Annotated in this window: 44 protein-coding genes (1 of these 44 running past the window's edge); 25 read left to right on the forward strand and 19 right to left on the reverse strand. The window is 61.2% G+C overall.

All coding sequences use genetic code 11. From position 1 onward, the window contains the following. The coding region (locus tag PLJ71_06675; GenBank protein HQM48354.1) for an HAD-IA family hydrolase at positions 1–711 on the reverse strand (711 nt) is incomplete at its 3' end. A gap of 222 nt (positions 712–933) precedes the next feature. Here PLJ71_06675 and PLJ71_06680 point away from each other — a divergent pair. Beyond that, on the forward strand, positions 934–1,119 hold the full coding sequence (locus PLJ71_06680) for a hypothetical protein (protein HQM48355.1): 186 nt from the start codon (positions 934–936) through the stop codon (positions 1,117–1,119). Between the two features lie 410 nt (positions 1,120–1,529). Here the strand turns inward: PLJ71_06680 and PLJ71_06685 are convergent, their stop codons facing one another. Genes PLJ71_06685 through PLJ71_06700 form a run of 4 tightly spaced genes read right to left on the reverse strand, consistent with a single transcriptional unit; the run spans position 1,530 to position 6,819 of the window. Then, positions 1,530–1,910: a YraN family protein gene (locus tag PLJ71_06685; GenBank protein ID HQM48356.1), complete on the reverse strand. Its 381-nt coding sequence runs from the start codon at positions 1,908–1,910 to the stop codon at positions 1,530–1,532. Further along, positions 1,907–2,746 carry a segregation/condensation protein A gene (locus tag PLJ71_06690; GenBank protein HQM48357.1) on the reverse strand — a complete coding sequence of 280 codons (840 nt, stop codon included), beginning with the start codon at positions 2,744–2,746 and terminating at the stop codon, positions 1,907–1,909. Before PLJ71_06690 ends, PLJ71_06685 begins: the two co-directional genes overlap by 4 nt. Before the next feature lie 57 nt (positions 2,747–2,803). Then, the gene (locus PLJ71_06695; protein HQM48358.1) at positions 2,804–4,405 is read right to left on the reverse strand and encodes a hypothetical protein; all 1,602 of its coding nucleotides are present in this window, start codon (positions 4,403–4,405) and stop codon (positions 2,804–2,806) included. Then, positions 4,402–6,819 (reverse strand): neutral/alkaline non-lysosomal ceramidase N-terminal domain-containing protein, encoded by a 2,418-nt coding sequence (locus PLJ71_06700; GenBank protein HQM48359.1) that lies wholly within the window; start codon positions 6,817–6,819, stop codon positions 4,402–4,404. Before PLJ71_06700 ends, PLJ71_06695 begins: the two co-directional genes overlap by 4 nt. A 1,095-nt stretch (positions 6,820–7,914) precedes the next feature. Here PLJ71_06700 and PLJ71_06705 point away from each other — a divergent pair. From PLJ71_06705 to PLJ71_06715, 3 genes are all read left to right on the forward strand, one after another. Then, positions 7,915–8,652 carry a hypothetical protein gene (locus PLJ71_06705; protein HQM48360.1) on the forward strand — a complete coding sequence of 246 codons (738 nt, stop codon included), beginning with the start codon at positions 7,915–7,917 and terminating at the stop codon, positions 8,650–8,652. A 354-nt stretch (positions 8,653–9,006) separates the two neighbouring features. Continuing rightward, positions 9,007–10,245, forward strand: coding sequence for a hypothetical protein (locus tag PLJ71_06710; GenBank protein ID HQM48361.1), 1,239 nt, complete (start codon positions 9,007–9,009; stop codon positions 10,243–10,245). A 130-nt stretch (positions 10,246–10,375) separates the two neighbouring features. Continuing rightward, positions 10,376–11,362 (forward strand): uroporphyrinogen decarboxylase family protein, encoded by a 987-nt coding sequence (locus PLJ71_06715; protein HQM48362.1) that lies wholly within the window; start codon positions 10,376–10,378, stop codon positions 11,360–11,362. An 87-nt stretch (positions 11,363–11,449) separates the two neighbouring features. Here the strand turns inward: PLJ71_06715 and PLJ71_06720 are convergent, their stop codons facing one another. Continuing rightward, entirely contained in the window at positions 11,450–14,839 is a 3,390-nt protein-coding gene (locus PLJ71_06720) for a PQQ-binding-like beta-propeller repeat protein (GenBank protein ID HQM48363.1), read from the reverse strand. Positions 14,840–15,110: 271 nt separating this feature from the next. Here PLJ71_06720 and PLJ71_06725 point away from each other — a divergent pair, with 271 nt between their 5' ends. From PLJ71_06725 to hypB, 4 genes are read left to right on the forward strand one after another with little or no spacing between them, the layout of a single operon-like run. Beyond that, positions 15,111–18,326, forward strand: coding sequence for a glycoside hydrolase family 2 TIM barrel-domain containing protein (locus PLJ71_06725; GenBank protein ID HQM48364.1), 3,216 nt, complete (start codon positions 15,111–15,113; stop codon positions 18,324–18,326). Between the two features lie 33 nt (positions 18,327–18,359). Then, positions 18,360–19,709, forward strand: a complete 1,350-nt coding sequence (locus PLJ71_06730) for an alpha-L-fucosidase (GenBank protein HQM48365.1) — start codon at positions 18,360–18,362, stop codon at positions 19,707–19,709. Positions 19,710–19,747: 38 nt separating this feature from the next. Beyond that, positions 19,748–20,068, forward strand: a complete 321-nt coding sequence (locus PLJ71_06735; protein HQM48366.1) for a hydrogenase maturation nickel metallochaperone HypA — start codon at positions 19,748–19,750, stop codon at positions 20,066–20,068. Continuing rightward, entirely contained in the window at positions 20,052–20,705 is a 654-nt protein-coding gene (hypB, locus tag PLJ71_06740; GenBank protein ID HQM48367.1) for a hydrogenase nickel incorporation protein HypB, read from the forward strand. Before PLJ71_06735 ends, hypB begins: the two co-directional genes overlap by 17 nt. A gap of 191 nt (positions 20,706–20,896) precedes the next feature. Here hypB and hypE read toward each other — a convergent pair whose 3' ends face one another. The 4 genes from hypE to hypF form a co-directional block, all read right to left on the reverse strand. Then, complete coding sequence (gene hypE, locus PLJ71_06745; GenBank protein ID HQM48368.1) at positions 20,897–21,898, reverse strand: hydrogenase expression/formation protein HypE; 1,002 nt, start codon at positions 21,896–21,898, stop codon at positions 20,897–20,899. A gap of 66 nt (positions 21,899–21,964) precedes the next feature. Then, positions 21,965–23,023: a hydrogenase formation protein HypD gene (gene hypD, locus PLJ71_06750; protein ID HQM48369.1), complete on the reverse strand. Its 1,059-nt coding sequence runs from the start codon at positions 23,021–23,023 to the stop codon at positions 21,965–21,967. Further along, complete coding sequence (locus PLJ71_06755; protein HQM48370.1) at positions 23,010–23,246, reverse strand: HypC/HybG/HupF family hydrogenase formation chaperone; 237 nt, start codon at positions 23,244–23,246, stop codon at positions 23,010–23,012. The genes hypD and PLJ71_06755 overlap by 14 nt, the downstream gene beginning before the upstream one ends. Further along, positions 23,215–25,533: a carbamoyltransferase HypF gene (hypF, locus tag PLJ71_06760; GenBank protein ID HQM48371.1), complete on the reverse strand. Its 2,319-nt coding sequence runs from the start codon at positions 25,531–25,533 to the stop codon at positions 23,215–23,217. The genes PLJ71_06755 and hypF overlap by 32 nt, the downstream gene beginning before the upstream one ends. A gap of 322 nt (positions 25,534–25,855) precedes the next feature. Between hypF and PLJ71_06765 the strand changes: the two genes are divergently transcribed. Together PLJ71_06765 and PLJ71_06770 are read left to right on the forward strand one after the other, a co-directional pair. Next, on the forward strand, positions 25,856–26,224 hold the full coding sequence (locus PLJ71_06765; protein ID HQM48372.1) for a DUF2089 family protein: 369 nt from the start codon (positions 25,856–25,858) through the stop codon (positions 26,222–26,224). Between the two features lie 2 nt (positions 26,225–26,226). After that, positions 26,227–27,003: a PspC domain-containing protein gene (locus PLJ71_06770; protein ID HQM48373.1), complete on the forward strand. Its 777-nt coding sequence runs from the start codon at positions 26,227–26,229 to the stop codon at positions 27,001–27,003. Positions 27,004–27,022: 19 nt separating this feature from the next. Here PLJ71_06770 and PLJ71_06775 read toward each other — a convergent pair whose 3' ends face one another. Beyond that, positions 27,023–28,504: an alkaline phosphatase D family protein gene (locus PLJ71_06775; protein ID HQM48374.1), complete on the reverse strand. Its 1,482-nt coding sequence runs from the start codon at positions 28,502–28,504 to the stop codon at positions 27,023–27,025. Positions 28,505–28,705: 201 nt separating this feature from the next. Between PLJ71_06775 and PLJ71_06780 the strand changes: the two genes are divergently transcribed. The 15 genes from PLJ71_06780 to cydB all read left to right on the forward strand — a co-directional run bounded on the left by PLJ71_06780 (position 28,706) and on the right by cydB (position 45,327). Further along, the gene (locus tag PLJ71_06780; protein HQM48375.1) at positions 28,706–29,458 is read left to right on the forward strand and encodes a helix-turn-helix domain-containing protein; all 753 of its coding nucleotides are present in this window, start codon (positions 28,706–28,708) and stop codon (positions 29,456–29,458) included. A gap of 145 nt (positions 29,459–29,603) precedes the next feature. Further along, the gene (gene ahcY, locus PLJ71_06785; GenBank protein ID HQM48376.1) at positions 29,604–31,046 is read left to right on the forward strand and encodes an adenosylhomocysteinase; all 1,443 of its coding nucleotides are present in this window, start codon (positions 29,604–29,606) and stop codon (positions 31,044–31,046) included. Positions 31,047–31,177: 131 nt separating this feature from the next. Continuing rightward, entirely contained in the window at positions 31,178–33,010 is a 1,833-nt protein-coding gene (locus tag PLJ71_06790; GenBank protein HQM48377.1) for a hypothetical protein, read from the forward strand. 3 nt (positions 33,011–33,013) lie between these two features. Then, positions 33,014–34,294, forward strand: a complete 1,281-nt coding sequence (gene larA, locus PLJ71_06795; protein HQM48378.1) for a nickel-dependent lactate racemase — start codon at positions 33,014–33,016, stop codon at positions 34,292–34,294. 258 nt (positions 34,295–34,552) lie between these two features. After that, on the forward strand, positions 34,553–36,058 hold the full coding sequence (sufB, locus tag PLJ71_06800) for a Fe-S cluster assembly protein SufB (GenBank protein HQM48379.1): 1,506 nt from the start codon (positions 34,553–34,555) through the stop codon (positions 36,056–36,058). Beyond that, positions 36,059–36,826 (forward strand): Fe-S cluster assembly ATPase SufC, encoded by a 768-nt coding sequence (gene sufC / locus PLJ71_06805; protein HQM48380.1) that lies wholly within the window; start codon positions 36,059–36,061, stop codon positions 36,824–36,826. Positions 36,827–36,855: 29 nt separating this feature from the next. Then, complete coding sequence (gene sufD / locus PLJ71_06810) at positions 36,856–38,202, forward strand: Fe-S cluster assembly protein SufD (protein HQM48381.1); 1,347 nt, start codon at positions 36,856–36,858, stop codon at positions 38,200–38,202. Between the two features lie 4 nt (positions 38,203–38,206). Further along, positions 38,207–39,475, forward strand: a complete 1,269-nt coding sequence (locus PLJ71_06815) for a cysteine desulfurase (protein HQM48382.1) — start codon at positions 38,207–38,209, stop codon at positions 39,473–39,475. Then, positions 39,475–39,930: an SUF system NifU family Fe-S cluster assembly protein gene (locus PLJ71_06820; GenBank protein ID HQM48383.1), complete on the forward strand. Its 456-nt coding sequence runs from the start codon at positions 39,475–39,477 to the stop codon at positions 39,928–39,930. Before PLJ71_06815 ends, PLJ71_06820 begins: the two co-directional genes overlap by 1 nt. A 205-nt stretch (positions 39,931–40,135) precedes the next feature. Then, a complete protein-coding gene (nadA, locus tag PLJ71_06825) occupies positions 40,136–41,209 on the forward strand; it encodes a quinolinate synthase NadA (GenBank protein HQM48384.1) in 1,074 nt (357 codons plus the stop codon). A gap of 71 nt (positions 41,210–41,280) precedes the next feature. Further along, positions 41,281–41,505 (forward strand): hypothetical protein, encoded by a 225-nt coding sequence (locus tag PLJ71_06830; protein ID HQM48385.1) that lies wholly within the window; start codon positions 41,281–41,283, stop codon positions 41,503–41,505. A gap of 23 nt (positions 41,506–41,528) precedes the next feature. After that, positions 41,529–41,804: a DUF1858 domain-containing protein gene (locus PLJ71_06835; GenBank protein ID HQM48386.1), complete on the forward strand. Its 276-nt coding sequence runs from the start codon at positions 41,529–41,531 to the stop codon at positions 41,802–41,804. A 99-nt stretch (positions 41,805–41,903) separates the two neighbouring features. Beyond that, entirely contained in the window at positions 41,904–42,779 is an 876-nt protein-coding gene (locus tag PLJ71_06840) for a CehA/McbA family metallohydrolase (protein HQM48387.1), read from the forward strand. Between the two features lie 78 nt (positions 42,780–42,857). Then, positions 42,858–44,297 carry a cytochrome ubiquinol oxidase subunit I gene (locus tag PLJ71_06845; protein HQM48388.1) on the forward strand — a complete coding sequence of 480 codons (1,440 nt, stop codon included), beginning with the start codon at positions 42,858–42,860 and terminating at the stop codon, positions 44,295–44,297. 4 nt (positions 44,298–44,301) lie between these two features. Further along, positions 44,302–45,327, forward strand: a complete 1,026-nt coding sequence (cydB, locus tag PLJ71_06850) for a cytochrome d ubiquinol oxidase subunit II (protein ID HQM48389.1) — start codon at positions 44,302–44,304, stop codon at positions 45,325–45,327. Between the two features lie 113 nt (positions 45,328–45,440). Here cydB and PLJ71_06855 read toward each other — a convergent pair whose 3' ends face one another. The 8 genes from PLJ71_06855 to dhaL form a co-directional block, all read right to left on the reverse strand. Then, entirely contained in the window at positions 45,441–46,157 is a 717-nt protein-coding gene (locus PLJ71_06855) for a PEP-CTERM sorting domain-containing protein (protein HQM48390.1), read from the reverse strand. A gap of 686 nt (positions 46,158–46,843) precedes the next feature. Then, positions 46,844–47,731: a hypothetical protein gene (locus tag PLJ71_06860; protein ID HQM48391.1), complete on the reverse strand. Its 888-nt coding sequence runs from the start codon at positions 47,729–47,731 to the stop codon at positions 46,844–46,846. Between the two features lie 57 nt (positions 47,732–47,788). Further along, positions 47,789–48,895 carry an endoribonuclease L-PSP gene (locus PLJ71_06865; GenBank protein HQM48392.1) on the reverse strand — a complete coding sequence of 369 codons (1,107 nt, stop codon included), beginning with the start codon at positions 48,893–48,895 and terminating at the stop codon, positions 47,789–47,791. A gap of 125 nt (positions 48,896–49,020) precedes the next feature. Further along, complete coding sequence (locus PLJ71_06870) at positions 49,021–50,862, reverse strand: c-type cytochrome (GenBank protein HQM48393.1); 1,842 nt, start codon at positions 50,860–50,862, stop codon at positions 49,021–49,023. A gap of 575 nt (positions 50,863–51,437) precedes the next feature. Then, positions 51,438–55,502, reverse strand: coding sequence for an SUMF1/EgtB/PvdO family nonheme iron enzyme (locus PLJ71_06875; protein ID HQM48394.1), 4,065 nt, complete (start codon positions 55,500–55,502; stop codon positions 51,438–51,440). 157 nt (positions 55,503–55,659) lie between these two features. Then, positions 55,660–56,322 carry a hypothetical protein gene (locus PLJ71_06880; GenBank protein ID HQM48395.1) on the reverse strand — a complete coding sequence of 221 codons (663 nt, stop codon included), beginning with the start codon at positions 56,320–56,322 and terminating at the stop codon, positions 55,660–55,662. A gap of 66 nt (positions 56,323–56,388) precedes the next feature. After that, on the reverse strand, positions 56,389–57,282 hold the full coding sequence (lsrF, locus tag PLJ71_06885) for a 3-hydroxy-5-phosphonooxypentane-2,4-dione thiolase (GenBank protein ID HQM48396.1): 894 nt from the start codon (positions 57,280–57,282) through the stop codon (positions 56,389–56,391). Beyond that, positions 57,275–57,671 carry the 3' portion of a dihydroxyacetone kinase subunit DhaL gene (gene dhaL, locus PLJ71_06890; GenBank protein HQM48397.1) on the reverse strand. It continues 212 nt past the right edge of the window, so only the last 397 of its 609 coding nucleotides appear in the window; its start codon lies off the right edge, out of view; its stop codon occupies positions 57,275–57,277. The genes lsrF and dhaL overlap by 8 nt, the downstream gene beginning before the upstream one ends.

The following is a 57,671-nucleotide window of genomic DNA, read 5'->3' on the forward strand; positions in this document are numbered from 1 at the left end:
GTGGGCCGGACTGTCGTGCACCCGCCCGGCGTGTTCGCTGTCGACGAGGACGGCGATCATCCCGGCCCGGTGGGCACCCAAGACATCGCGCTGCGGCTTGTCGCCAACGAACCACGCGGCATCGGGCCGCACACCCATTGTATCCAGCGCAGCATCAAAGATGCGCGGGTCGGGCTTGTTTACGCCAACCTCGGCAGAGAACACTATCGCGTCAAAGTATTCGAGAATCCCCGCCTGCGCGAAATTGGCGCGCAGGCCATCGCCCGGCATGAGCGTATTGGACACCACGCCCATGCGGAATCCCATCTGGCGCAAGCGCTGGAGGGCTGGACGCACGAAACCGTATATGGGTTGGGCTTCCCACCAGAGCATAAGGCGAAACCAGTGCGCGATCTCATCCGGGGACGGTTCCCCGCCGTTCTTGCGCAACCACTCCTCGATAACGGGCCGCACGTCCATCGCGGGCCGGGGCGGTTTCAGAGCCAGAAACCGTTCGAGGCAATCCTTCGACATCGCTAGAAACCAATCGAACGGCTCGGGGCGTTCGAGGTCCGGCTGCGCGCCGCGCTGCCATGATTCGATGCTCCACCTCACGCTGGCATCCTGCAGGACGCCCCCCATGTCGAACAGGATAGCCTCCGGCCGCTTCAGTTGTGATGCAATGATCTCCATTTTGGTATCCGATGCGCGAAGAACGCCTATTGTAGTCATTTCCGCAGGGCAACTTCCATCAATACGGATAACCCCTAATCGTCTCTATGAGAAAGCCTTCGGGGGAGGGAACTTGTTGTCTCCATAGAGACCAGAACGAACTCACACTGAGACACAGGGAACACAAAGGTTGAATCCTCCGAAACAAAATGAGACAGGAGGCATCAGTGCGGATTGCGCGGTGGCGGTTCATCGAGAGACGGGTCCCGGCTATTGGACACAGTGTACGAGGCGGTTCTTGCGCGGGATTCGGAGGCCCGGGGTCTGCGCGAGGCACGGCAGGTTCCCGTCCCCATCGAGCTTCGCAGGGTCCGGTTCGACGAAAGGTTTCGTGCAGACCCCATCGTGAAGGATAGCCGTTCTTGTGGAACTCAAATCCGGGGAGAAGGTCACAAAGGCGCACCATAAGCAGGTGTCGACCTGTCTGCGGTTGAGGTGTATCAGACTCGGCTTGACTTCGGCGAGGCTTTGATGAGGGACGGCATTCCCCGCATCATAAACCGAGACATTGAGCAGATTTCGCTTCGGCGCAGGCACCATTTCCTCCGCGTCCTTTGTGCCTCTGTGTGAGTTTCCCCAATCGTTTTGTTATCCGATTGGGGGATAATGGGATATGCCATCGCCCGCAATGGTGAGTCGAGGCCCCGGCATGCCGTATCGCCGTTTTTCATGGCTGCATCCTGTGCTGGTTCTTGTCGGGTTGAGCTGGGGCGTGATGTATGCCGAGGAGCTCAAGGACTGGCCGCTGCGCCCGAGGCCCGCGCCTGCAGATGGCGGGCGGGGCCGCAGGCATGTCCCCCATCCAATAATGCTTGGCGCTACTCGTCGCCGAATGCGTCGGGAATGTGGCGAATATCGGGTGTGCCCCCTACGGGGATCAAGACCGCGACGATGTCGAACCTGTAGTAGAGGCCTGGATCGTCCCGCTCGTCAATGTACTGGTGCGCGGCGCGGCGAATATGCAGCTGTTTTTCGTAACCGACATTCTCTTCCGGATCAACTGTTTCGCCGCTCCTGCGGGTCTTTACTTCGACGAACGCGACGGTATCGCCCGACTGCGCGATGATGTCGATCTCGTAACGGCCGAACGAGACGTTCCTGCCGAGGATTCTGTAGCCCTGGCGTCGCAGAAAGCGCGCGGCGAGGTCTTCTCCCCGTTGTCCGAAAGTGCGTGGCCTGCGCCAAGGCCACCACTTCATACGGCGGGCTCCCTCTTGGCGGCAAACAGCCGGATCTCCCCGAAGGTGCCGTGTTGATGCGCGCGAAGCCGGCCCATACGGCAGAGTTCCAGGATGGCCAGGAAACAGCATACGAGCTCCATGCGGCTGCGGCAATGACCGAGAAGGTCCGTCCACGCCACGCTTCCCTCGCTTTCGAGCAGGTTCTCGATGTACTCGATCTTCTCGTCGACGGATGCTTCTTCGGCCTGTACGGTGTGGAAAAGGTCGTCGGAAAAGAAGCGGATCACCCCTCGAAACGCCTCGATGAGATCGAAAAGGGTAACCTCGAGCATCTCCTCTTCTTCGTCTTGCTCGGGCTCGATGTCGGGTGCGGCGTTGCGCACAAACCAGCGGGCGCGCTCTTTCTCGAGGTACTCGAGCCGCTGTGCGACATCGCGAAATCGCCGGTACTCGATGAGTTTCTCGACGAGTTCGACGCGGGGATCTTCGTCTTCGAACTCGTCTTCATCTTCTTCGGCGCTCTGGTCGGGCGACAACAACATGCGCGATTTGATCTGAATGAGCGTGGCGGCCATCACCAGGAACTCGCCCGTGATGTCCAGATCCTCTTCACGCATCATCTCCAAGAAGCGCAGATACTGTTCCGTGATGGTGACGATGGGAATGTCGAAGATGTCGATTTCCTGCACCTTGATCAGGTAGAGCAAGACTTCAAAGGGTCCCTCGAACATGTCGAGATGCAGGCGCAACACCTCATCGGTCGCCTCATCGACGATAATAGCCTCTCCGGCGCCGCCCGCCGCTTCCGGATGCTCGGCGGTCTGTTCATGAACTTTGTCAGTATTATCGGGCATACGGTGTATCCATCACGGCCTCAAAACCTTGCTGTCACGCGAAATCGGGGTCCACATCTACGGGTGAAGGGAGCAAATCATCACGATATCGCCCCGTACTTCGCCATTCTCGTAGGCAAACAGTCCGGCGACCTCTGAGATTCGTTCCGCACTGTACAACCACCCTCCCAGGACGTTCTGATAATCTTGTAAGGCCCGTTCCTGCAAGACATGCTCTGAAACCAGGAACGACAAGGTTTCCTCTATCGTGCGCGCACATTCCGAGGGTTGTATCCGTACGTAGAGGTTGCCGGGTTGTTCCAAGGGCCTGGGAACGGGCTTGCTGGCGAGCAGGTCCTCGGCGATCCGGCTGCTCGTGCACACGAGGAGGGCATCGCCATAAGCGGCGGCCACAGGTTCCAGGGAAGGCCCGCCGATCATGGGGATGCGCAGCATTGCTCGCTCGGCGTCGTACCGCGGATACGACTCCCAAGGCAACGCCGGTGCAGGCGCGGCAGGCAAGCCGCTCAGAAACTCGGCCGGGGCGCCTGCCGGAACCTCGAACGTGCCGGCAAACAGGGGCGCCGGGAACCACTCGTTGAGGTCCACGCCCTGCAACGCAACGCGCCAACCCGGCCCGAGAGGGCCGAGAATCGTCGCAAGAAGCCGAGGCACTGATGGCGGTCCCTCCTCCGGCAGTGTCTCCCACTCGATGAGCTTTGCCTCCGAGAACAACGCATTCTCGCCTTGACCGGCGAAAAGGGGGCCCAATGCGAGCCAGAGGTCGCGCAGCGGTTTGTCGAGGTTCCCCGATGCAGCAACAAGCCCTGGCGGCGGCGCTAACAATTGCCGTGGAGACACCCCGGCTAACAATGGCGCGAGGCGGTCATGCTGTTCATCGCGCAGCTTGGCGTTCCACGCTAGATGCGCTTGCGTCTTGTCAAGCCATAGCCGGAATCTGAAATCCTGAAAAACTTCTCCCAGAGGGTCGTCCTTGGCAAACGTGGCGGTGCCGCCGATGTCTTCTCCGCCAGCCTTGGCGAACGCCTCTTCGAACGCCTCCTGAGACAAAGCCTCGCCTTGTTGAAGAGTCAGGGCGTTCACGAGGGCGTCACGAGAAGGAGAGACCAGCAAGATCCGTCCGCGGACGGCGTAGAAGAGCGAGCCATCGTCAAACTTCCGAAGCACGAGCCCGCCGGCCGTATCCCGCTCAATCCCTGGCGTGACCCAGTGCAGTTGCTCGAGGAGTTTGCCGATGCGCGTCATCTTGGTCACACACAGGACGTCAGTGAAGTTGCGCAGGTCGTTCCCGCTCAAGTAGCAGTCGTCAACAATGATGTTGCGGACCATCCACTCGGGGAGGCTGAGTTCGCCGCGAAGGGCTTTTGTGATGCGCCCAGACCCGATATCGGGGGGCAGCGTGTCCCAGACGGCCGAATCGGCCAGTTTGGCCCGGCTGTTGAGAATGTCGCGCAAGACGATGCTGTATTTCTGCTGGGACGGGATGAGCTGGTACAGGGGGTGGGTATCGCGCGTAATCCAATAGCTCAGGCCTGCCAAGATGATCAGGAGCACCAGGAAGACGCGCTTGAACGGGAAACCGCGGCGCCGGGGCCGGCGGCGCGAGCCGGAAAAACGCCCGTGAATGCGGCCGCGGTATAGGCGTTGACTCTCGCTCATGACTTGGCGGCGCCTCCCTTTTCGGAGCCTTTCTCAGCCGCGGTGCTCTTGTCTTCGGCCTCAAACGTGAATGTGACAAAGGCGCCGGGGCGGTGTTCGGGAGTTGGCACGCCAACTCGCATCCGGCGCGCCTTGGGCTCGAATACCACGCTGTACCGGGTATTGGCATTGAAAACGCTCGCCGTCTCGGAGACGCCTTCCTGTGTGTCCGAGAGAATCTCCTCGACCTCTGACGCGTTAAGGTTGCGTTCTTCGGCGACGAGGGCGGCGAGGCGCAAGTACCGGTCGCGGGCGGCGTCGTCCAATTGCTCCGCCTCCGGGTTCGCTCCGAACAGCACCCCCTGCGACGGGCCGCGCAAACGGGGCGTACCTCCCAGTTGAACCACGCGTACAGAGGGCAGACCGTCGGCTTCGGGATTCGGGTCGCCCACGAGTATGTGGTAGCCCTGAAGATGAGGAAACATGTCTATCATTTCAAGAGCGGCCCACGCAGTCTGTGCCTTCTCGAGGATGTAAGCCATGATCAGTTCAACGGGGGGGCCCGTCAACGCTGGCATTCCAAGAGTTTCGTTCCGCTCGACGCACACCACCACCCCCGCGTCGTTCATGCCGCTGAATCCGCCTCCGCTCCAGGGGAATCCCACCAGGAGAAAGCGGGCTCCCTCCGCCGGGCGCACATCGTATACCACGGGTTCGGCAGGTTCCGGCCAATCCAGGTTGCGCCCGATGAGAATGTCGTCGGCGCCGGCCTTGAGGCCCACGGCCGCGAACATCGTGCAGAAGGGCGCCCGGTACAATTCGCCCAGACCCTCGCGAGCATCTATCATGGGCCCGCATTGCACGAGCCATGCCGCATCGAAAGGCATACCGGCGCCCGCCGCCATGCCGGCCATCTCGTCGAAGAGACCGTCCGGCAACCCAGCCAGCATCGGACGCGCCCCCATAGCAAGCCACGGAACGGCCAGGTTCTCCGTCGCAAGGTATTGTTCGGCGAAATCGGGAAGAAATGTCCAAAACGGCTGCTTGGGACCGATCACGCCGGAGGCGGCCGGGGCCGCATAACGCTGCTCGAACTCGGACTGCAGTACCTCGCGGAACGCTGCTCCGTGCGCGTACCCCCTCTGATACGCCTTCCCGGTCAGGACAACACGCTTGACGCCTCCCTCGACGTCGACTTGGGGCGGCTCTTCGTTCGCCACGGGAACATCGGCATCGCCCCTTGACACCATGCGCGAGAACTGCGTCCAAAACCAATCGCCCGTTGCGGGACCGTAAAACGAAAGCATGCTTTCATATCCAGGAACAGCGTACTGCGAGGGCGGCACGAAGAAGAATCGGTAATCATTCGCGATACCAACGGTGAACTGAGCGGCATAACCGAGGTCCAGGCAACGTGACCTCAGGTCCAGCGAGAGTTTCGCGCATGGCTCTCCTGGGATGAAGGTCAATGCCAGATCGCCGATCTCGAGCGTTGCCAAGGTTGCTGTCGAAGGCAGGTACGCATCCGCCAACGTCGGCGGCAATTCGGGAGTCGCCTGGGCCGCTTCGATCGGAACATCGCCGCTCTTTATCTTCTGGGCAATCTCGAAAGCGCGTTCCGCGAGCGATTTCCCGGCGGATTCCGCCTGCGCCCATCCCGGGACGCCCCGGGCGTTGCTCCACGCGGTATCCCCACAGGCGCCCTGAAGAAACAGGGCCACACAGCCGGGATCGGCAAGCTCCTCGACGCGAGCGCAGAAATAGCCGGGAAAACCGGCGCTCAGGGTCAGCATGTCCGGACCCGGGACCACGGCCGCGCCGCACCGAACGCCAAAACTCCCCACAACGGCCAGGGCTTTGCCGTCGGAATCGTTGACACGAAGAACTCCCAACTGTGAATCGACCGGGCCACTGGCGATCATGGTGTTTTGAGACAGCTTCTCCTGGTTGGATATTCCGTACCCAACTGTAGCCCGCTTGCGGCTATCGCAAGCCGCGCGCATGGCCTCAGCAAACTTCTCCGCCATCGAGTCGACCAGCTCGGGCATGTAGCGCCCCGTGAATATGCGGAAAACCAGCGGACGCACCATCCCGCCGGGTCCGCTCATGGTGTGAGTAGCCGTCAGAAGAATGTTCTCACGAGGCACTTCTTTTGGCGCGCGTTCGAGCACGGCTTCCCGCAAGGAAGGGCTGATCACGCAGAGGTCCGCCGATACGAGCAGCACCCGCGTGTCGCCATCATCCAGATAGAGAGCGCGCACCCACAGCGGGTCATGAACGGCGACCGCGCCGCGGCCCATACGGTGGTAACTTCCCGCGAGAGGGGTGCCCAGTTCCGGAGTGATCTCGACCTTCGCCGCGCCAGCCTCCATTGCTCCGGCTGACCCGGCAAACAAGACTCCCACCACTACTGCAATCACAAGACGTCTGACCATGCTTTACTCGCCTGAAAACTCCAGAGCACGATTCTCCGGAAGTGCGTACATGCCTTCGGGGGCGCATTCAACGTGTCTTACTCTGGCGAAGGCCTCCGATTATTGGTTTCCCGGCCATGCCGGGCCGAAAGCCGCGCACGTGGATCGTCCTTGCCGCCCCCCTTGAGCGCGATGCATCATCCCGCCGCGTCCCGAAACGAGCGCGGAAGGTCCATTGCCAACGCATTGACCGATGGACGGTTAAGCATCGGCCGGGTCTAAAGATCGAACCTTTGCCCGATCACGATTTCGGCCGACATCTTCGCCGTCTCCCCGGCTTTCCGTAGAGTGTAGCACAGCCCCCGCCGCCAATGGCAATGCGCAGCCCCTGCGTTCGCAATTGCGAGCAAGCTCGAAACAAGAGCTTCTTCCTGCGGACCGCGCCACTCGTTCGGCCGCGAGGTCTCCGAAACGGCCTGAATGCCGGATACGCGTCCAGAGATGACACAGACGAACAGAGTGGCTCTGCGTAGAAGGCTTCCCTGCAATAGAACCACCACGGCACGAAGACACAAAGAAGACCGCAAAGACGCCGCCAACGCCTTTCCGGTGTAGCGTTCGGCCTGGCGCCGGGCGTCCGGCCGTCTGACGCAAGGGCAGGCACTACAGCGCGTTTGGAAGGCCATGCTGTCTATCCTGTCCATCTTCATCCTGTCAAAGCTTCTCTCCTCAGTTTTTACGTGGCAACTGGAAGTGCAATTCGAAGAGTTGACCTCTGGGGGCCAAGGTGCTATACTTTCTTCAAGTAATATGAAGAGGATAAGCATAGTGGTTAATTCGAAGCATATGAGCCGTCTACTCTCACTCCTCCTCGTGGAGGAAGGCCGGCCCAATATGCCTCGAATTCCTTAATCAATTCCCCGTAAGGGTTTAGGAACTGAAGGCCGCGGGCCGAAGAGCCCGCGGCTCTTTTTTTGGCCCCGAACAGGGGGCCGCCGAAGGGAGGTGGTGTCGTATGGATTTGGGGCTACCTGGTCTCAGGTCCGGGCGCTTGGTGCGGCATGACTCGAAGTCATCTGGGTTTACCGCAACAATGCAGCCAAAAGGAGACGTATCATGTCCGGATCGATGCAAACGTACGACACTACCCTGCGCGACAAGGTTGCAGGGATAGGCTCTTCTGTGACAATGGACCATGCCGTCAGCATAGCGCGCTCGGTGGAGAAGGCTGGCGCGGCAACCATCGAGGCGGGGTATCCCGCGGAATCGCGCGTGCAGCGCGATATTGTGAGAGCTGTCGCGGCCGCCGTCACTGGTTCAGAAGTGGCCGCGGCGGCATCGTGCGATGCCGGGGAAGTGGCGGCCGCGATCGAAGCAGTCCAGCATGCCGCGAAACCTGTGGTCCACGTCTATCTGTCCGCGCACGAAGCCCGCGAACCGGAAGCCCGCAGGCACGTATGCCGTGCGGTGCGGGAAGCTGTGGCCGCCGTTCGAAGTGCGGGGTTCCAAGTCCAATTCGCGATCAACGGTATTGAAGAGATGGAGCGCCCGTTCCGGCGGCATTGTATCGATGTTGCCGTGAATGCCGGGGCATCCCGAATTGGCGTCCCTGACAGCGCGGGCAGGATTTCCGCTACCGAGCATGCGGCGCTGGTCCGCGATACCGTTCAGTTTGTGGGCCCGAACGTCGCGGTTTCGGTTCCGCGTCACCTGGTTTGCCACGGCGCAACTGAAAGCGCGGCGGCCCTTGATGTGGGGGGTGCCACTGGCGCCAACAAACACGCCGCGAGAGCGGTTGCGTCTCGGCCTGTGCACCAGGATTGGCGGTGCACAGTCGAAGTGGCTTCCCTCTAGCGCCCCGTGCGAGCTTAGCTCTACATAGCCGCAAGCGAATGCGTGTCTTCAAACGAGGGGGCTCCCGCGCGCCGGACACAAGAGGCGGCCATTCAGCGCGCCCCGAATCGCATTGTACATGTGGCGTGGCCCCCCGGGCCACGCCACTACCATCGCTCTCCGCCGCACCTGGCCCAAGAGGCAGTCATGAACAAGATGCTCATGCCGATTTGCGGGCGAGACGTTCGCGTTCCAACAACTGGGGCGGACTCCCCGGAGTCCGTGTCCGTCCAAAGTCCGTAAGATGCCCGCAATTGCTATTCGAGGTCCAATCCGTCAAGATCGAGCACCAACAAGGTCACGCAGGAAACGGCAATGAACCGCTCTGACCGCGAAACCCTGCGGGAGCTGGCAAAACGCTATCTCGCCATCTCCCGGCGAGAGGTCCAGGAGGAACGGCGCGCCCTCTGGCGCGGGCACAACAGTTTTGGGTACGGCCGCCCGCTCATCTACACGCGCGCGTTCGCATGGCACGAAATGCCCGAGTCCCGGTGCCGGTGCGGGGACGCCCTCGCACGCCAGTACGAAGACCACTTCCGCCATGCGCTGTACTGGGACTCTCTGAACGACGACTCGGTTTTCGAACCATGGGTGAGCGTCGAAGCGGTCCATGTAGCGCCGCCGGACAGGGTGTGGGGATTGCGGACCGGGTGGATCGGCAAAGAAGACTACCGTATCGCGAAATTGATCGACCCGCCCATGAAGAACCACGAAGACATGGACAGACTGGTACAGCCGCATCACGAAATCGACGAAAAAGCCACTCAGGAGCGTGTCGAGCAGATGCAGGACGCCGTCGGCGACATCGTTCCGGTCCATGTCGAGCGCGCGCCGTTGTATCGCGACTGGAACGGCGATATCTCGACCCAGCTGGCGCGTCTCCGCGGGCTCGACAACATGATGCTGGACATGATGCTCGCGCCCGAATGGGCCCACAAGGTTCTCGCGTTCATGCGCGACGGCATTCTCAGGGCGCAGGAAGAAGCGGAGCAGGCCGGCGACTGGACGCTGTCCGCGCACTCGAACCAAGCCATGGCGTACGCGCGGGAACTCGAAGACCCCTCGATAGACGGAAAACCCGTGACGCGCGGCACGCTCTGGTATTTCTGCGCTTCGCAGGAGACTACACTGTACGGCCCGGATCAGTTCGAGCAGTTCATGCTGCAGTATCAGATACCGATCATGGCGCACTTCGGCCTCGTCGCATACGGCTGCTGCGAAGACCTCACCCGCAAGATCGACAAGCTGCGCCAGCTCCCCAATCTCCGGCGCATTGCCGTATCGCCAATGGCCGATGTGCAGCGCTGCGCCGAGCAGCTCGGCGGCGACTACATCCTGAGCTACCGGCCCAGTCCGTCGGATATGGTCGGTTACGACTTTGACCCCGGCAGAATACGCAGGATTCTCCGGCGCGATCTCGAGGCCTGCCGCGCAAACAGCTGCCATGTCGATATCACCCTGAAAGACGTCGAAACCGTCCAGAGCGACCCATCCCGGGTGCGGAGCTGGGTCGAGATCACGCGCAAGGTTATTGGCGAATTCGCGTGGGACTGATGCGGGGCGGGCCGGGTGGCCTCGCCTCGGATTCCCGTGATATTCTCGCCCCTGACCACGAAGACGGGGCTTACACGGGCGACACGGAGACGTGTCCGCCTTTCCGGGTTCGGTAACGAGGATACGCTTGATGACGCCACGCGAAATCGTTCGGGAGAACATCGAGTGCCGCTGCGAAGAACGTATCGCCTTCAATTTCACCGGCGAGGACCGCAGGAACGACTTCACCGGCGCAGGGTGCGAGCATGACATTGAAACGAAGACCTGGACCGAAGGCAACATCGAGTACTACACGGACATCTGGGGCAACGTCTGGCACCGTATCGTGGGTTTGTCGCAGGGCGGCGAGGTGTTCGAACCGGTGATTAAGGATTGGGCGGACCTCGACAACCTGACCCTGCCTGCCATCGACAATCCCGCTTACTTCGAGAGCGCCCGGAAGCTGGGGGCGTCGGATACGGACCTTTTCCGCGTGGGCTCGATGCCCGGTTGGCCGTTCGCCACCTGCCGGTACATGCGCAAGATGGAGGTCTATTTCACGGACCTCCTCGCACACCGTGACCGGATTGATCTCCTCCATGATCGCGTGACCTCGCTGTTCGAGGGCGTGATCGACCGGTTTGGCGAGGCTGGAATGGACGGCATCATGTATTGCGAGGATCTCGGCACACAGGACCGCCTGCTCCTGGGCGTGCCGATATGGCGCGACGTGTTTCGTCCCCTCTATGAACGCCTGACCGCGCGCGCCCACGCACACGGAATGAAAGTTGTGATGCATTCCTGCGGGTTCAACTATGAACTCGTGGATGACCTGTGCGAGGCCGGCGTCGACTGCCTTCAATTCGACCAACCCGCGCTGTACGACATGCCGGCCTTGGCCGAAAAACTCCGCAGGCACCGGGCCGGCCTGTTCTCTCCCTGCGATATCCAGAAAGTGCTTCCCACGGGCGACCGCGAAATCATCCGACGCGAAACCGAGCGTCTTGTGAACACGTTCCGGGGCGGGTTCATCGCGAAGAACTACCCGGACCTCCACGGCATCGGCGTTGAGCCTGAGTGGGACCGATGGGCCTACGAAACCTTCGTGCGTGTGGGCGCACAGGAAAAACCGCGTTGAACCCGCCCCGGGCGCGGCACAATCAGACCAAGCGAGTCGAGTATCACATTTGACCCGGAATACGGACGGCTCTGTTCGGGCGTTGCCTCACGGCGCCAGTTGCACGAGCAGCTGGGCGATCTCGCGCCTCACGGTTTGGATGAGGCCGTGCCTCCGATCTTCCACGGTCCGAACGCCGGAGAGCCCGTCCTTGCCCGGTGTGGTGCCGTCCTCGTCCAGTCCACAGAAACGCGCGACCTGAAACGCGGTGTCTTTGAGGAGTGTTTCGGCTTTTGCCACGGCTTCGGGGCTGCGGTTTTCGTCCTTGGCCTTGCGCGTGGCGTTGCGGAGAGCCGCCAGCATGTCGTAATCCTCGATGCCGTCTCGCACGGCCTCCCACCGCTTGCTGGGAACTACCCCATCGCCCTGGTACACCAGCAGGTAATCCATGGTGCCTTCGGGTTTGTACCAGGGATCCGCCTGCGAGGTGCAGTACGACCAGAATCCGATGCCGGTGAGCCCGTGATGCCATGCGAGCCACGACTGCCCCCGGTAATACCCCAATGGCGACTGATGCTTCGCATTGTCCGAGCATTCGTAGGTCCATAGAATGCCGCCGGAATTCTTGATGATTTCCAACTTATCCTGGTTGATGTCGAGCAGGAATCCCCCGCGGTTGGGGCACCAGATATCGACATACGGCAGCATCTCGACGAGTTCCTCTTTGCGAATGCGCGCCACGGGGTCCGTGTAGATCTGGATGTTCGGGTCCGCTTCGCGAGCCAGTTTGGCGTAGAAGAGATACTGTTCGACGAGACCTTCCTGCAGGCCCGGTTCGTCGACCGGGTACATGGCGTATCTGTCGTAACCGATGCCCATTTCTTTGAGATGGGCGACCCACGCGCGCAACCAGGCCACGTGGGCCTTCCGGAAGGCGCCGGTCTCGGGCGCGCCCGGCCCCGTGACTCCGCCCGTATTCTGAAACAGAATGATGCCGTGAGGCGCGTAACGGCGCACGTAGGCGTCGTGCTCGGTATAGTCGATTTCTCCGACAATCGCGCCAGCCTCGTCGTAAGTTGCCTTCGGGACAAGCGTCGTCACAAAGACGTTGTTCCCGTGCGCGACCCGGTCCTGGAGGGTTTCCTCCTCGAATTCCCGCATCCGCGGGGTACTGTAGACATACCCCCAGTTGCAGTGTCTCAGGGCCTGCGTTTCGGGCAAGGCCGGTTCCCAGACCTCGACGGTCAGAGGCGCAGCGAATTCCCGCGGCTCAACCTCGAGTGTGCGTATCCGGACGGTGCTGGTCCAGCGTCCGGTGGCCAGGCCTTTGGTCTCGACCGCAAACCACAGTTGCCGCGCGTCCCAGGCGGGGAGCGTGAGGGCATATCCCGGGTTGATTCGGGGCAGCGCATCGGCCGAGAGGTCGAGTGATTGGGTCGGCACGTTAACGACTTCATGGATGGCGATGACTTCGCGGGAGGCCACCGGCGCCGCGTCCTGCGCGCCCTCCAGAACAAGGGGATCGAGTTCGACACGCACTTGCAGCGGCGCCGTACCGAAATTGAACACGTTCAGGGCGGCGTCTTCTACCTCTCCGCTGAATGCCTCGATCGTCACTTCAGGGTCTTTCAAGCGTTCCTCGAGGATTTCATCAAAGGCCCCAAAGGGCGCCCAGGGATTTGCCGCGCTCAGACGCAGGGGCCATGGGCCCCTTTCCCGCTGGTCCGCGGCGGTCGCGGCAAACTTCAGAAGCCGGGAAAAGTCGCGGATGTCGTCATGTATCGCGTCCCGAAATGCCCGCTGTTCGACGTCCGGCAGTGTTCCCACAGACGCAATGCGGGTTGCGTAGTATTCGCGCCGTTCCATCGCCTCGCGTGCGCTCCCCGTGATCGCATATGCATCCGGAAGGCGTTGCGCGGTTGTCACGACGTCATCCAGCAACGCGGCAAGGTCGGCGATTTCTTTCTGCAGCGGCATGATGTGGGCATTGTGCGACCGTTGTGCCACAACCGCCTCGCCGTCGTAGACGCGGCAGGTGATATTCAAATCCACCGGCTTTTCGGTAGGCAGCGAATAGCGGTCCAGGACGGTGGCCGAAGCCTCGGAAACCTCGAACGTCATTGTGCGGGGCGCTTCTCCGCTTTTGGATGTCGTGATTTCGACACGAAGGGAACGGCGGGCCGGATTCTCGATATCCAGCCGAATGGCATTCTCGCCGGCATACATCTTGCCGAAATCCACGGCCGCGATTCGCACGCTGGACTGTTCGGTGCCGGCGTTGAATGTTCCCACGCGTGCGGAATTGAATCGGTATTCGGGCCAGATAACCTGGGCGCCCGCTTTGGCGGAAGGCCATTTCGAAACCATGATTCCGCCGGAGGTGCACGCATAGACGACACACGGCGTCCCATCACCCAGCAGGTCCGCGATGGTGGGCGAGGCATTGGTCGGATTTGGCATCGCGATCGCCTCTTTCTGCTCGCCCTCCGCGCTGAAAACATGGAGTTCGCCGCTGTAGCCGGCCGCCACGATCTCAATGCGGCCGTCTCCGTCGATGTCCGCCAGGGCGGGAGAGCGCCGCGCCCGCTCGTGGACATTGCCGGTCCACAATCTTGTTCCGTCGGGAGCGATGGCTGCCAAGAGGCCCGACAGGTCGATGGCATAAATCTCGAGGATACCGTCCTGGTTCGCATCGCCAACGCATATGCTGCTGTCGATTTCCTTGGGCATCTCGAATCTCCACAGCAACTCGCCATTCGAACCGGCGGCCGCGACGGAATTGCCGATAGCAGTGAGGATCTCGCGCGCGCCATCGTCATTGATATCCGCGATAACAGGCGCGGCGCCCTGCGCTGCGATATCCAGACGCCACTGCTCTTTCCCGGACGTGTCCAGACATACCAGCGGCAACTGGGAGCCCGAGAGCAGGATTGATGGCGGCGTGGATTCCGTCAGGCTTCCGACCGCCGGCGGGTAGGTTTGCCCGTGGCCGCCGTCGTATTGCCAGACGCGCTCGCCTTTCGGCGACAGGCAGACAACGTGCCCCGCCGAGTCGCCAGTCACGACCTCGTTTGTCCCGTCACCGTCAAGGTCGCAGGCTACAATCGCGGTGGTGCCCCACTCGATTTCCGAGGGCAGGTCATATTTCCAGATGGTATCCCCGTTTTGGCCGGCCAGGCAGAAGACCGTCCCGGCCTGATTGAGCACGAGAATCTCCGGCTGTTCGTCTTCGACGAGATTGGCCACGGTGGGAGGAATGCTTATGGGAATCTGAAGGCTGCGGCCCCAGATTTCGCGTCCCGCGCTGTCCACCACTACGACGCTTCCAGATGCGGTGGTGATGATGATGTCCTGTCGTCCGTCGCCGTTCATGTCGGCAAGGGCGGGAGAACTGTCCACGTTGCCCAGGGGCGTTTCGAACCGCCACAGCACCTCGGCGGCCTCGATGCGCCATGCGGCGGCTAGAAAGACGGTTAACAGAACAGATCTCCAGCTCATGCTTCGTACTCCTGGTTGGTTGAATAGCACCTTCATTGACCGGCTTACCATAAGCGTCCCGACACTGGCGATCAAGCTGCGCAGCGGGCGGGAACAATCCGCGGGACCGAGCTGACACACCCGTCGCGCCAGGCCGATTACGGCCATGCGGGCCGGCGCATTGCCTCCGTGCGCTCAGTTGAATTTTGTCGGTTTCCCCGCGACAATACGGTTTCTTGCCACAGCCTGGGGTGAAGAACGCGTAAACACCACTGCTTGATGGGAGGCAACCGTGATTACTATCGCCTTATCTTGTGCTCTCTTGCTCGTGTGTCTCGGCATGGCGCGGCAAGCGCGCGCCGAAACACCGGATTGGGAGAACCCCGCCGTTCTCGGCCGCAACAAGGAGCCGTATCACTGCACGTTGCTGCCCTATCCCGATGAGGAATCGGCGCGTGCAGGTACGCGAGACGCCTCGCCGTATCACCAGTCCCTCAACGGCGTATGGAAGTTCAATTGGGTTGGCAAACCCGACGACCGCCCCCGCGATTTTTATAAACCCGAGGTGGATGTATCGGACTGGGACGAGATTCCGGTGCCGTCTGTGTGGCAGCTCCAGGGCTACGGCATACCCATCTATACCAATGTGCGTTATCCGTTCCCGGCGGACCCGCCGCGTATTCCGCACGACTACAACCCGGTGGGGTCGTACCGCCGCGTCTTCGAGGTTCCCGGGGAATGGCGCGGCCGGAGAGTGTTCATTCACTTTGACGGCGTCGAGAGCGCGTTCTATATCTGGCTGAATGGGAAACAGGTTGGCTTCAGCAAGAACAGCATGGGGCCCGCGGAATTTGATCTGACGCCGTATCTTCAGGACGGCGAAAACACCCTGGCGGTCGAGGTGTACCGCTGGTCGGACGGCAGCTACCTCGAAGACCAGGATATGTGGCGTTACTCGGGCATCTTCCGCGACGTCTACCTTTTCGCGACACCTGAGACCCATGTGCGCGACTTCTTTGTCCGCTGCGATTTTGACGGCGAGTATCGGGATGCCGTGCTCAAGCTGACCGCAAAGGTCTGCAACTTCGGCGAGAAGGCCTGCCAGGAACATGCCCTGGAAGGCGTCCTGCTGGATGCGGACGGCGCGCCCGTTGGAAAACAGCCGCTGTTCACCGCCGCGTTGAAGGCCCTGGCGGGCGGCGAGGAGCAGGTTCTCGAACTGGAAGCCCCGGTGAACAGCCCGCGCAAGTGGTCGTCCGAAGACCCCTATCTGTACACGTTCATGGTCCTGCTTAAGATGCACTCGGGCGAAACCCTGGAAGTCGTACAATGCCGTTTCGGTTTCCGCAAGGTCGAGATTCGCGATGCCCAGCTGCTTGTTAATGGAGTATCGGTGCTGCTGAAAGGCGCCAACCGTCACGAAAACGACCCCTGGCGGGGACGCGCCGTCACGATTGAGCGCATGATCCAGGACATCGAGATTCTCAAGCGGTTCAATTTCAACACGGTCCGTACGAGCCATTACCCCGACGATCCCAAATGGTACGAGCTGTGCGACCGGTACGGCATTTTCCTCATCGACGAGGCTAATCTCGAAGCCCACGGGATGGGATACGACCTTGACAAGACGCTGGGTAACCGCCCGGAGTGGCAGGCTGCTCACATTGACCGGCATACGGCACTCGTCGAACGGGACAAGAACCATCCGTCGGTGATCATCTGGTCAATGGGTAACGAATCCGGCAGCGGCTGCAATTTCGAAGCGGGCGCGCGCAAGATACGCGCCCTCGACCCCACCCGCCCCATTCATTACGAACGCATGAATGAAGTGGCGGACATCGACAGCGTGATGTACCCCCATGTGGACGAGCTCATCGCGGAGGGCAAGAAGGACTCGCCCAAGCCGTTCATCATGTGCGAATACGCCCATGCGATGGGGAACGCCGTCGGCAATTTCAAGGAATACTGGGACGCCATAGAGAGTCATAAGCGGCTGATTGGCGGATGCATCTGGGAATGGGCCGATCACGGCATTTTCAAATACACCAATGAAGAACCCGCCGAAGACGGGTCGCGGACATGGTTCTGGGCCTATGGAGGAGACTTCGACGACCAGCCCAACGACAAGAACTTCTGTATGGACGGCCTGGTGTTCCCCGACCGCGCCATCCCGCCCAAAATGTGGGAAGTAAAGAAGGTCTACCAATACGTGTCGATCGCCCCATCGGACCTCGCCTCGGGCAAGGTGCGCGTTCGCAACAAGCATTTCTTCGCTAACCTGAACCGTTACGGTATCCGTTGGAGCGTCAGCGAGGACGGCAGAATCCTCGAAGAAGGCGTTCTGGCGCCTCTGGACCTTCCCGCGGGCCAGGAAACCGAGCTCACGGTTCCGTATGCCAGTCCTTCGCTGAGACCCGGCGCAGAGTACTGGCTGCGCATCAGCTTTCACCTTGCCGAGGATACGCTTTGGGCCCAGAAGGGCCACGAAGCGGCTTGGGAACAGATGCGATTGCCCCTCGATGCGGGCAAGAGGCGCGCTATCATCTTCGGCAAAAACCTGAAGCTGAAGGTCGAAGAAGACAGTACGCGCGTTGTGGTTTCCGGCAAGTCGTTCGCCGCCCGGTTCAGCAAGACGCACGGAGGCATCAGCGCGGTCACTTACGGCAAGCAGATGGTGATCCCGGACGGGGGCGAGGTATTCAACGGTCCCGCGTTGAACCTGCTTCGCGCGTTCACCGACAACGACAACCGCCAGCATCAGGGCGAAAGTCTCAAGCGTGGCTTCTATGAGGCGGGCTTGAGCCAGATGCGCTCGTACCTCAAGCGGTTCGAGGTGGTCAGCCGAGACGCAAACACGGTGTGCGTCAGGTCGCATATCCACTGCCTGGGCAGCAAAGGGCGGGGGTTCGCTCACGAATGCATGTATACCCTCTACCCGGACGGGTCGATCCATTTGCGGAACCATCTCGAGCCTATCGGGGAGCTGCCGATGCTCCCGCGGATAGGCTTGAAAACAACGTTTGCGGGCGAACTCGAACAACTCGCGTGGTACGGGCGCGGCCCCTACGAAAGCTACCCCGATCGCAAGACCGGCGCGCCCGTCGGAAGGTACGAAAGCACTGTGTCGGACCAATACGTGCCCTACCCATTTCCGCAAGAGTGCGGCAACAAGGAAGACGTGCGTTGGGCGGCTCTCACGAATGCGAGGGGTCAGGGCGTGTTGGTCTTGATGGATGCGCCCATGGCCTTCAGCGCGCTGCGGTTTACGCCGGGCGACCTCAACCGCGCCGAGCACCCGTACGACCTGAACCCGCGCAGGAACATCACCGCCTGCGTGGACTACAAGCAATGCGGATTGGGCAACGGCAGTTGCGGCCCTCTCGTGCTGGACTCCTACGCCCTGTATGGCGGAACCATCGATTTCGGGTTTGCCCTGCGGCCTTGCCGGCCACAAGACGGCGATATTGCCGAACTGGCGCGTCTCAGGCTGCCCGATATCCACGTGTGACACTGAAACCCGAACGAACGCGGAGGAACTGTTATGAAACCGACACGTCGCGACGTGCTCAAGACGCTTGCTGGAGGCACGGCTCTGGCCTGGGGCGGAAAGGCCATGCGCACCGCGCAAGCCTCGCACGAAAGCACACAACCGGCCGCGGGGCCGATTCCAAAGCCGGAGCCGCGCATCGAGCGTTTCGAACGGCTGGCCTACGGCATGTTCATCCACTGGGGCCTCTACTCGCAGCTGGGCCGGGGCGAATGGGTCATGAACCAGGAAAAGATCCCGGTAGAGGAATACAGACGGCTGCGAGACACCTTCACGGCCGCGGACTTCGACGGCCGCGCCATCGCCGGCATTGTCCGGCGCGCCGGACAGAGGTACGCGACCCTGACGGCACGCCACCACGAAGGGTTCAGCCTCTACGATACGAGGGGACTGTCGGACTACGACGCCGTGCACAGTCCCGCCGCGCGCGATCTCGTGGCGGATTTCGTCGAGGGTTGCCGCGCCGAGGGCATCCTCCCCTTCTTCTACCACACCACGCTTGATTGGTGTCACCCGGATTTCGGGGCCGACTTTGACGCGTACCTGGATTACCTGCATGCCTCGGTCGAGATTCTGTGCACGCAGTATGGCGACATCGGCGGGTTGTGGTTCGACGGCAACTGGAGCAAGCCGGACGCGGACTGGAAAGAGGACCGCCTATACGGGATCATCCGGAAACACCAGCCGGAGGCGATGATCATCAACAATACGGGCATTCACAAGATGGGCGAGATTGGACATCCCGAAATCGACAGCACCACCTTCGAGCAGGGCCGGCCGTCCCCCATGGACCGCCGCGGCATGCCCAAGTACATCAGCGCCGAGATGTGCCAGACCATGAACATGCACTGGGGAATAGCCATCAACGATTACAATTACATGTCGCCCCCGGAGATCATTGAGAACCTGTGCGCGTGCCGTAAGGTGGGGGCCAACTATCTCCTCAACGTCGGTCCCACGGCCGGGGGCGCCATCCCGGAATACGAGCGGGCCGCCCTCGAACGCGTGGGGCAATGGCTCGAACGTTACGGCGAAGCCATCTACAACGGCAAACCCTGCAGCGTGGCAGGTCCCGGGCCGGATTTCGGGCTCGATGTGGACGGAACGCTCTACCTGTTCGTGCACGCCCTCAAGCCCGGGCATGGCCAGCAGGCAGGCGAAGTCAGCGGCCCGGGTCCACGCACGTTCGAAGGGGTCGAACAAAAGGTGGCGTCCGTGACATGGCTGGACAACGGTGAGGAGTTGAAATTCGAGCAGGACGGCCAGAAGCTCAATGTCACGGCAACGGGTTTCCCATACGGAACCAACACCGTCGTACGCATGGCGCGGATCTCGCAAGGGTAACACGTGCGTTTCCCGAAACATGACCAGGCAAAGCCGGTTTGCCGCTGCGCGGGACATTACGCTATCCTGTGTTGATGCACGAATTGTCGTTTGCACAGCAGATTCTGGAGACAGTCCAACGCGAAGCGGCCGGTTTCGGCGGCGTCCGCGTGACCCGCGTAAAACTGCGCGCCGATGAATACCTCGCCCTGGAACCCGCCAGTCTGCGGTTCTGCCTCGAGAGTATTTCACAAGACACGATCATGGCCGGCGCGGAAATCGAGATCGAGGAAGTGGCCGCTCCGGCGGGCGCGGAACGGCCCCTGTTTGGCGCCGGTCTCGTTATCGAGGAGATCGAACTGGATGAGCAAGACGGTTAAGCTCGAGCAAAAGGTGCAGGCAAAAGGCTACGAAATCGCCTTGGAATTGCGGGAAATGTTCCGCAAGAGAGGCATCTTCGTCGTGAACCTTATCGGGTCTCCCGGAGCGGGCAAGACCAGCCTGCTCGAGGCCCTGGCCAGCCGCATCAGGGGGCGCGCGGCCGTCATCGAAGGGGATCTCGCCACGGACAATGACAAACGCCGCATTGAACGGGCCGGATTGCGCGCGCACCAGATCAACACGGTCAGCGCATGCCACCTCGACGCCGCCATGGTGCGCGACGCCTTGAAGGAATTTCCTTTGGACGGCGTCACCCTGCTGTTCATTGAGAATGTCGGCAACTTGGTGTGCCCCGCCAGTTTCGAGATCGGCGAGGACATCAAAGTGGCGATCGTATCGACCACCGAAGGCGACGACAAGCCCGCGAAATATCCCAAAGCCATGAAGGTGTCGTCAGCCATGGTCATCACCAAGACCGACCTCTTGCCCTACATCACGTGCGACGTCGACCGCATGGAACGCGATGTACGGGAGATTGTGCCGGACATGCCGGTGTTCCGCACCGCCGCGACGACGGGCGAAGGCATAGACCGGTTTTTGCAGTGGCTCGAGGAGCGGGCTGCGGCGCGAAAATAGGCCGCGCGCGAAAAGGACCACAGGCTCCCGAAGGACCCAAAGGACGCTTCCTGGGCGGCTGGTGTTCAGCAGGGCGAGGGAGAGCCGATTCCGCCTGGCGCAAGGCCAGGCGCTACATAAGGCGGACGGGAAGCCTGCACCTGCTCGGGAATCCGTGTTCGCACGGGTTATGGATGGGCCTATCCCCTACGCTAACAGATTCGGGGCAATTCCTCGCCATAGGGCATTTCGAGGATGCGTTCGCCCCCGAAACGCGTGCGCATCACGCACGGCACGCGTTTGCGGGGCACAACACGGCCAATAGCGGACGAACGTTCGCCTCCGGCGGTCTTCCGGAGGCTGTCAAGCGCCAAATCTGCTTGTCCTTCTGAGACGAAAAGAACGAGTTTGCCCTCGTTGGCGACGGTGAGCGGATCGAGGCCCAGCATTTCGCACGCGGCGCGTGTTTCCGGGCGCACGGGGATGGCGTTCTCGTCCAACTCGATGGTAACGTCCGAATCGCCGGCCAGTTCGGCGCAGCACGCGGCCAGGCCTCCCCGGGTAGGATCGCGCATGACACGGGGTTCGACGCCGGCGTCGATCAAAGCTTTGACGAACGGCCAGACCGGTGAGGCATCGGATCTGACCCGGGTATCGAACGCGATCCCTTCGCGCTCGCTCATGACCGCAATGCCGTGCTCGGCGATGGGGCCGTTGATGAGAACAACGTCCCCCGGCTTAAGGCTTTTCGGGTCTGAAGTGGTTTGCCGGATGCCCACGCCAGCGGTGTTGATGAAGAGCTGGTCGGCTTCGCCCCGTGCAACGACTTTGGTGTCGCCCGTAACAATCTGGACTTCCGACAACTCGGCCGCAGTCGCAGCCGAACGCACGATCCGGGCGAGGGTGTCAATCGCGAACCCTTCCTCGATGATGAGCCCCATCGACAAGGCAACCGGCTTGGCCCCCGAAACCGCAAGATCATTAACTGTGCCGTGGACGCTAAGGCTCCCGATATCGCCACCGCGGAAGAACAACGGTTTGACGACGAACGAGTCCGTGGTGAATACGAGACCTTCGACGCCCGGCACGGCGGCGGCGTCCGGCAACCCGTCCGCGTTTCGGCCCAAAGACGCGAGAAGCACCTCGGCAATGAGCTCGCGGGTCAGCGCCCCGCCGCCTCCATGGGCTAATAATATCCGATCAATATCCTTCATCACCCTTCTCGACTCGATGACCGAATCGCTTTCCTTGGGAAGGGGCCCTGGGGAATCTCCCTCCCATTATCCATACTTATACCGGGCGGCGCAGGAACCCTCCGAGGAAACCATACACGGCCCAAGAGGGCTGCGTGGGGTGCACTCGTTGCCGAAGAAAGGGCACTCGGGCGGGTGGATGATCCCCTTGAGGACGTCCCCGCACCGGCATTTTGGCAACTGCACGGGTCCCATGTCAGGCAATTCGTGCTTATGTGCGGCATCGAAGGAGGCGAATTCTTCCTTCAGAACCAACCCGCTTCCGGGAATCTCGCCGAGACCGCGCCACTCCGCACCCGACACGTTGAACACGCGCATGAGCATGTCCCACGCGCGCTTGTTTCCGCCGGGCTTGACGACGCGCGTGTACTGCACAAACGAGCTAATGCGCTTCTCGGCGATACATTCCAGGAGCATGGCAATGCCTTCGAGCACGTCCGAGGGTTCGAAGCCCGTGGCGACGCACGGCGCCCGGTATTGCCGCGCGACCTCCTCGTAGGCTTCCGGGCCGATGATGACTGAGACGTGGCCGGGGGTAATGAATCCTTCGATGCGTGATGCGCCCTCGAGCACGGCTTTCATGGCCGGGACGATAAGTTTGTGCGACGCGTAGACGGAGAAGTTCGAGATGCCCCGTTCGCGGGCCTGGAGAACGACCGACGCAACGCCGGGCGCGGTGGTCTCGAAACCCACAGCCGCGAACACGACCTCGCGTCCGGGTTCGCGGACCGCGAGGTCCAGGGCGTCCAGCGGCGAATAGACGATACGCACGTCGGCGCCTTGGGACCGTTCCTCGACGAGCGACGTTTCGAGACCAGGCACGCGGATCATGTCGCCAAACGAGCAGAGAACAACGCCCGGCTGGCGGGCAAGCAACAGGATGCGTTCGATGTCGCGCTGGGACGTCACGCATACGGGGCAGCCCGGTCCCGACACCAGTTCGACGGACTGCGGCAGGAGCGAGCGCAGACCGCCTTTGCCGATGGCGTGGGTATGCGTGCCGCAGACTTCCATGACGCGGACATGCCGCCCGATGGCTTCGGCGGCCCTTCGGACACGGTCCACGAATGGTTCAGGGCGCGCCAAAATCCCCTATTCCTTCCTGCATCTCGGAGAAGAGCGCCAGCGTTTCCCGTGCGTCCTCGGGTTCGAGCTTCTCGATAGCAAAACCCGCGTGCACGAGTACCCAATCGCCGACCGCGGGCTCGTCGATGAGGCTGAAATCGGCCTCGCGCACGTTGCCCGCGAGCGCGACCTTGCCACGCGCGCCCTCGATCTCAGTAATTTGCGCTGGAATCGCCAGGCACATGTTTTTTGCAGCTCCATGCGGCGGCAGCGGCCTGTCCCAGGCTTACGCCGCCGTCACCGGGCGGTACCGCCGCATTCAGCAAGGCGTTGAATCCCTTGTTTTCGAGCAGGGAAACGAGGCGTTCGGTCAAGAACTTGTTTGCGAAGACGCCTCCCGACAGCGCGACGGTCGACAACCCGGACCGTTTCCGGATGTGTTCGCAGACACACAGTGTAGCATGAGCGACGGCGTTATGGAAACGGGCCGCGCACACCGGCGCGGACACGTTCCGCCGTATGTCGTTGACCAAGGCCCGGATCACATCGGTGCTCTTGACGACCAGCGCCCCGTCCCCGCTGGAAACCATGCCTGCGTCATACGCTTGCTGTTCGCTGGCTGCGAGATGCGCCTGCGCTTCGAGTTCCATGGGCGCCTGCGAGTGAAACGTGTTGTAACGGCAGATGCCCAACAAGGCGGCGGCGGCATCGAAGAGGCGTCCCATGCTCGTCGTGTGCGGACAATTGACGCGCCGCGCAATCATCCGGGCCAGCAATGGAAACCGATCGGCTTGGTCGGGGAACCATTCCTGGCACAGGCGGACGGCATCGGCGCCAAAGGCCGCATGGAGATACGCGAAAGCCATGCGCGTGGTTTCCTTCGCGGCGGCGTCTCCACCCGGTTGCGGCACGGATTCAAGGTGCGCCACGCGGTCAGAGCGGGCGTAATCGTGGACCACAAGGAATTCGCCGCCCCAGAGCAGGTCGTCCGCGCCCCAACCGAGGCCGTCAAACGAGACCGCGATGGCGGGTCCCGGATGGTTCGCTTCGACCAGGGCCGAGACCGCATGGGCGTGGTGATGCTGAACGGGAACCCCTTTCGCCGTCTGTTCGCGGGCGTACTTGGTGGAGAGATAGCCTGGATGCGGGTCGAATGCGATGGTAGCCGGATAGACCTCGAGTACGTTTTGCAGATGCTCGACGCCCTGCAGGAACGCTTCGTACGCGGCGAGGTTGGTGAGGTCGCCGATATGGTGGCTGAGGAAAGCGTATTCGCCCCGGGTGACACAGACCGTATTGTTGAGTTCGGGTCCGGCCGCGAGAATTTCGTTGCCGGTGGTATCGAAAGGCAGCTTGACTGGGAACGGCGCGTAACCCCGCGAACGGCGCAGGAAGCGGAGTTGTCCGGCGATGACGCGCACGACCGAGTCGTCGGTGCGAATGTGAATGCGGCGGTTGTGGAGCAAGAACCAGTCGGCGAGTTCGGCCAGGCGGTGGAACGCGTCCTCGTTGGTATGCGCGATGGGTTCGTCGGAAAGGTTCCCGCTGGTCATGACCAGTGCGCGGAACGGCCCTTCCATCAAGAGGTGATGCAGCGGCGTGTAGGGCAGCATGACGCCAAAGGATGGGCTGCGCGGAGCAACGCCTTCCGCCAAGGCATGCGCGGGCAGTTTGTCGAGCAGCACAATGGGCCGCTCGGCGGACTCAAGGAGCCGGCGTTCGGCGTCGCAAGCGAAGCGGCAGATGGCTTCGGCGGCGGCTGCATCACGCACCATGATCGCGAACGGTTTGAGGTCTCGATGTTTGCGGGCGCGTAACAGGGCGACCGCTTCCGTATTGGCCGCATCGCAAGCGAGATGAAACCCGCCCAGGCCCTTGATCGCAACGATCGCGCCCGCGGATAGACATCTGATTGCCTCCCCGATGGGGGCGCCGCACGGGACTTCACCGCCCGCGCGGTCCGCCAGCCAAACGCGCGGTCCGCAGACCGGGCAGCACGTGGGCTCGGCGTGAAACCTGCGGTTCGCGGGGTCCTCGTACTCGGCTCGGCACGCGGAGCACATTACGAAATCCGCCATGGTGGTCTTGGCGCGGTCGTAGGGCAAATCCTGGATGATGGTGTAGCGCGGGCCGCAGTTGGTGCAGTTGATGAACGGATAGCGATACCGGCGGTCTGAGGGGTCGGCCATTTCGCGCAGGCAGTCGCTGCATGTCGCCAGATCCGGCGGCACGAGGACGCTGCGCTCGCCGTACGCTGCGCTCTCGCGGATGCGGAAGCCAGATTCCCCAAGCGGTGCGGTTTCGCGGGTCTCGATGCGTTCGATACGGGCCAGTGGCGGCGGCGAAGATTCGAGTTCAGCCAGGAACACGCCGATGGCCTCGCGCGGGCCCTCGAGTTCGATGGTCACGCCGCGCGGCTCGTTGAGAACGAATCCCGCGAGCCCGGCGCGCGTGGCAAGGCCGTAGACGAAGGGACGGAACCCTACGCCTTGGACCGCGCCGGAGACGGTTATGTGAATGCGTGTGCTCATGGAAAGGCCGATTGTACGGGATTTGCCCTTGCCGCCGCGAATGGGGCCAATGAACGGAGGAGGGCGGGCCACAGATGTCACAGATGGGAAAACATGAACTTGGGAAACGAGGGTAAATCAGTTTCAGTTGACTAAGATGGTTTTGAGTCGCGCTGGATTGGTAAATGTATTTGGGATAACGAGGGGGCATTAAAAGACAAAAATAATAATAGTGCGATAAATCTCTTCTTGGTACCCTGTCTAGCCCAAAAATATTTTGATTTGCTATCCATTACCAAAATAAAATTTGACATCGGGGGCATTTGATGATATGATCCGAATCATGGACGCAACACACGAACATAAAAAACCCGGGTGCCCGTACTGCGGAACACCCATGCGTCCGGTGGTGATGACGTGCGACCGATGCGAGGTGGAGGTGCGGGGCCGGTTCCGCCAGACGCAGTTCTTACGGATGTCGGGCGAAGACCTTTCATTTCTGGAAAGCTACCTTCTGGCCGGGTTCAGCATCAAGGCGCTTGCAGAGAGGTCCGGCTTGGGTTATGTGGCCATCCGAAACCGCCTGGACCGCGTGATTGAGTCGTATCAGAAGCTGCACGACAATGAAGAAGCCAAGCGTGCGATTCTGGAGCGGCTCGAAAGGGGCGAAATCACGGCGAAGGCGGCGGCGGAAGCGATGGAGGGGCTGTGATAATGGAATCGGGAGATTTGTCGGCGCAGGAGAGGCTTGACCGGATGCTTCATGACGGGACAATCACCGAGGAGGACTATCTTCGGCTGTCGCGAGTGGTGGACGCTTCGGGCGGGACCAAGGAGATGCAGGCGGACGCGAAGGTCCGGAAACTGACCAAGAAATGGGACGGCGGCTTGGTTGGGGGGATCTGCGCTGGCTATGCGGATTACTTCGGCGTGGACGTGGCCGTGGTGCGAACGATCACCGTCCTGGCGGCAATCCTGTTGCTGGGCGTGCTGGCACTGCCGTTGTATCTTCTGGGTTGTTTGTTCGTGCCATGGGACGATGCGGAGAAGGCGCGCGCGTTTCGAGAAAGCGGCCGGCCCAAGGCGTTCATGGTCGCGGTTGCCTGTTTGTTCTTCGTTTTTCCGTGGGTGTATGCGACGTTTGCGCTGCCGTATCTCGAGGCTGTCTACGAGGATGTGGGCTTCGCGATCTGGTCGGCAAGCGGTCAGATGACTTGGGCGGGAAGGGCGCTGGATTGCGCGTCAGAGTACCGGGGATGGGTCTCGCGCGTTTTCTGGACGCCCGTGGACCATGCGGTCATCTCGCTTGTGGTTATTGCGCTGGCGGCCACGCTCGTTTTTGTGCTGGGGGCCCTCTATAACTGTATGTGCCGGGAATGTGTGCGCAAATGGTTCGCGCGGGGCGTGGTCTGGCTGGGGATAGGCTGGTGCCTGTTTCTGTTTGCGGGGACGATGTATCCGCTCATAGGTATGACTGCCCGGATGGGGTGAACGCGTTGGCTCAGCGGGTTCAGTTGCCGGATGGCGTCAACTGGCTGCGTTTCAGCGTGATGGTGTAGAGTTCGGCGCCGTCGTCCTGGATCAATCGGAACGTCACCTCGGGATCGGGCAGCCCGGCGTCGATGGTGAATTCGCCGAACGCGTATTTTTCGGCGAACCCGTAGAGCTGCGTTGTCCATTCGGGGTCGGTGACGGCGGGGCCCTTTCGACCACCGAGGCTGGCGGCTTCGAATTCATAGAACGAGAATCCTGACGGCCGGGGAATGCGGAACCCGCGCGCGCCGTGGCGGTCGCCGGAGATCAAGAGCACGCCGCCGATCCGGTTCTTCTCGATGAAGGAGAAGATGCGTTCGCGCCCCTCGGGGTCCCAGCGTCCCCAGGAATCCTTGCCATCGGAGACGTAATCGCTCCACATGGTGCCGCACGAGATGATGATGAACGGTCCCCTGCAATCAAGGAGCTGTTCTTCCACCCATTGCATCTGGTCTTCGCCCAGGAACGAGCCTTCCCTGTTCTCACGGAAGTACCGGCTGTCGAGCATGATGACGTCGCAAGGGCTGAACCGTGTGCGCAAAAAAACGCCGCCCCGCGCATCGCCAAATCCGTAGGAGGGGTTGTTCCATGCTTGCATGAAAACCCGGCGGACGCCCTGCCGGTCTTCCTCCGTGTACCCCTCGGGGATGCCGGCCTTGTCGTTGTCGAAATAGTCGTGGTCATCCCAGGCGGCATAGACGGGGACCGAGGCGGCGAGACCCTGCCACGCGGGTTGGAGGTCGCGCATGAGATAGTCGGCGCGGTGCAGGCCGAGATGGTTGTTTCTGTCCTGCACGGCGATGTCGCCGATCAATAGCATGGCCACGGGATTGCGGCTGCGGATACGCTCGGCTTGCGCCGCGTTGCCGATGCCCCACCGGTGAAAGCAGCTCCCAAAGGCGATTCGAACGGTCCCGGCCTCGGTAGGCGCGGGGGCGGTAACGAGCGCCGCGTGTTCGGGAATGGCGATTGGCGCGCCGTCGACCAGGACGCGGTAGGGATAGCGCGTGGCGGGCGTGAGATTCGTGATGGGCACAACGGCGGCCAGGTCCGATTCGGCCGAACTATGAACGGGTCCGAACGCGCGTTCCTGGCCGTCGATCGTTAGACGGACTTCGACGCTTGCCGGCTTGAGGGTGCGCAGCCAGACCCGCGCGCCGTCCGGCGTGACCGCTCCGAGCATGGGTCCTCCCAAACGGGTGACGCCGTTGTCGTTCAAGATGCGTTGAACGTCCGGGTTGTCTGAAATACCCGTAAACGTCGCGTGAGGGTCTGCGGCGAGGGTCATATAGGCGGCCGCGTAAAGGCGCTGGCTCGTTTCCGGCTGTTCTCCAAACAGATTGAGTATCGAAAGGTTGGATTCGAGGTCGCCTTCTGATGTGCCCACCAGGACTTGGGCTTCGGCGAAGTGGGCCACCATCGCGAATGCGGCCAGAGACAGGCACGTTGCCGTTCTCATCGGTTCTCCCTCAGATTAGGATTCACGCTTCCGTAGCCCCCATGATTGGTTCGGGGCCAGTCTACCGCAAGACCGCGGCCGCCGCAAAAGTTCGCAGACAGAGCAGACAGACAACAGGGAGGCGACCGTGGTCAACCGGAGCGTCATTGCCGTCCGTTGCGGGAATTGGGTAGGCTATAGGACGTTACGCGTGAGGACTCAATGATGTTTCTGGATGATTTGGCCCGGAAGATCCGGTCGCAGCGCGAGAAGCTCGGCCTGAAACAGCAGGACATCGCAAACGCGCTGAACGTGAGCCCACAGGCGGTTTCGAAGTGGGAACGGGGCGAGAATGCGCCGGATATCGCGGTGCTGGCGCCGCTGTCGCGCATCCTGGGCGTGTCAACGGACTGGCTGTTGTCGGTGCATGAACCGGGAACGGACGAGTTCGAGGCAACTGTGCTGGTATCGAGCGTGCGGGGCGCCTACAAAAAATCCTTGAGTATCGCGCCGCGGGATTTCGCACTGTGGGCGAATGGAATTTTCTATCAGCTGACGGAAATCACGCTGCGGCATGAGGGCGTGCCGCTCAAATATTTGGGCGACCAGTACTTGTGTTTCTTCTCGGGAACGCAGCACCGGGTCAGGGGCCTGATGGCGGCCCTCGAGGCAAAGCGACTGATTACGGAGGATGTGAAGATCAGCCTGAGCACCGGGCCGGTGTATCTCGGCTCGGTAGGTCATCCGGATTACGTCCGGCCGGACATCATGGGCGAGGCGGTCAACGTGGCCTTTCTGACAAACGAATGGGTCGACGCCCACGGAAAGACCGGAATCGCGGTCACGGCCTCCGTGTTAGAAGAGGCGGTGGGAAAGTACGCCGCCGGAAAGGCGCATACGGTGAGTTTCAAGGGTATCAATCGCAAAGTGCGCGTCTATGAGGTGAGGGAAGAGGGGTCAGGAAAGAGGGATTAGAGTCCTCGAATTCAGATGTAAAAACGAATGGGCATTGCACAAAAAATCGACTGGAAGAGAACACGCGAGCGCGTGTTGGCATAACAGCAGCCGGTAACGACGGCATGTTGACGGCCGTTCGCGCCGAAAGAGGAGTTGAAGACATATGGCAACTGTGACAGATGCTGCGGTGCGTCCGTACAAAATCGCGGATATCTCCCTGGCGGAGTGGGGCCGTAAAGAAATCGACATGGCCGAGAAGGAAATGCCGGGTCTGATGGCGATCCGGGAGAAACACGCGCCGCAACAGCCGCTGAGAGGATATCGCGTTTCGGGCTCGCTCCACATGACCATCCAGACGGCGGTTTTGATCGAGACGCTGCAGGCCCTGGGCGCCGACGTGCGCTGGGCGAGCTGCAACATTTTCTCGACCCAGGACCACGCCGCGGCGGCCATCGCTGAACGCGGCACGCCGGTGTTTGCGTGGAAAGCCGAGACCCTGGAGGAGTACTGGTGGTGCACGGAGCAGGCGCTCACGTGGCCGGACGGGAAGGGGCCGCACCTTGTCGTGGATGACGGCGGAGACGCCACCTTGCTGATTCACCGGGGCTACGACCTCGAGGAGACGTTCAAGAAGACCGGCAAGCTGCCCGCGATTTCCAGGCAGAACAAGGAAGTCACCATCGTCGACAAGCTCCTCCACAGGATTCACGGCGAGACGCCCAACAAGTGGCATGAGTATGTCGCGGACTGGCTCGGCGTCTCCGAGGAGACCACGACGGGCGTACACCGCCTGTACAAGATGATGAAGGAAGGCAAACTGCTCACCCGGGCCATGAACGTGAACGATTCGGTAACCAAATCGAAGTTCGACAACTTGTATGGTTGCCGCGAATCGCTCGCGGACGGAATCAAGCGCGCCACGGACATCATGGTGGCGGGCAAAATCGTCGTGGTCGCGGGCTATGGCGACGTGGGCAAGGGGTGCGCGCACGCCATGCGGGGCCTCGGCGCGCGGGTGCTGATCACCGAGATCGACCCGATCTGCGCGTTGCAGGCGTGCATGGAAGGATATCAGGTCACCACGATGGAAGAGGCCGCGCCCATCGGCGACATTTTCGTGACAACCACCGGGTGTTGCGACGTGGTGCGCGGCGAGCATTTCGACGTGATGAAAGACGAGGCCATCTGCTGCAACATCGGCCATTTCGACTCCGAAATCCAGATTGCCTATCTTGAGAATCGGAAGGACATCAAGGAAATCAACATCAAACCGCAGGTGGACAAGTTCGTCTACCCCGACGGCAGGTCGATCATCATGCTCGCGCGGGGACGCCTTGTGAACCTCGGCTGCGCGACCGGGCACCCATCGTTCGTGATGTCGAACTCGTTCTCGAACCAGACGCTGGCGATCGTGGCGTTTGCGACCGAGACGGCCAAGTACGAGAAAGGCAAAGTATATACGCTGCCGAAGACCCTCGATGAAGAGGTCGCGCGCCTGCATCTGGGCAAGCTGGGCGCGAAACTCGAGAAGCTCACCCCCGAGCAGGCCGAGTATCTGGGCGTGCCGGTCGAAGGACCGTACAAGCCCGACCATTACCGGTATTAGACCCCGCGCGGGAGCGGTCCTGGCGGCAGGGCTTCGAGACCTATTGGACGTATGCCTGGCATAGGGCCGGCGGGTCGCGTTCTCGCGTTGAGGCTTGCCCGGCGCGGCGGGTATCGCTATCGTGGTCACTTATGAAGATGCCCTTGATCGAGAAGCTCGGCCGCTCGATTGCCCGCCGGCGCTTGTGGTGGCCCATCCTGCTATTGGCCGTCGCGTTGCCGCTTCCGTCTTTGTCTGGCGGCACGGTCGCCGATGACAACTATTTCCGCATGCTTGCGCGAGGCGCGCCCGGTGCGCCCGAGCTTGCGCGGAGTCCCTTGGACGCTTTCAATTTCACCGGCACGGACAGCTGCGACAAAACTGCCCGAAAAGAGCGGGGATTGATCGCGTGGTGGACGCCGGAGGACATGCAGATCGCGTTTTGGCGTCCCCTGACCGCGCTCACCCATTGGTTCGACAACGCACTTCTGGGGGAGCACGCGTGGCTTATGCATCTGCACAATATCGCCTGGTATGGGGCCCTTGTGGCTGCGGTTGTGCTGCTGTACCGGCGCTTCGATATGCCGGCGTGGGTGGCGGCCCTGGCTGCGATGTTGTATGCGGTGGACGACGCCCACGCGCTTCCAGTCGCATGGATTGCGGGGCGCAACGCGTTGCTTTCTGGATTGTTCGGGGTGCTGAGTCTGATAGCCCATGATGCCTGGCGGCGGGAGAAAAGACGGCTGGCCGGGATGATTGCTCCGGTGCTGTTTGCGGCGGCGCTGTTGTGTGGGGAAGCGGCGGCCGGCGCCGGAGGTTTTCTGGTGGCCTACGCCGTCTTCATAGAGCGCGGGCCGCGGTGGCGGAGTGCGGCCAGCCTGTTGCCGTACGCGTGCGTCGGCGCAGCATGGCGCGTGCTGTATGTGCGGCTTGGCTACGGGGTGGCGGCGTCCTCACTGTACCTCGAGCCCTTCGAACAGCCCCTGGCCTATTTTCGCAACGTCGTAACCCACGTTCCGCTGATGCTGTCAGGCCAGTTCGCGTTTCCGGATCCGGCGGTGTGGCTGGTGCTGAGCGCGCCGGGGCGGGCCGTGCTGTTGGCTTGGGCGTGCTGCGTGATAGGGGTAGTGCTATGGCTCATGTGGCCGGGGTTAGAGCGTGAACCGCAGCTCCGCTTCTGGCTGGCGGGCACGCTGATGGCAATGGCCCCCGCGTGCGCCACGTGGCCCCAGAACCGGCTGATGCTCCTGCCCGGCGTTGGGGCGATGGCCCTGCTGGCACATGCCATCGTGCTGGGGCTGAGGCGCCGCGGCAGCGAACCTGTCGAGTTTCATTCCGGCAAAGACCGGCTCCGCCGGTATGCCGCTGGCGGGCTTTTCGTGCTGAACACGCTGGCCGCTTCACTAATGCTCTCGAGTACCGCGGCCGCAATAGGCTTTTCCTCGGCGTATATGACGCGGCTGGACGAAAGCCTTCCCGAGACGCCCGAGTTGGACGGGACCGATATGGTGATCGTCTCGGCGCCAATGGACGCGTTCGCGACGAGCATTCCGACTCAGAGGTCTTCCCAGGCGTCGCGAGTGCCGCGAAGCGTGCTGCTCTTGCGGGGTGGCATGGGTGATGCGGACATCTTCCGCGCCGACAGCCACACCATGATCGTCACCACCCCCGGGGGGCTACTCGAACGGCCGTGGTCGATGCTGTTTCGCGATGTGGACACGCACCCGTTTGCACCAGGCGAAGCCGTGCGGCTGCCAATTGCGGCGATTACGGTGTTGTCAGTCTCCCCCAATGGAAATCCGCTCGAAACGGAGTTCCGCTTCGAGAAGCCTCTGGAACAGGGAATGCAGTGGCGAATATGGGACCGCGCGGCATTCGCCGAGTTCCACCTGCCGGAGGTGGGCGGCTCCGTTCACATCCCCGGCGGCGACCTGATAGGATTGACGCTGGCCGTGCTCAAAACGAGCCGGACAATTCCGGAGTGACCCATGCATTCCGACGACGTCGTCCGCATCGCTTATGGCAAAGGGTCCATCCCGCTGCGCATTGACCCCGCGCGCGCCCGTTGGCATATCGTCGTGCCCCGTCATGTGCCCGCGCTTCGCAATCCGAAGGAGCACTTCCAGGCGGGGTGCGCGAAACCTATCGGGTCCCCCCCACTCTCCGAAATTATCCGGCCAAACGACCGCGTCGTGATCACTACCTCTGACGGAACGCGTCCGGTACCCAATCGCCTGCTGTTGCCCTGGCTGCTCGACCGCCTGCCCGTTGCGCCGGAGAATGTCACGCTGGTCATAGGCACGGGCAGCCACCGCCCCAACACCCCGGAAGAACTGGAGAACATGCTGGGAGCGGAGGTCCTGCGCCGGGTTCGCGTCGTCAATCACGATGCCTATGACCCGGCGGGCAATATCCGCGTGGGCGAGTCCGCGGCAGGGCATCCGGTCTCACTGAACCGCCTGTATGCCGAGGCCGACAAACGCGTCGCAGCCGGATTCATCGAGCCTCACTTCTTCGCGGGATTTTCGGGTGGGCCGAAAGCGGTCGCGCCGGGCCTGGCCTCCATCGAGACGATCCTGGGATTGCACAGCTACGGCCTGGTGGCGGACCCTCGAAGCACCTGGGGCGTCCTCGAGGAAAACCCGATGCACGCGGCAATTCGCGAAGCGGCGGCGTGTTGCCCGCCAGATTTCCTGGTCAACGTAACGCTGAATGCTGAAAAAGAGATCACCGGCATATTCTGCGGAGATTACCTTGAAGCGCACCGGGCGGGATGTGGACGGGCCGCGGCAGACGCCATGGCCGCCGCGCCAGCCCTGTGCCCCCTCGTGATCACCTCGAACAGCGGGTTTCCGCTCGACCAGAACCTGTACCAGACGGTGAAGGGCATCTCGGCGGCGGCCCGCGTGTGTTCGGAGGGAGGCCGTATCGTCGTCGCGAGCGAGTGCGCCGACGGGGTTCCAGACCATGGCAATTTCGCGCGGCTCATGGCCCAGACAAAGACGCCGCAAGCGCTTTTAGCATGGCTCAAGGCACAACCGGCGCCCATTCTCGACCAGTGGCAGGCTCAGGTGCTGGCGGACATTCTGCAGCGGTGTTGTGTGTCCATCTATTCGTCATTGCCGGCCCGGGACGCTGAACGATGCATGCTGTTGCCTTTGTCGAATCTTCAAGCGTGCGTCGATGCCGAGCTTGCGGCGCTTGGGAACGGCGTGGATGTAGCCGTACTGCCCCATGGCCCCATCACGATACCCTTCGTGGAGGCGTGAGCTCGAGACCCCAGCGAAAAAACGACTCCGGACGTGAAGTTGCCTCGCTGTCCCGGATGAACTGAGCCGTTCCGCGTGTTGTCTCTAACAAAGGCGAAGCCGGTCGGTTACCCCCTTCGTAACCCTCCCTGCACCAGGAATATCGCCCAGAGCAGGCATGTTTGCTTCAAGGTATACGAGCGGGGACGAAACAACTGCCGGACCCTCGGGATAAGCCTTATGAGACATGCAGAAGAGCCGCCAGAGATGGATGGAAATATGATATCTGAAACGACTGAGAAGACCGCGAAATCTCCGGAATATGCCGGCAGCCGTATCGAGCGGAGCAATCGGGAGGTCGCGGAATTGGCCAACCGGACCTACGAGCACGGCTGGGTGACCAACATCGAGATGGAGACCGCGCCTTTAGGCCTCAACGAGGACGTCATTCGTCTGATCTCGGCGAAGAAGGAGGAGCCGGAGTGGCTGCTGGAATGGCGCCTGAAGGCGTTCCGCCACTGGAAAACGATGACGGAGCCCCGGTGGGCCAATGTCAGCTATCCCGAGATCGATTATCAGGGCCAGCGGTATTACGCCGCGCCCAAGCGCAAATCGAAACAGTTGAGCAGCCTCGACGAGGTCGACCGCGAGTTGCTCAATACCTTTGAGAAGCTGGGTATCCCGCTGGAAGAGCAGAAGCGCCTGGTCGGCGTGGCCGTTGACGCTGTGTTCGACAGCGTATCCGTGGCCACGACGCACCAGGAGATTCTAGCGAAGAAGGGCATCATCTTCTGCTCGTTTTCGGAGGCCGTGAAGCGCCATCCCGAGCTGGTGCGCACGTATCTGGGCAGCGTGGTGCCTTACACCGACAACTTCTTCGCGACGCTGAATTCGGCCGTCTTCAGCGACGGGTCGTTCTGCTACATTCCAAAAGGCGTGCGTTGCCCGATGGACCTGTCCACCTACTTCCGCATCAACGCGGCGGATACCGGCCAGTTCGAGCGCACCCTTATCGTGGCCGAGGAGGGGGCGTTCGTGAACTACCTCGAAGGCTGCACCGCCCCGATGCGCGACGAGAACCAGCTCCATGCGGCAGTCGTCGAACTGGTGGCTCTCGACAACGCCACCATCAACTACTCGACCGTGCAGAACTGGTTCAGCGGCGACGAACAGGGCCGCGGCGGCATCTTCAACTTCGTGACCAAGCGGGGGAAATGCCTCGGCAGAAACTCCCGCATCTCATGGACCCAGGTCGAGACGGGCTCGGCCATTACCTGGAAGTATCCGAGCTGCATCTTGATGGGCGACAACTCGGTGGGCGAGTTCTATTCGGTCGCGCTGAGCACGAACTACCAGCAGGCGGATACGGGCACGAAAATGATCCATCTGGGCAGGAACACGAGCAGCACGGTCATTTCGAAGACCATCTCGGCCGCGCACGGCAACAACAGCTATCGCGGCATGGTCAAGGTCATGCCGAAGGCCGAGAACGCGCGCAATTACACGCAATGCGATTCGCTCCTGATTGGTGACCAGTGCGGCGCGCACACGTTTCCGCATATTGAAGTGCGCAACAAATCGGCAAGCGTCGAGCACGAAGCTTCGACGTCCAAAATCAGCGAGGACCAGTTGTTCTACTGTAAGCAGCGGGGCATTGGTCCGGAAGACGCCATATCGATGGTTATTAACGGGTTCTGCAAAGAAGTGTTCGACCATCTTCCGATGGAGTTCGCGGTTGAGGCCACAAAGCTGCTGAGCGTGAGCCTCGAAGGGAGTGTAGGGTAAATGCTCGAAATCAGTAATCTGCATGCGAAGGTCGAAGACATCCAAATCCTCAAGGGTGTCGACCTGAAAGTGAACGCGGGCGAAGTGCACGCAATCATGGGCCCGAACGGCTCGGGCAAAAGCACGCTGGCGCAGGTGTTGGCCGGCCACGAGCAGTACGAGGTAACCGAGGGGGAAGTCACGTTCCTCAAAGAGAACCTGCTCGAGCTGCCCACGGAAGAGCGTGCGCGTTTGGGATTGTTCCTCGCGTTTCAGTACCCGGTCGATATCCCCGGCGTCACGAACGCGTATTTCCTTCATGCCGCGCTCAACGAGATCCGCAAGAGCCACGGCCAGGAAGAACTCGACGCCATGGACTTCCGCCATCTGCTCCACGAGAGAATGGAGCTGGTGGCGATCGAGCCGGCGTTCGCGGAGCGGCCCGTAAATGACGGGTTCTCAGGCGGCGAGAAGAAACGAAACGAGATCCTCCAGATGGCGGTCCTCGAACCCAAACTCGCTATCCTGGACGAGACGGATTCCGGCCTGGACATCGATGCGCTGCGGATCGTCGCGGACGGGGTCAACAAAATGCGAGGCCCCGAACGGTCGATGATCGTCGTGACGCACTACCAGCGGCTTCTGGACTACATCGTTCCCGATTTCGTTCACGTGATGTATCAAGGGAGAATTGTTCGCTCGGACGGTAAAGAACTGGCGCTTGAACTCGAAGAAAAGGGCTACGAGTGGGTGCGTGAGGAGTTGGCTGCCGCCCGTACCGCGGGTTAGACGAGGCTTTGCGACTGTGGAGTTTTCCAATGACTGAAGTGGCTGAAAGAATCTCGGATAAGGAGTGTTGCCTCCATGCGCCAGCCAGGCGCGTCCAGGATGGGGCGCCCGAGTGGCTTTGCCGTCTGCGCGAATTGGGCGCAAAACGCTTCGAAACCCTGGCATTCCCGACCCGTAAAGACGAAGAGTGGCGGTTCACGGACGTTAGACCCATCCTGCGTACGGCATTCGAGACCCCCGTCGAGTCCTGTCCGGCGGCTATTGACACTGCTGGCATCGAGCCGCATCTGTTCAAAGAACCCGGCTGGACCGAACTGGTATTCGTTGACGGTTTCTTCGCCCCCGAGGCGTCTCGCGGCATAACGGGCGGCAACTTGGACGTACGCAGCCTCGCGGAGATGGCTAAGATCGACGGCGCGCTGGCCAGCAAACACTTGGACAGCCTCGCGGGCGAGTCGGGCAATGTTTTCAACGCCCTGAACTCGGCGTTTCTGTTGGACGGGGCGATCGTTCACGCGCCACGCGGGTATGCGGCGCAAACGCCCGTACACATCCTGTATGTCACCACCGGCAGGGAGAAAGACAAGGCGGCGCACCCTCGCAATCTGATTGTTCTGGACGAGACAGCCGAGCTGACTTTGATCGAAAGCTATGTGGGGCTCACGGACGCGCCCTACTTCAATAACGTGGTAACCGAGACGGTGCTGGGTGATGGGGCGGTGTTGAAACGTTACAAAGTGCTCCACGAAGGCCCGCAGGGCTATCATTTGGCATCGATGCGGGTGCATCAGGGCACGAACAGCGTTTTCAATTCGTTTTCGGCTATCCTGGGCGGCAAGATCGCTCGAAATGAGCTGAATACGCGGCTGGCAGGCGAAGGCGCCGCCGTATCGCTCGGCGGGTTGTATCTCGCCGAGGGCAGCCAGTTGATCGATAACGCGGTGAGCATCGAGCACGCCAGCCCCCGGTGCACGAGCCGGATCCGGTACAAGGGCGTGTTGAGCGATACGTCCCACGCGGTATTCAGCGGCAAAGTCCATGTGCACAGGGAGGCGCAAAAGACCGACTCGAACCAGCTCAACAGCAACTTGCTGTTGTCGGACACAGCCACCATTGACACACGCCCGATTCTGCAGATCTTCGCGGACGACGTAAAGTGCACGCACGGCGCGACGGTCGGCCAGCCTCCCCGAGACCAGATCTTCTATTTCCAGAGCCGGGGCATATCCGAAGCGATGGCGCGGGCGCTGCTCACGTGCGGATTCGCGGGCGAGGCCGTTGACGAAATTCCCGTTGAACCGTTGCGAACGCGCCTGCACGAGTACATTTACAACCGGTACAGCCCGTATGGCCGGGGCCGGACAGAAAGGCAGTAAGCACATGGAAACGGTCCTGAAGAGAGCTGCGGGCGCCTTGCCTCATAACACGCCGGCTTTCGACGTGGCGGCGATACGGCGGGATTTTCCGATATTGCATACGACGGTGCACGGCAAACCGCTGGTGTACCTGGATAATGCTGCCACCAGCCAGAAGCCGCAGGCGGTGCTCGACGCGATCTCGCGGTACTATTCGGAAACGAATGCCAACATTCACCGGGGCTTGTACCATCTCAGCGAGGAGGCGACGAAAGCGTATGATGACGCGCGCCACAAAGTGATGGCGTTCCTCAACGCCCGGCTGAAATGTGAAATTGTCTTCACGCGCGGCGCGACGGAAAGCATCAATCTGGTCGCGCAGACCTACGGACGCGAACATGTGAAGGCAGGCGACGAAATCCTGATCACGCATATGGAGCACCATTCGAACATCGTGCCGTGGCAAATGTTGTGCCGGGAGAAAGGGGCCCGCTTGCGTGTGGCGCCAGTGACCGACACCGGCGAACTGGATATGGATGCTTTCCGGCGCATGATCACGGACCGGACAAGACTTGTAGCGCTCACGTACGTGTCGAATGCGCTGGGAACGGTGAATCCCGTGGGTGAGCTGGTGCGCATCGCGCACGGCAACGGGGTGCGCGTGCTTGTCGACGGAGCGCAGGCGGTCCCGCATCTTCCGATCGACCTGCTCGACATCGGCTGCGACTTTTTCGTGTGTTCGGGCCACAAGATGTTCGGCCCTACGGGAATAGGCATTCTGTACGGACGGGCCGAACTGCTCGAGGACATGCCGCCCTACCAGTCGGGCGGCGACATGATATTGTCGGTCCGGTTTGACGAGACCACGTTCAATTCGCTGCCGCACAAGTTTGAGGCGGGCACGCCCAATATCGCCGGGGCGATCGGGCTCGGCGCCGCAATCGACTACGTGAATCAGTTGGGCATGGAACGCATCGCGGCGCATGAGGCCGGACTGCTCCAGTACGGAACCGAGGTGTTGCGTTCGGTGAAGGGCGTGCGAATCATAGGTAACGCCGCGCACAAGGCGTCGGTGCTTTCGTTTGTCATGGACGCGGCGCATCCGCACGATATCGGCCAGATTCTTGACGAGGAGGGCGTGGCCGTGCGGGCGGGCCACCATTGCGCCCAGCCTTTGATGGAACGGTTCGACGTGCCGGCCACCGCACGCGCTTCCCTGGCTTTCTACAACACAAAGGAAGAGCTGGACGTGTTCGGCAAGGCCCTCGAACGTGTGAACGAGGTGTTTGGGTAATGCAGCAGACCAACCGCGCCCTGTACGAAGAGGTCATCCTCGAGCACAACCGGAAACCACGGAATTTCCATTCCATGGAAGACGCGGCTCGGAAAATCGAGGGGCACAATCCCCTTTGTGGAGACCATTTCACCGTGTATCTGAAACTCGAGGGAGATGTCATCTCGGACATTTCATTTGAGGGCAAGGGCTGCGCCATCTCGAAATCGTCTGCTTCCCTCATGACGACGCTGTTGAAAGGCAAAACCGTTCGAGATGCCGAGAACCTGTTTGTCCAGTTCCACCGGATGGTCACGTCGAATCCGGACGCGCCCATTGATGAAAAGGCCATAGGCAAACTGGCGGTTTTTTCGGGCGTTCGCGAGTTTCCTGTTCGTATCAAGTGCGCGACGCTCTCCTGGCACGCGGTGCTCAGTGCATTGCGGGGCGCCGGCGAGGCTGTAACAACGGAGTAGGAACGGCTTGCGCGTTGCCGGTGCGGGAAATGGACAGGATTTTGATTGCCGCCGGCACGCGGTGGTAGCATATGGCATTGGTGCTATCTACCGATAAGCCCCCGAACAGCCCGATCTTAGCGATGGTGGCCAGCGGCAGGGAACCACCCGCAAGGGCACGGTTGGAGTACCGGCTCTGGTTGTAACCCCGAGAGGAATACCGGCGATGACAAGAATATTCGCAGCCCAGGATACGCAGACATTCGAGGAACTGCTCGAGGCCATGCGTGTCAAACTGCGCCGGCTCATACCCGACGTAGAAATTCGGGCAAAAGCCCGGCTGGCGTTCGAGATCAACACCCTCAAGCGCCGGTTGAACGCTATCATCCTCGGGCATAATTACATGGAACCGGCCCTGTATTGTTCGGTACCGGATAACGTGGGAGATTCACTGCAACTGGCGCGATTCTCGGCTCAGTCGAACGCGGATATCATCGTGTTTTGCGGCGTGAAGTTCATGGCTGAAACCGCCAAAATTCTCAATCCCGACCGCATGGTGCTGATCCCCAGCCTCGAAGCGGGCTGCTCGCTGGCCGAGGGCATCAGCGGGGACGATGTCAAGGCCCTCAAGAGACGGTTTCCGGGAGCGCCGGTGGTCAGCTACGTAAATACCCACGCGGAGACCAAAGCCGCGTCGGACTACTGCTGCACGTCAGGGAATTCGGAGGCGGTCCTCAGATACCTGCTCGACAAGGGGCACAAGCACATCATCTTCGTGCCGGACGAGTTCCTGGCGCGCAATACGGCGCGCGAACTGGGCGTCGCGTTCATAGAGGGCTGGATTCCAGGAACGGAGAAGGATTTGCGCGCCGACACCCCCGCGGTCATCGGCTGGGGCGCGCATTGCGAAGTGCATGAACTTTTCGAGGCTGAAGACGTGGACGCCGTGAAACGGCAGTTCCCCGAAGCCATCACGATCGCCCATCCCGAGTGCAAACCGGGCGTCATCGAAAAGGTGGACGTGACGGGCAGCACGAAGAAGATGGTCGACTATGTCCAGGCATCACATGCCAATCAGTTCATGTTGTTTACGGAATGCAGCATGGCCGACAATCTGGCCGCGGAGAATCCCGACAAGGAGATGATCCGGCTCTGCAGCCACCAGTGCCCGCACATGGCGCTGATTACGCTTGAGCAAACGCTGGCCTCGCTCCAGAACCTTCAGTACCAGGTGGAACTGCCCGAGGAAATCATCAGAAACGCAAAAGCTCCTATTGACAACATGCTGGCCATTTCCTGAGCCGGCGGAATTATGCGCTTCGCGGCTTTGTTTAGTTGAAAAGGTGTGCAGCAGTAACGCAAGGGGGACCGATGCTCTATTACAAGACTTCGCAACCCGTCCCGGGCAAGGGGTATGCGACGATTTATTACGAGTGTGACGACAGCCAGAAGGTGCTGCGTTACGTGACGCACATTGACGGAACCGGAGAAATCGAGCGCGTAGCCGAGCCCATCGTAAAGAAACTATACCGGCCTGACGTGCTCCGCGATTCCTCGCAGGAGGAATTCGAGCAGTACTGGAATCAGGGCGGCTGAGTCCCAACGAAAGGAGACGAACTATGGCCGAGACAGACAAGACCCAGCCCGCGGCAGCAGCCAGGGAACCGAATGCCGCAAGCAACTTCCATCTGGATATGCCCATCGCCGAAGCGATTCAGATACATCCTCGCGTGCGGGAAGTATTCGCGGCGTTTCATCTTGGAGGCTGCGCCCACTGCGCGCTGGGGCAGTTTGAGACCATCGGGCAGGTGTGCGCCGGTTACGGCGTGGATCCGGATGCCTTGCTCGACGTTTTGGAGAGTCTTGTCCAGGAAGAGCCCGAGTCGCAGGGATAAACCGGGCGGGGGCGGAAAGAACAGATATCAGGACACCGGGATGGACGGCGCCAGAGGCCGCATCCGCGGTGTCTCTTGTGTCGAAGAGGGTGATTCACTGTGGATATTGCGATACGTCATCCCTACCGCACGGGGCACTTCCAGTGGTTGAAAGGCAATCTGCACACGCACACCACGAACAGCGACGGCGCGCGAACCCCTGAAGATTGCGTGAAGGCCTATGCCGGGAGGGGGTATGACTTCCTCATGATAAGCGACCACGACCGTTTCACTAATCCGGAAGGGCTGGACGGAAACGGCATGGTTTTAATCCCCGGCTATGAGATTACGGCGAACGGCCCCCATATTCTCCATGTGAACGGGCGAAGCTGCCTGAAGCCGGTCGAGGATCGCCAGGCGGTTCTGGATGCCGTCGGCCAGGCGGGCGGTTTCGCCATCATGTGCCATCCCAACTGGGAGGAGCACTTCAATCATTGCCCCCAGGAAAAGCTCGCGTCGTGGACCGGCTATGTGGGGCTGGAGATCTGCAACGGCGTGTGCGTCTGGGCCGAAGGAAGCGGCCTGGCATTAGACCGTTGGGACATGCTGCTCTCGGCCGGCCGCGTGGTATGGGGTTACGCCACGGACGACACTCACAAGGTCCATACGGAAGGGAATGCGTGGACAGTGGTGCAGGCCGTCGAGCGGTCTGTCGAAGGGGTAGTTGACGCCCTCGTGCACGGCCGCTGTTACGCCAGCACCGGCGTGACCATCGAAACCATCGAGGTAAAGGACGATACGGTCCGGGTCGTTGCGCCACGCGCGGACCGAATAGATGTTCTCGGGGATTTTCAGCGGTTGGCGGCCAAACACCGCGGCCCGGAAGCTTGCTTCCGGTTCTCGGAAGAAGATATATACTCGTATGTGCGGTTCGAGTGCCACGGCCCTGAAGGCGCCATGGCGTGGACACAGCCTTTCTTCGTTGAGATTGGGTGATAGTGGGTGCGACTGTGGCGGGCACCCGCGGGCAGTGCGCGGCAAGACAATGGGGCACTGAAACAGGGACAGGTGGCCATGCAACTTGATGTTTATACGTTATCCCGTCTCCAGTTCGCCCTTACCGTGATGTTCCACTACATATTCCCTCCCCTTACCATCGGTTTGGGGTGGCTGATGGTCATCATGGAAGGAATGTACCTGAAGACGGGCGACCGCGAATATGACGCCATTGCACGGTTCTGGACAGGCATCTTCGCGCTCGTATTCACGATGGGCGCCGCTACCGGCATTGTGATGGAGTTTCAGTTTGGGACCAACTGGTCGGCCTACTCGAGGTTTGTGGGCGATGTCTTCGGCCCGGCGCTTGCCGCGGAGGGCATTTTCGCGTTTTTCCTCGAATCGGCTTTCCTGGCGGTGCTGGTGTTTGGCTGGGACCGGGTCTCCCCGAAGATGCACTTCTTCTCGACGTGCATGGTGTCCCTGGGAGCAGTGCTTTCCTCGGTGTGGATCGTCGTGGCCAATTCGTGGCAGCAAACCCCCGCGGGATTCGTTTTCAACGAGGAGCTCAATCGGGCCGAAATCACCAGTTTCTGGGGAATGGTGTTTAATCCATCGACTGTGCACCGGCTGGTGCACGTCTGGATCGGGGCGGGGATTCTGGGGGCCTTTTTCGTGTTGAGCATCGCATCGTACTACATCCTCAAGGGGCGGCATAACGGAATGGCGAAGAAGATGTTCAAGGTTGCGCTGGCACTCGGGACATTCATGTCGCTGGCCGCGCTGGGCTCAGGCCACCTGCAAGCGAAGAACGTCGGCGCCACACAGCCGACGAAGTTGGCCGCCTTCGAAGGGCTATACAAGACCCCGGACGAGGGGAAGGGCGCGCCGCTCTACTTGTTTGGCATCCCCAATAACGAAACCAAGACCGTGGACTTCGGCCTCGCCGTGCCGGGCGCGCTGAGTTTTCTGATGTACGAGAGTTTTACGAAGCCGGTAACCGGACTCGACCAGTTTCCCGAGGAGGATTGGCCGCCGGTAAACATCACGTTTCAAACCTACCACATCATGATTTCATTGGGCATGTTCTTTATTGGCATCACCCTGCTGGCATGTTTTTTCTGGTGGCGGGGCACGCTATTCGAGACGCGCTGGCTGCTGTGGCTGTTTGTGTTCGCGGTGGCGGGACCCTTCATCGCGAACGAGTTCGGATGGTGCGCGGCGGAACTGGGACGGCAGCCGTGGATCGTTTGGGGCATGTTGCGAACGGAAGAGGCTTTCTCTCCTGCCGTAAGCGCGGGTCAAGTACTGTTTTCGATTCTGATGTTCGCCCTTCTTTATTGCATGATGTTTATGGTGTGGTTGTTTGTTATGGACAAGAAGATACGCAAGGGTCCGGAGCTTTCCGGGACCGAGGGGAGTCCGAAGCCGGTCGTGCATGACGCGGCGGCGAAACCGGCAGTCCCGATGATGGACGCCGGGAACGGACCTCAACCGGACGAATCGCAGGAAAGGTAACGCCATGGACCTCAATACGATCTGGTTCTTCCTGCTTGGAATCCTCCTCACGGGATACGCGATCCTCGACGGGTTCGATCTGGGCGTCGGCATCTTGCATCCGTTCCTGCGCGAGGACAGCGACCGCCGGGTGTTGCTGAACTCGATCGGGCCGTTCTGGGACGGAAACGAGGTCTGGCTGGTGACGTTCGGCGGGGCGATGTTCGCGGCGTTTCCCGAGGTATACGCCACGGTATTCTCGGGCTTCTACACGGCGTTCATGCTGTTGTTGTATGCGCTGATCTTCCGGGCCATCTCGCTCGAACTGCGCAGCAAAGTGGATAATCCCATGTGGCAGGTTTTCTGGGATTACGCGTTCGCGGCAGGAAGCACGGTGGCCACGCTGCTGTTCGGCGTGGCCGTGGGCAACGCGATGCTGGGCATTCCCGTCAAAGAAGTGAATGGCGCCGTCGAGTTTGTGGGGACATTCTGGGGTTTGCTCGGTCCCTACCAGCTTCTGGTGGGGCTTTTCGTGGTAGCCACGTTTGCCCTGCACGGAAACCTGTATCTGTGTCTGAAAACAGATGGCGCGTTACAGGCCAAGGTACGAACATGGACGGCCAGGACCTTCGCCGTGTTTGTCATATTGTACGTGCTGGCGACAGTGTATACGCTATTCGGCGTTGGCCATGCTCTCGACAATCTCAAAGCATACCCGATTGCATGGGCCGTGGCGGCTGTGAGCGTGCTGGCCATAGTGAACATCCCGCGGTCGCTTGCGAAAAACCAGTTCCTGGCGGCATTCCTGTCGTCGTCGGCGGCCATCGCCGCCTTCAATCTTCTCCTGGGCATCACGCTGTGGCCCAATCTGGTGGTGTCGAGCATCGACCCGGCCTTCAACCTCGATATGTACAATGCCGCCTCGTCGGCAAAGACCCTGCAGGTCATGCTGATCATCGCGGGCATCGGGATGCCGTTCGTGCTGGCGTACACGAGCGTGATCTACTGGGTATTCCGCGGAAAGGTCCAGGCGGACAAGTTGATGTATTGAAAAAGGCCATTCGAAGACAGTGAAACGCCCAACCAGCAGCCGGTTGGGCGTTTCACATTTGTACCCGCGCGGAACATCTCCGCGACCGGGTCTCGACGCGTCGTTACTGGAATTCAGCCCGCCTGATAACGCATGCGACGGACGACGAAACCAGCCAGGCCAAGGCCCACCATCACCAAGGTCGCGGGCTCGGGCACAATCACGCACTCGTGCTCGATCCAACCGTCTATCGCGAAGTTCTCTCCCCAAATGTCGATGGACACCCATTCCGGGTTGAAGTCCGGAATGATGTAGTACCAATCAACTTGCCAATGCTGCCGATCCAACTCGGTCAGCGTTATCTCGCTTGGGTTGCCGAAGGGATCATCTGGAAAATCGTGGTACGCCGGGACCGGGATCGCAGGGTCGAACAACTCTAGGACCAAATCATTCGTGGCTGCCCGGCCTATGTACTGCTCCTGGTCAAACATCGGCGGGGCCCCATCCGGACCGGTATCCTCCCAGTCCGCAGTGGTCCAATTGATTGTGAAGTGGAGGTCCATCTCCAATTCGGATACGAGCGGCGTGACTACAAATTGTAGCCATATTTCCTTGAAGTGATTCGGATTTGTGGGGTCGTCATAGAACCACTGGTTATACCATGGCCCCGTCGGCGCGTTCGGATACCAGAGCCAAACCTGGCCGTCGGGAGTCTGGTAACCGGTACCGCCGCCCGTGATGCCCCCACCTGCTTCGATCTCGGCATCGAAATAGTCGATCCCCGAGGCGAATGCCGTAGATGCGAGTGCCAAGCACATTCCCAGAAGCACGCAGTTAAAGTGTAACTTCATGTCCTACCCTCCTTCTGCCTGGTGGCACCTACGAACCCCGCCAGAATGGAGCCGTCTCCCGCTCCAAATGCCACCTAATACACAATCTTTCGCATTTTTTGTACCAAGAAACACGAATATCGATAAAGTCATGCTTGCCAATAACATCACTTTTGCTGACCGCTCAAGACCGGTTTGACGATCCCTGGTCAAATGAAGATTATGTGGTCAGGACTGACCAACAAATGACTCATGTGCTGCCAATTCTCCTTGCACTGTCTTATGCCCGCCGTCACAAGCTGTAAAAGCCGGCTTCAGGACTTCCGAAAAGAAACGCTTTCCCTTGCGCAGGTTTCGTCTCCTGCGTCTCCGACGTCAGCACTGTGTTCCGGTATTCCACAGGGACAGTCTCGGCCATGCGGGCGGATTTGGCAGTAGAGGAAAGAGGCGGCCTTGGGCGAGATGAACAGGATTGCCGCGATGATCTGGAGGCCTTCGGCCGCGAGAGTGCCGCGCTCCGGAGGTCCCATGCCCCCACCGACCGCGCTCCGGAGCCCATGCCCCCGTCGGCCGCGCTTCAAAGACTTTCGGTCGAAAGAGCGTCGCAGTCTGCAGACCGCGACATATGGGGAGGAAACAAGCAACACTGGCCAACTGGTAAACTGTTCAGGGGATGGGCCAATTCTATGGTGTCCGGGAAATTACAGTCAATCGTTCTTGATGTTAAAGATGGCGACCTCGTCCTGCAGGAAGAGGGGGACGTAGAGGAGCATACGTTTTCGGTCGAGGCCGATGTCCGCGGGGGTCTTGACATCGGCAAGGGGGGCGATGGCTTTGCGGTCGGGCCCGACGGCCCAGATCTTGTTGCCGTTGAAATCGGAGACGATAAAGGTGCCGTCGTCGAGGACCTCGATGCCGTCAAGGGCCGCAAAGTAGGCGGCCAGACCGAAGGGAACAGGGTCAGCCTCGCCCTTGGGGTCGAGTTCGTAAATATCGTGCTGGTCCCAACTGACCGCAAAGAAAGCGCCTTTGTGGAACACGATGCCGTTGACGCTCGGCGGGGCTTTGAGGACGGTGACTGTTTTCGAGGAGGGTTCAACCTTGTAGATGACGCCCCGGGCGGTGTCGCTGGCGTAGACGCATGTCCCATCGGTGGCCAGGTCGTTGATTCTTTGGGCATCGGGCACGGGAATGTTCGTCAACTGGCCGCCGGGCTGGAGCGAGCGGCAAAGCAGGCGGCTATTGTCGGCAAGGTACAGCGTGTCGTTGAGGATGCACATGCCCTTGGGGGCGTTGAGAACGGCGTCCGGCGAACTGTCGAGCCAGCGCCTCTTCAGCACCTTGCCATCGGACGTCATAAGTGAGATAAAGCCCTGACCGTCGTCGGTCCAGTACTGGTCAGGCAACGCTTCGATGTTCGAGACGTAGGCCAAGGCATTCCCGGCGTCGGCAACGACACACTCGGGCACTTTGCACTCCTCGACGGTCTTCACGGGCTCGAGACGCCACGGAATGGGGCCCGCCTCTTCTCCGGCGAAGGCGGGGCATGCCGCAATCATCGCGACAGTCAGGTGCATTGCAGCCCGTTTCAGCATCGTCACGCCTCCCGCCTGGCACACTGGCATTACCGGCCGTCTTTCGAAGTACATCGTCTATTTTGCCACAATGGCGTCGAGTTCCACCTCAAAAAGAAGGTTGTCGCGGCAGATGTCGTCCTTTACATAGGCTACGGGCAAGTCAGAGATGCCTTGCGCTTCGCAATATTGCGGGAAGAGCCCGAATTCCTTGGGCTCCTTGAAATACGCGATGCTGCGGCAAACGTCCTTCCAATCCATGCCGCGGGACTCGAGGATGGCGTAGATGACCTCCATCGTCCTGGCGATCTGACCCTCGATATCATCGATAAAGACGGTATGGCCTTCGGGGGCGATGCTTGCGGTGCCGGAGACGTAGACCCGGCGGTGGTCATCCGTTTCGAACTCGACGGCGCGGCTGAACGAACTGCCATAATCGAGGGCGGGGCATTGCAGCGGAGAAGGCAAGGGACGCCGCTTTACCGAGCCGTCTTTTGCCTTGACCGCGATGAGGCCGCCGGTCAACGCGGCCCCGAAAGCGTTCGAGCCGCCGACGGCGGTGCTTGCGGGAACGAAACCCTCAAAAACGCGCCACCGTTTGAACATGGTGTCTCGGGCCTGGTTGAACTGTGGATACCACGCCGTGATCTTGTCGTTGTAAAACCACGTACGGAGAACGTCGTGGAAGTTCATGTCGGCGGTCTCGAGTCCAGCCTCCATCTGTTCGAAAACGGAGATCGCTTGCATCCCTTCCGCGAGGGAAATATCGGCGGGCAAAATTCCGCCGAGGCGGCAATACGCGGCGGATGCGTCTTCATAGCACACGCCGATGCTCCGGCCGTCATGGAGTACGGGGCTGACCTCGAGATCAGTCACGGCCCACAGTTGCACGGCGGCAGCGGGCGGCTCGGCATCGGCGCCCTCGGAGATCCAGAGCACGGGCCAAGTGATTTCGCCGCGCGCGGCAACCAGACGCTCGAAGGCCGCATCACCGGCACGGCGGGAAACGCCAAAGATCTCGTGTGACACCACGGAGGCGCGGCGAGCGTCGATTTCCTGAAAAACATCGAGCAGCAGTGACCCCAGGTCCTGTCCCGGCAACGGCGCGGCCGTAATGAACAGTTCCTGGTAGCCGCTTCGCTGGGCAATCCGTGTTTGTATGCTGTTCTCTTCTCTCAAATTCACGTTCCGTCCTTTGCGACAGTCTCACATGCGGCGCGCCGAAGCCCGCCTGACGAGACCGGGTTGTTATACAGAGCGCACGGCAGAACCGGGCGCCATTTTCTATCCGTCAAGACTTCATACGAGTGCTAGAGCGACAAAACATATACGGCGAGATCAGCGAGTTGCTCGTCCGTCAAACCGGCGGGATAATGCTGCGCTCCCGAATCCTCACGCTTCAGCATATCGAGCATGGTCGCGGCCCGGCCGTCGTGCAGATACGGGGCGGTCCGCCAGACCTCGATGAGCGTTGGCGTGTCGAATTTTGTGTCGACTTCGCGGTCCTTCCCGGTACCCACGTTGTAAAGCTGCAGATCGGTGTACAAGGGCGCGGGGTGGCACGCCGCGCAGCCCGCTTGTTGAAAGAGAGCTTCGCCGCGTTTGGCGGCTTCGCTGAGCGCACCGTCCTGCAGGTATGGGCTCGGCACCGCGGTAACGGCCTTTGCATACTCGTCGATCGCCTGGGCGTCCTCCTCCGGACGCACGGCGAATTGGATGAAGCGAATGCCCGAGCGGACGGCCGTCTCCGCTTTATCACGCACGCCGGTGACCATGACCGGCGGCGTCTTGTGCGACAAGAGGAGGCTCTTGCTGTTCTTGGGATTGCCCATGCCGTCGTTGAGAAGGTCCCAATTCAGACCATCGGCGCGCATGTCGGGATGGCAACTGGCGCAGCTTTGCCAGTTCTGGAAACACAGGGCGGCGTCGTTGAACAGCATCTCGCCTTTGCGCACGGCCGTCATTTCCTGCCTGGCTCCCAGGGGTATGGACGCGGCGGCGGGACGAGCCTCGGGATTCGCGTCTACCACGCCGACGCTGTCGGTGAAATACTCGGCCGCGTAGACTTTCGTGCCGGCCATGGCGATCCCGCGGGCGCCGTTGCCCTTGAGTTTGAGACGGCGGCGCATGCCGACCAGGAATGCGAGGTCGTTGGGGACATCGCCGGGGGCGCGGGACACTTCGGACACCTGCTCGCCCGCGGCGACTTTGGTGAGCTTGTCGTGCATCGCAGCGCGGTCAATCACGCTGATTTCATGGGTGCCCGCGTGAGAGACGCAGACGCAGGCGCCGTCGGCGCTTACCAGCACCCCCCACGGATTGGCGGCCCCCAGGTCGACGTCGTCGAGCAGAACCGTGTTGAACAGCTTCTGGCCGGCGATATCGATGATGCTCAGCGCGTTGGTATTCATCCAGCCACGCTCCAGTTGCGTGGTAGGAAGCTGGTAGCGTCCAAGAAGATGGGTAGCGTACGCATATGCGCCATCGGGCGAGACGGCAATGCCGCGGAGACCGGTGCTGCCATTGGGGAGCACGATGTTCGTGACGACGCTCTTCGCGCTTGTGTCGATAATCGAGACGTTCGCGGACACGTAGTCGCCATCGGAGGGGCCCACAGGAAGGTGGTTGGCCACACAAAGCCATTTCCCATCGGGAGTAACAGCCGCGCCGAAGGGTTCGCGAGGCACCGCTATTCGCGCAAGTTCCGCATTGGCGGCGGCATCGATCACGGAAACGTTGTTGTCAAAACGGTTGCAGACGTAAACAAACCTCCCATCGGGGCTTGCGACGGGGGAAACCGGCGTATGCCCGAGGGGAATGCTTGCTCTGACCGCCCCGTCGGCACGGTTCATCACAAGCAGAGCGCCTTTGGGCGCGCCGATGGTCACGTAAAGGGCGGTTCCGTCAGCGGAAATGCAGAGCCCCGTGGGCGAATCCGGCAGGGGAAAGCTGGCGGCAACTGCATTGTTCTCCAGCCCCAGTACTATGACCTGCTTGCCTGTGTGTGCAGCGACATATAGCGTGGTCTGCTCGGGACTCACCGCCACACACAACGGCGACACGTATTCCTGCGCGAATGCGATGCCGGCCGTCAATCCCGCAATCACTATCACGGCCGCACACCCGCGCTGCCAGATCGTCGCCTTCGTCATGTCACGGTCCCCCTGTTCGGCGCCCAGCTTTACCCGGCGCACTGACCTTTGTCCAAAAAACGCGGCCGCAACACCACGCCGGCACGATACGGGGCGGTTTTGCCGGCCGCGGCATCGGTTGAACCCTCATTGTACCGATTTCTTCGGCGAGATTCTAACTGCATACCCCCGAGAACAGGACAATTCCCGTATACCCTGCATACAGCCCTCCCAGGGGAGTTTCTCGAGAGGTTAAACACCAATTTGCGCCGAAATATCCCTGGTCTGCCGTTGAGTGAGCCAAACAAGGGAAGAACGCGCCTTTTGTCGTCGTGGCAGGCCTCGAAGCCCGCGCGTTTCATACCAGTACTATGCAAGGGGCCGCCTGCTCATCCCTGAGATTCGCCCTGGGCCTTGGGCGTCCGATGCGACCGGTCTTTGGCATGTTGCGCCTCGGGTTCGCCGAACAGGACCATGCGGAACCCCACATTGAAGGTCCGCTGCCAGGGTTTGTGTGCGAGCCGGTATGCGGCCTTTGCCCGGCAATGCCGGTCGTACCACGAGCCGCCGCGTTCCAGCTCTCTTGGCGTTGCTGGTCACTTTCGCGCGATGTTGACGGGGTTCGTGCCGTCAACGGACATGAGCACGCGGAAACCTACATTGAAAACCTTCTGATACGGCTTGTATCGCAACCGGAACGACGCAGTGGCACGGTAGGGCCGGTCAAGCCAGGACCCTCCGCGAACGACCTTGTCGTCGCGCGAAATGGGGTCGTTACGCCCATCCTCCGCGTAGGGGTACGCGGCAAACGAGGTGCGGGTCCACTCGGCGACGTTCCCATGCATGTCGAGCAATCCCCAGGGATTCGGCTGATATTTGCCGACACCGGTCACGATGCGCTCACCGTCATCGAACCGGGCGTCTTTGGGGAGAAAATCCTCGTACGGGCTCGGGTTAGCGATGGGTTGAGGATCAATACCGGCGACGGCCAGCAGTTTGACCGACAGGTCAGCGAGATTGGCGAAGCCCGAGAAATCCGCATCCATGCCGCCGTAGAAGAACGGGGTATCGGCGCCCGCACGGCATGCCCATTCCCATTGCGCCTCGGTCGGCAGGGTGCAGGGAGCGCCAGCGCGGCCGGTCAACCATTCGCAGAAGGCCATGGCCTCGTCCCATGAAACGCGGGCGACGGGCTGCTCGGGCAGGTTCGCCGGGTAGCCGGGCCGGGTATGGTCCTTATTGTGCTGATCGATGGTTCCGGTATCATGGGCGGGATTGAAGCACGCGTACTGTGCGTTTGAGACTTCCGTGACGCTCATCCAGAAGGGCTGCCCGATGGTCACGGCGGACGGGGGTTGTTCGTCGATGGCCCCGGCCGCGCTGCCCATAACGTATTCGCCGGCGGGGATGAGAACGAAATCCATGGTGAGACCGTTGCCGAGGTCGACGGTTCTTCGCTGCGGTTCGGACGGCCCATCGGCGGCGGCGACGGCGCCAGCCGCGGCGCGTTGAAGGGCTTGCGCATCTTCGTTCGAGAACGGCCAGCCGTCGACAGGGACTGCGGCGTTCTGTTGCATGACGGGCGGTTCGGGCGCCATGAATTCGCGCGGCGCGCCGAGTCCTTCGGGGATAGCCTCGAGATCTTCACTGCGGTTGGCATAGGCGGCGAGCATGGCGGCGCGGCGCTTGTCGAACTCGCCCGGAATGGGACGATGCTCATGCCACGTGCCGTGATCCGGAACGTTGAGATCGATCCAGGTGTAGAGCCGGTCCCATGCCTCGTCATCGAGTTTCACGCCATGATGGCCCTTTTCGAGCATCTGGATCAGCTCGCTCGTGTCCGCGTGCCATTCCATGGGCGTGGCCAGATGGTAGTCGCTCTCGGGTCCCGGGCGCCGCACGTAGGGGTGTAGTGCAAGGTATGAGGGGGTGAAGTTGTTCCACCCGTTCTGATCTTTGCGGGCGAAGTCGGGGCGTCCTTCTTGCCCGTTGTGGCAACCCACGCAGAACTGGTCAAGCGCCGGCTGGACATCGCGTTTGAAGCTGAACCCCCGCGCAGGGCCGTACCACGGTTCGATAGCCGCGGGACGCGTGCGCGACGCCAGCGTGCGCGTGACGGGCGGCCCCATGTTCTGCTTCTCGTGGCAGCCGACGCACGAGAGAATCTCTCCCGGCATGGCCGTGAACCAACTTCGCATGACCTGAAGCGCGCGCCCGCGGTCGTCAAGCGGTTGCACGGCAATGGGAGTATTCGCGGGGACAGTGAAAACCGCCGAGCCATCGTCGAAGACAGGCACGGTGCCGAGAATACGGTGTACGTCCCACGGGCCTTCGACGCCGATGTGCATGTGGCCGCCCATCTTGGGATAGGTGTAGTGCATGGCGAAAAGGCGGAGCTTCTTGACCGTCCCGCGAGGAATATCTTTCAAGCCGTCCCCCTGGTAGATGTCAGCGAGGTATACGGTGGCGTCTTTCGAATCGAGACGCACCTTGTCGGGGATCGCGGGAGGCGTTGGGGTCGCGCGGAACGGGACGGGCTCCAACAGCGCGTACCCCGGCTCTTCTTTCAGAAGGACCATGTTGTCGAAGATGTCGACGAGATAGATCCCCCAGAGAGCATCGGGCGCGGGTTTGCACGACACCAGGAAGTACTTGTCGCTCAGGGGATAGGGGTGCAGGAATTTCGGCCACGAATCATTGACCAGTTGGTCGACGATTATTGGTTCCACACGCTTGCCGTAGCCGGGGATCCGCTGTAGCGCCCCGTCGGCCTCGTGACGGCCCGCGGCAGGATCGAAGACTACGAGTTCGCCCATGCGCGCAACGCCATGATGGCCGGATACGATAGCAATGATCTTGGTGGGATGACCCGGGATCGGCCGCGCATAAAAGATCGAGTTGGGCCAGAACGAGTTGCTGCCGTAGTACTCCATCTGGTTGGTGCCGTCCGGGTTCATATTGAAAAGGAGCCTCGAAAAGTAGTGCGGCGTATCCGAATACTCCCAGCGTGAGAACAGCACCCGGCCATTGTTGAGCACCGTGGGGCACCAATTGTGGTCCTGGTCGAAGCAGAGCATGCGGATGCCCGTGCCGTCGGGATTCATGACGCAGAAATTGGCCACGGCGTCGGCCCCGCCCACGCATGGAATGCCCTGGAAACAGCGGGTAGACGCGAAGATGATCCGGCCGTCCGGGAGGTAGCACGCGTCGTAGTTGTCGACGTCGGGCTGGTCTCCGGGGGTAACCTGGCGCAGACCGGAACCGTCGGCGCGTATTTCCCAGATCTGCCAGCGGTCTTGCGAACCGGGCATCGAGATGAGCATCTTGCTGGCGTCGAAATGCAGGTCGACGTCGCCCACGAATACGGGCCCCTCGGGTTTGAAGAAGGTCGTGAGTGCGCTATCCGGAGACACGGGGTTCATGACGCAGATTTCATTGTCGTACCCGGCGCGTGCAACCGCACAGTTGCCCTGCCAGTTCTGCGGAAGGCCCATGTTGCCTTCCCCCCGTTTGACCAGCAGCAGGCGCTCGAAATGGAGCAAGGGATTGGCGAGCAGGGCCTCGCGCTGCAACGCGGTCGCTTGGGCGGCCGTCTCGCCAAGTGCGGCTTCCGCGCCCGGTTGAGCATCGAGGATGGCTTGACGCGCCTTCCCGGCAACCGCGTCCATCTCGGCAACGCGTTTGACAAGGGCCTCGCCATCGGCGTACTCGCCGGGATAGGCTGCCGTGAGATCGGCGACCGCGCGCCGCAACGCTTCAAAATTGACCCGGTTCAGGAGTTCGGCGTTCCCGGCGGCAAGACGCGCGCGCTCGAAAAGGGCCAGCCAGCGCGGGTCGTTGGCGGCGGCTTGCTCCTCTTTCAGCCTGGCCGCCTCGTTCTTGAGACCAGATGCCAGGTCGCCCAGACGATCGAATGCGTCATTTACGATGCGTTCCTCGGTGGCCATGTCTCCGGCGGTGCGGAACCAGTAGAGCGGCCCATCGCCGCCGGCACTCTGCTCGAACCACTGAGTCTGCAGCGGGAAATCGGCGGTTATCTGGCGCCAGATGGTGTCAAGCCGTTCGTCGGTGACCGCGAAATAGAACGCATGCCCGCCGCTGCGGTTGAAGATTTTCATGAGGACCTTGTTCTCGCCCTGTTTGAACGACAGCGCGGCTTTGTCCTGGTTGGGAGCGGCCACCCGAGGCACATCGTTCGAAATGACCTTCTCGCCGTTGAACCAGACCTCGAGTCCGTCATCGCTGCCAAAGAAGGCCATGAGCTGCATCGGCGCGGCCGCGGTGATGGTGCGGAAAAGATACGTCGAGTGCGAGTCGCCGCCGGGAAGATCGATGACCGCGCCGTCCTTCCAGCCGGGTTGCGCCACCCATACCCGCTTGTCGTCGGCCGTCCTGGCCTGCAGATCAACGCCCTGCTCGGGGAACAGCGCCTGGGCAAATCCATCGGCCTTGAGCGCGCCTGTGGTATACCACGGGCCAGCATCGTATGCCGCATTGTCGCCGGCTGCCTGAAACGCCGCGCGGGCAGCGGTCATGGTCTCGGGCCATGTATCGCGCTTGGCATAAAGCGGCGCGCCTTCACCGGCAAGTGCTACGGCCGCGCACGCTATGCACGCCAGAAACGCGCCCACACGCAGGATATTGGATTGAGGGTAGCTCACGGCTCTCGATGTCCTTCTGTTTTGCGGCGGCGCAACAGTGCTCGTTGCCGGGCCGCTTTCACTCGCTCGTCAAACCTGTCCTCGATGCATCGCGCAAGACGGGGCCCGCCGTGTTTCGGGATATGGCGGCGCCCCGCCGCTTGCACGGGACTCTTTCCTACAACTTGGCGTTCGGAAGGGTGAACCGAAGCCCTGCGCCGTCGTGATACGACGCGTACTCGGTCACGATGGCGCCCTCGGGGCCGGCCAGCATGAAATGCCACTGCTCGGCCTTGGGCAGCCAGGTCACTTCGCCAGGCATGACTTTTGTGGCGCAGCGGGCCTTGGCGAGTTCGCGGTGGCTGGGCGGGATGCGCTCGACGTCGCCCGGGTGGGGTTCGCCCTCGCCATACGTCCAGACGAAGCCATAACGGGTCTGCCAGCCTTCCATCTTAGGCCGCGCCTCTTCGGTCTTCATGTGACGGTGCTCGGGAATCATCTGTCCCGGCAACAGGTAGATTTCATGGCCGAAATAGTCGTCTTGCTTGTTGTTGATCCAGAAGATGCCGGCCATGCCCACTTCGGTGAACTTGCCCAGACCGAAATCGATCGCCCAGAACTCATCGCCCTTGAGACGGTCGACAATGGGGTAGTTGAAACGGCGCATCATGTCGTAATAGGCCTCCTTGGCGGCCTCGACGTTGAACGTGCCATCGGCTTTGTAGAAATCCTTGTTATTGGGCATTTTCACCTCGCTTGCGCGCGCGCTGCCGCCGGCCGCGGACATTACCGCTCCCGCCACAACGCCGCCTATCAGTTGTCTCCTGGTCATATCGGTCATCGCCCGGTTCCTCCTGCTTGGGTTCAGGCACTGCGCCTCGTAATCTCAACGTATCCGCAATCAACGCTATTTCGCGCGTTCGTGTCTCAAGGTCTCGTAGAAGTCGAAGGCCTTGTCGGGCTTTTCGTTTTCGTGCACCACCTTGCGGACGGCCTGCACCATGGCGACCGGATCGTCGGCACAGAAGATATTGCGGCCCATGTCGACGCCGAGCGCGCCTTGGTCAATCGCTTTGTAAGCCATCTCGAGAGCCTCTAATTCGGGGAGCTTCTTGCCGCCCGCGATCACTATGGGAACGGGGCATCCCGCGACCACTTCGTCGAAATCGGGCTCGCAATAGTAGGTCTTGACGAAATGCGCGCCCAGCTCCGCGATGACGCGGCAGGCAAGGCCAAGGTAGCGGGCATCGCGCACGAGTTCTTTGCCCACGGCGGTCACGCCGAGCGTGGGAAGGCCGTAGTTGTTGCCCTCGTTGATAAGGTATGCCAGGTTCTCGAGGGTTTCCCGCTCATGTGTCGCGCCGATGCACACCTGGGTGGTCACCGCGGCAGCGTTCATACGCAGCGCATCTTCAACCGACACGCCAATCACCTCGTCGCTGAGATCCTTGAGAATGGTGGCGCCGGTGCTGCAGCGCATGACGACCGGCTTGTCGGTCTCGGGCGGGATGCAGGTACGCAACGCCCCGCGCGTGCACATCAGGCAGTCGACGTGCTCGGTCAGCGGAGGAATGCAGAGGTCGATGCGTTCGATGCCGGAGGTCGGTCCCATGATATATCCGTGGTCGAAAGCCAGCATCACGGTGCGGCCGCTCTTCGGATTGAAGATGCGCGCGAGCCGGTGTTTCATTCCCCATTCGAGGTGGGCGCTGCCTTTGAGAAAGAAACCGGGCGTTTCCTGGGGAATCCCGATTCCGAAATTCTTGTTCTTGTCGTCGGTCTTCTTGTCAGCATCAGGCATGTGTGGTCACTCCTTCTAAGAACCCCTGGAATATCAGCGAAACCGAGGAAGCCCCGGCGTCGGGTTGTCCTATGCTCTTCTCTCCGATGTTCTTGGCACGTCCAAAGCGCGCCTGTAACGATTTCGTGCGTTCGGCGCCGTCACGCGCGGCTTCGGACGCGCTTCGCAACATGTCTTTGACCGAGCCGCCGGCGTCGGCGGCCGCCTGTGCGGCATCGACAGCGGGCACGAGCGCGTCAAGCATGGTTTTGTCGCCAACCTGGGCGCGGGTGCGCTTCTGGACGCCCGCCAGTCCCGCCGCAAATGCGGCGGCAAGACCATTTGCGTCCAATGCGTCTTTCCCGGCCGCCGCGTCGGCCATGCTCATGAAGAACGTGCCGAAGAGCGGT

The sequence above is a fragment of the Candidatus Hydrogenedentota bacterium genome, assembly GCA_035416745.1.
GTDB lineage: Bacteria > Hydrogenedentota > Hydrogenedentia > Hydrogenedentales > SLHB01 > UBA2224.

What these genes read in the sequence shown, in the direction of transcription:
- PLJ71_06815 (HQM48382.1), top strand. Translation starts at nt 38,207, where the DNA reads ATGGAAACGGTCCTGAAGAGAGCTGCGGGCGCCTTGCCTCATAACACG.
- sufB (HQM48379.1), top strand. Translation starts at nt 34,553, where the DNA reads ATGATATCTGAAACGACTGAGAAGACCGCGAAATCTCCGGAATATGCC.
- PLJ71_06770 (HQM48373.1), top strand. Translation starts at nt 26,227, where the DNA reads ATGGAATCGGGAGATTTGTCGGCGCAGGAGAGGCTTGACCGGATGCTT.
- PLJ71_06690 (HQM48357.1), bottom strand. Translation starts at nt 2,746, where the DNA reads ATGCCCGATAATACTGACAAAGTTCATGAACAGACCGCCGAGCATCCG.
- PLJ71_06765 (HQM48372.1), top strand. Translation starts at nt 25,856, where the DNA reads ATGGACGCAACACACGAACATAAAAAACCCGGGTGCCCGTACTGCGGA.
- PLJ71_06685 (HQM48356.1), bottom strand. Translation starts at nt 1,910, where the DNA reads ATGAAGTGGTGGCCTTGGCGCAGGCCACGCACTTTCGGACAACGGGGA.
- PLJ71_06715 (HQM48362.1), top strand. Translation starts at nt 10,376, where the DNA reads ATGACGCCACGCGAAATCGTTCGGGAGAACATCGAGTGCCGCTGCGAA.
- PLJ71_06705 (HQM48360.1), top strand. Translation starts at nt 7,915, where the DNA reads ATGTCCGGATCGATGCAAACGTACGACACTACCCTGCGCGACAAGGTT.
- PLJ71_06855 (HQM48390.1), bottom strand. Translation starts at nt 46,157, where the DNA reads ATGAAGTTACACTTTAACTGCGTGCTTCTGGGAATGTGCTTGGCACTC.
- PLJ71_06880 (HQM48395.1), bottom strand. Translation starts at nt 56,322, where the DNA reads ATGACCGATATGACCAGGAGACAACTGATAGGCGGCGTTGTGGCGGGA.
- PLJ71_06830 (HQM48385.1), top strand. Translation starts at nt 41,281, where the DNA reads ATGCTCTATTACAAGACTTCGCAACCCGTCCCGGGCAAGGGGTATGCG.
- PLJ71_06700 (HQM48359.1), bottom strand. Translation starts at nt 6,819, where the DNA reads ATGGTCAGACGTCTTGTGATTGCAGTAGTGGTGGGAGTCTTGTTTGCC.
- PLJ71_06775 (HQM48374.1), bottom strand. Translation starts at nt 28,504, where the DNA reads ATGAGAACGGCAACGTGCCTGTCTCTGGCCGCATTCGCGATGGTGGCC.
- PLJ71_06820 (HQM48383.1), top strand. Translation starts at nt 39,475, where the DNA reads ATGCAGCAGACCAACCGCGCCCTGTACGAAGAGGTCATCCTCGAGCAC.
- PLJ71_06845 (HQM48388.1), top strand. Translation starts at nt 42,858, where the DNA reads ATGCAACTTGATGTTTATACGTTATCCCGTCTCCAGTTCGCCCTTACC.
- lsrF (HQM48396.1), bottom strand. Translation starts at nt 57,282, where the DNA reads ATGCCTGATGCTGACAAGAAGACCGACGACAAGAACAAGAATTTCGGA.
- PLJ71_06755 (HQM48370.1), bottom strand. Translation starts at nt 23,246, where the DNA reads ATGTGCCTGGCGATTCCAGCGCAAATTACTGAGATCGAGGGCGCGCGT.
- PLJ71_06710 (HQM48361.1), top strand. Translation starts at nt 9,007, where the DNA reads ATGAACCGCTCTGACCGCGAAACCCTGCGGGAGCTGGCAAAACGCTAT.
- hypF (HQM48371.1), bottom strand. Translation starts at nt 25,533, where the DNA reads ATGAGCACACGCATTCACATAACCGTCTCCGGCGCGGTCCAAGGCGTA.
- PLJ71_06730 (HQM48365.1), top strand. Translation starts at nt 18,360, where the DNA reads ATGAAACCGACACGTCGCGACGTGCTCAAGACGCTTGCTGGAGGCACG.
- sufC (HQM48380.1), top strand. Translation starts at nt 36,059, where the DNA reads ATGCTCGAAATCAGTAATCTGCATGCGAAGGTCGAAGACATCCAAATC.
- PLJ71_06695 (HQM48358.1), bottom strand. Translation starts at nt 4,405, where the DNA reads ATGAGCGAGAGTCAACGCCTATACCGCGGCCGCATTCACGGGCGTTTT.
- hypE (HQM48368.1), bottom strand. Translation starts at nt 21,898, where the DNA reads ATGAAGGATATTGATCGGATATTATTAGCCCATGGAGGCGGCGGGGCG.
- PLJ71_06835 (HQM48386.1), top strand. Translation starts at nt 41,529, where the DNA reads ATGGCCGAGACAGACAAGACCCAGCCCGCGGCAGCAGCCAGGGAACCG.
- nadA (HQM48384.1), top strand. Translation starts at nt 40,136, where the DNA reads ATGACAAGAATATTCGCAGCCCAGGATACGCAGACATTCGAGGAACTG.
- PLJ71_06860 (HQM48391.1), bottom strand. Translation starts at nt 47,731, where the DNA reads ATGCTGAAACGGGCTGCAATGCACCTGACTGTCGCGATGATTGCGGCA.
- hypB (HQM48367.1), top strand. Translation starts at nt 20,052, where the DNA reads ATGAGCAAGACGGTTAAGCTCGAGCAAAAGGTGCAGGCAAAAGGCTAC.
- larA (HQM48378.1), top strand. Translation starts at nt 33,014, where the DNA reads ATGCATTCCGACGACGTCGTCCGCATCGCTTATGGCAAAGGGTCCATC.
- PLJ71_06720 (HQM48363.1), bottom strand. Translation starts at nt 14,839, where the DNA reads ATGAGCTGGAGATCTGTTCTGTTAACCGTCTTTCTAGCCGCCGCATGG.
- PLJ71_06790 (HQM48377.1), top strand. Translation starts at nt 31,178, where the DNA reads ATGAAGATGCCCTTGATCGAGAAGCTCGGCCGCTCGATTGCCCGCCGG.
- sufD (HQM48381.1), top strand. Translation starts at nt 36,856, where the DNA reads ATGACTGAAGTGGCTGAAAGAATCTCGGATAAGGAGTGTTGCCTCCAT.
- cydB (HQM48389.1), top strand. Translation starts at nt 44,302, where the DNA reads ATGGACCTCAATACGATCTGGTTCTTCCTGCTTGGAATCCTCCTCACG.
- ahcY (HQM48376.1), top strand. Translation starts at nt 29,604, where the DNA reads ATGGCAACTGTGACAGATGCTGCGGTGCGTCCGTACAAAATCGCGGAT.
- PLJ71_06870 (HQM48393.1), bottom strand. Translation starts at nt 50,862, where the DNA reads ATGACGAAGGCGACGATCTGGCAGCGCGGGTGTGCGGCCGTGATAGTG.
- PLJ71_06780 (HQM48375.1), top strand. Translation starts at nt 28,706, where the DNA reads ATGATGTTTCTGGATGATTTGGCCCGGAAGATCCGGTCGCAGCGCGAG.